Origin of the sequence: Bacillus sp. (in: firmicutes) (assembly GCA_017656295.1) — a bacterium.
Lineage (GTDB): Bacteria > Bacillota > Bacilli > Bacillales > JACDOC01 > JACDOC01.
In genome coordinates this window covers 1-57,671 of sequence record JACDOC010000003.1, presented here as the reverse complement: position 1 = coordinate 57,671, position 57,671 = coordinate 1, and the positions used below count along the sequence as shown (strand labels likewise).

Annotated in this window: 62 protein-coding genes, 2 pseudogenes and 2 riboswitches; of the genes and pseudogenes, 57 read left to right on the top strand and 7 right to left on the bottom strand. The window is 38.2% G+C overall.

Translation table 11 applies throughout. The features are described from left to right. Window positions 1-2: 2 nt before the first annotated feature. From H0Z31_04330 to H0Z31_04305, 6 genes are all read left to right on the top strand, one after another. Complete coding sequence (locus H0Z31_04330; GenBank protein MBO8176668.1) at window positions 3-623, top strand: stage V sporulation protein AA; 621 nt, start codon at window positions 3-5, stop codon at window positions 621-623. Further along, window positions 613-1,038 (top strand): stage V sporulation protein AB, encoded by a 426-nt coding sequence (locus H0Z31_04325; protein ID MBO8176667.1) that lies wholly within the window; start codon window positions 613-615, stop codon window positions 1,036-1,038. The genes H0Z31_04330 and H0Z31_04325 overlap by 11 nt, the downstream gene beginning before the upstream one ends. 19 nt (window positions 1,039-1,057) lie before the next feature. Next, the gene (locus tag H0Z31_04320) at window positions 1,058-1,633 is read left to right on the top strand and encodes a stage V sporulation protein AE (protein ID MBO8176666.1); all 576 of its coding nucleotides are present in this window, start codon (window positions 1,058-1,060) and stop codon (window positions 1,631-1,633) included. Then, entirely contained in the window at window positions 1,618-3,096 is a 1,479-nt protein-coding gene (locus H0Z31_04315; protein ID MBO8176665.1) for a spore germination protein, read from the top strand. Before H0Z31_04320 ends, H0Z31_04315 begins: the two co-directional genes overlap by 16 nt. Window positions 3,097-3,184: 88 nt before the next feature. Then, entirely contained in the window at window positions 3,185-4,507 is a 1,323-nt protein-coding gene (lysA, locus tag H0Z31_04310; GenBank protein MBO8176664.1) for a diaminopimelate decarboxylase, read from the top strand. 295 nt (window positions 4,508-4,802) lie between these two features. Further along, the gene (locus H0Z31_04305) at window positions 4,803-5,156 is read left to right on the top strand and encodes a GNAT family N-acetyltransferase (GenBank protein ID MBO8176663.1); all 354 of its coding nucleotides are present in this window, start codon (window positions 4,803-4,805) and stop codon (window positions 5,154-5,156) included. 55 nt (window positions 5,157-5,211) lie between these two features. Here H0Z31_04305 and H0Z31_04300 read toward each other — a convergent pair whose 3' ends face one another. After that, window positions 5,212-5,733 carry a DUF309 domain-containing protein gene (locus H0Z31_04300; protein ID MBO8176662.1) on the bottom strand — a complete coding sequence of 174 codons (522 nt, stop codon included), beginning with the start codon at window positions 5,731-5,733 and terminating at the stop codon, window positions 5,212-5,214. A gap of 176 nt (window positions 5,734-5,909) precedes the next feature. On the opposite strand from H0Z31_04300, the gene H0Z31_04295 reads away from it, so the two are divergent. From H0Z31_04295 to H0Z31_04200, 20 genes and pseudogenes are all read left to right on the top strand, one after another. Further along, window positions 5,910-6,671 (top strand): segregation/condensation protein A, encoded by a 762-nt coding sequence (locus H0Z31_04295; GenBank protein MBO8176661.1) that lies wholly within the window; start codon window positions 5,910-5,912, stop codon window positions 6,669-6,671. Further along, the gene (gene scpB, locus H0Z31_04290) at window positions 6,658-7,248 is read left to right on the top strand and encodes an SMC-Scp complex subunit ScpB (GenBank protein ID MBO8176660.1); all 591 of its coding nucleotides are present in this window, start codon (window positions 6,658-6,660) and stop codon (window positions 7,246-7,248) included. Before H0Z31_04295 ends, scpB begins: the two co-directional genes overlap by 14 nt. Before the next feature lie 115 nt (window positions 7,249-7,363). Further along, window positions 7,364-8,242: a superoxide dismutase gene (locus tag H0Z31_04285; protein ID MBO8176659.1), complete on the top strand. Its 879-nt coding sequence runs from the start codon at window positions 7,364-7,366 to the stop codon at window positions 8,240-8,242. A gap of 132 nt (window positions 8,243-8,374) precedes the next feature. Then, on the top strand, window positions 8,375-9,508 hold the full coding sequence (locus H0Z31_04280; GenBank protein ID MBO8176658.1) for a D-alanyl-D-alanine carboxypeptidase: 1,134 nt from the start codon (window positions 8,375-8,377) through the stop codon (window positions 9,506-9,508). Beyond that, entirely contained in the window at window positions 9,501-10,094 is a 594-nt protein-coding gene (locus H0Z31_04275) for a spore maturation protein (GenBank protein ID MBO8176657.1), read from the top strand. Before H0Z31_04280 ends, H0Z31_04275 begins: the two co-directional genes overlap by 8 nt. 1 nt (window position 10,095) lies before the next feature. After that, the gene (locus tag H0Z31_04270; GenBank protein MBO8176656.1) at window positions 10,096-10,626 is read left to right on the top strand and encodes a spore maturation protein; all 531 of its coding nucleotides are present in this window, start codon (window positions 10,096-10,098) and stop codon (window positions 10,624-10,626) included. A gap of 194 nt (window positions 10,627-10,820) precedes the next feature. Continuing rightward, entirely contained in the window at window positions 10,821-11,552 is a 732-nt protein-coding gene (locus H0Z31_04265; GenBank protein MBO8176655.1) for an rRNA pseudouridine synthase, read from the top strand. Between the two features lie 120 nt (window positions 11,553-11,672). Next, window positions 11,673-12,197 carry a thiol-disulfide oxidoreductase ResA gene (gene resA / locus H0Z31_04260; protein MBO8176654.1) on the top strand — a complete coding sequence of 175 codons (525 nt, stop codon included), beginning with the start codon at window positions 11,673-11,675 and terminating at the stop codon, window positions 12,195-12,197. 14 nt (window positions 12,198-12,211) lie between these two features. Continuing rightward, entirely contained in the window at window positions 12,212-13,834 is a 1,623-nt protein-coding gene (locus H0Z31_04255) for a cytochrome c biogenesis protein (GenBank protein ID MBO8176653.1), read from the top strand. Between the two features lie 12 nt (window positions 13,835-13,846). Beyond that, a complete protein-coding gene (gene ccsB, locus H0Z31_04250; protein ID MBO8176652.1) occupies window positions 13,847-15,043 on the top strand; it encodes a c-type cytochrome biogenesis protein CcsB in 1,197 nt (398 codons plus the stop codon). 68 nt (window positions 15,044-15,111) lie between these two features. Then, the gene (locus tag H0Z31_04245) at window positions 15,112-15,828 is read left to right on the top strand and encodes a response regulator transcription factor (GenBank protein ID MBO8176651.1); all 717 of its coding nucleotides are present in this window, start codon (window positions 15,112-15,114) and stop codon (window positions 15,826-15,828) included. Beyond that, window positions 15,825-17,585: a HAMP domain-containing protein gene (locus H0Z31_04240; GenBank protein ID MBO8176650.1), complete on the top strand. Its 1,761-nt coding sequence runs from the start codon at window positions 15,825-15,827 to the stop codon at window positions 17,583-17,585. The genes H0Z31_04245 and H0Z31_04240 overlap by 4 nt, the downstream gene beginning before the upstream one ends. Before the next feature lie 181 nt (window positions 17,586-17,766). Beyond that, window positions 17,767-17,952, top strand: a riboswitch (cobalamin riboswitch). A 125-nt stretch (window positions 17,953-18,077) separates the two neighbouring features. Further along, on the top strand, window positions 18,078-19,028 hold the full coding sequence (locus H0Z31_04235; protein MBO8176649.1) for an ABC transporter substrate-binding protein: 951 nt from the start codon (window positions 18,078-18,080) through the stop codon (window positions 19,026-19,028). Continuing rightward, complete coding sequence (locus tag H0Z31_04230) at window positions 18,934-20,046, top strand: iron ABC transporter permease (protein MBO8176648.1); 1,113 nt, start codon at window positions 18,934-18,936, stop codon at window positions 20,044-20,046. The genes H0Z31_04235 and H0Z31_04230 overlap by 95 nt, the downstream gene beginning before the upstream one ends. A gap of 5 nt (window positions 20,047-20,051) precedes the next feature. Further along, window positions 20,052-21,308: an ABC transporter ATP-binding protein gene (locus tag H0Z31_04225; GenBank protein ID MBO8176647.1), complete on the top strand. Its 1,257-nt coding sequence runs from the start codon at window positions 20,052-20,054 to the stop codon at window positions 21,306-21,308. 98 nt (window positions 21,309-21,406) lie between these two features. Continuing rightward, window positions 21,407-21,943, top strand: a complete 537-nt coding sequence (gene sigX / locus H0Z31_04220) for an RNA polymerase sigma factor SigX (protein ID MBO8176646.1) — start codon at window positions 21,407-21,409, stop codon at window positions 21,941-21,943. After that, the gene (locus tag H0Z31_04215; protein MBO8176645.1) at window positions 21,930-23,075 is read left to right on the top strand and encodes a hypothetical protein; all 1,146 of its coding nucleotides are present in this window, start codon (window positions 21,930-21,932) and stop codon (window positions 23,073-23,075) included. Before sigX ends, H0Z31_04215 begins: the two co-directional genes overlap by 14 nt. 111 nt (window positions 23,076-23,186) lie before the next feature. Continuing rightward, a complete protein-coding gene (locus H0Z31_04210) occupies window positions 23,187-23,882 on the top strand; it encodes a peptidoglycan DD-metalloendopeptidase family protein (GenBank protein MBO8176644.1) in 696 nt (231 codons plus the stop codon). 100 nt (window positions 23,883-23,982) lie between these two features. Next, window positions 23,983-24,142: pseudogene (locus H0Z31_04205) on the top strand (transposase). Continuing rightward, window positions 24,143-24,472, top strand: a pseudogene (locus H0Z31_04200) (IS3 family transposase). It abuts the pseudogene before it with no gap. 65 nt (window positions 24,473-24,537) lie between these two features. On the opposite strand, the gene H0Z31_04195 reads toward H0Z31_04200, so the two are convergent. Further along, on the bottom strand, window positions 24,538-25,038 hold the full coding sequence (locus H0Z31_04195; protein ID MBO8176643.1) for an inorganic diphosphatase: 501 nt from the start codon (window positions 25,036-25,038) through the stop codon (window positions 24,538-24,540). 164 nt (window positions 25,039-25,202) lie between these two features. Continuing rightward, a riboswitch (FMN riboswitch) is annotated at window positions 25,203-25,338 on the top strand. A 145-nt stretch (window positions 25,339-25,483) separates the two neighbouring features. Here H0Z31_04195 and H0Z31_04190 point away from each other — a divergent pair. Then, a complete protein-coding gene (locus H0Z31_04190; GenBank protein ID MBO8176642.1) occupies window positions 25,484-26,065 on the top strand; it encodes an ECF transporter S component in 582 nt (193 codons plus the stop codon). 219 nt (window positions 26,066-26,284) lie between these two features. Here the strand turns inward: H0Z31_04190 and H0Z31_04185 are convergent, their stop codons facing one another. Next, the gene (locus tag H0Z31_04185; protein MBO8176641.1) at window positions 26,285-26,533 is read right to left on the bottom strand and encodes a ferredoxin; all 249 of its coding nucleotides are present in this window, start codon (window positions 26,531-26,533) and stop codon (window positions 26,285-26,287) included. 226 nt (window positions 26,534-26,759) lie between these two features. On the opposite strand from H0Z31_04185, the gene H0Z31_04180 reads away from it, so the two are divergent. The 5 genes from H0Z31_04180 (at window position 26,760) to H0Z31_04160 (ending at window position 31,041) form a co-directional block, all read left to right on the top strand. Then, entirely contained in the window at window positions 26,760-27,845 is a 1,086-nt protein-coding gene (locus tag H0Z31_04180) for a helix-turn-helix domain-containing protein (GenBank protein ID MBO8176640.1), read from the top strand. Further along, window positions 27,805-29,298: an ATP-dependent DNA helicase RecQ gene (locus H0Z31_04175; GenBank protein MBO8176639.1), complete on the top strand. Its 1,494-nt coding sequence runs from the start codon at window positions 27,805-27,807 to the stop codon at window positions 29,296-29,298. Before H0Z31_04180 ends, H0Z31_04175 begins: the two co-directional genes overlap by 41 nt. Window positions 29,299-29,310: 12 nt before the next feature. Next, window positions 29,311-29,898, top strand: a complete 588-nt coding sequence (locus tag H0Z31_04170) for a CPBP family intramembrane metalloprotease (protein ID MBO8176638.1) — start codon at window positions 29,311-29,313, stop codon at window positions 29,896-29,898. Next, the gene (locus tag H0Z31_04165) at window positions 29,895-30,491 is read left to right on the top strand and encodes a LysM peptidoglycan-binding domain-containing protein (GenBank protein ID MBO8176637.1); all 597 of its coding nucleotides are present in this window, start codon (window positions 29,895-29,897) and stop codon (window positions 30,489-30,491) included. Before H0Z31_04170 ends, H0Z31_04165 begins: the two co-directional genes overlap by 4 nt. Window positions 30,492-30,585: 94 nt before the next feature. Beyond that, window positions 30,586-31,041, top strand: a complete 456-nt coding sequence (locus H0Z31_04160) for a DUF2663 family protein (GenBank protein MBO8176636.1) — start codon at window positions 30,586-30,588, stop codon at window positions 31,039-31,041. Window positions 31,042-31,050: 9 nt separating this feature from the next. On the opposite strand, the gene H0Z31_04155 is transcribed toward H0Z31_04160, so the two are convergent. The 3 genes from H0Z31_04155 to H0Z31_04145 form a co-directional block, all read right to left on the bottom strand. After that, on the bottom strand, window positions 31,051-31,620 hold the full coding sequence (locus tag H0Z31_04155) for a manganese catalase family protein (protein ID MBO8176635.1): 570 nt from the start codon (window positions 31,618-31,620) through the stop codon (window positions 31,051-31,053). 94 nt (window positions 31,621-31,714) lie between these two features. Continuing rightward, window positions 31,715-31,975, bottom strand: a complete 261-nt coding sequence (locus tag H0Z31_04150) for a spore coat protein CotJB (protein MBO8176634.1) — start codon at window positions 31,973-31,975, stop codon at window positions 31,715-31,717. 5 nt (window positions 31,976-31,980) lie between these two features. Beyond that, window positions 31,981-32,199: a spore coat associated protein CotJA gene (locus H0Z31_04145; GenBank protein ID MBO8176633.1), complete on the bottom strand. Its 219-nt coding sequence runs from the start codon at window positions 32,197-32,199 to the stop codon at window positions 31,981-31,983. A gap of 217 nt (window positions 32,200-32,416) precedes the next feature. Between H0Z31_04145 and H0Z31_04140 the strand changes: the two genes are divergently transcribed. From H0Z31_04140 to H0Z31_04065, 16 genes are all read left to right on the top strand, one after another. Beyond that, window positions 32,417-32,770: a hypothetical protein gene (locus H0Z31_04140; GenBank protein ID MBO8176632.1), complete on the top strand. Its 354-nt coding sequence runs from the start codon at window positions 32,417-32,419 to the stop codon at window positions 32,768-32,770. Between the two features lie 18 nt (window positions 32,771-32,788). Next, entirely contained in the window at window positions 32,789-33,556 is a 768-nt protein-coding gene (locus H0Z31_04135) for a metallophosphoesterase (protein MBO8176631.1), read from the top strand. A 295-nt stretch (window positions 33,557-33,851) separates the two neighbouring features. Beyond that, the gene (locus tag H0Z31_04130) at window positions 33,852-34,427 is read left to right on the top strand and encodes an adaptor protein MecA (GenBank protein MBO8176630.1); all 576 of its coding nucleotides are present in this window, start codon (window positions 33,852-33,854) and stop codon (window positions 34,425-34,427) included. Between the two features lie 173 nt (window positions 34,428-34,600). Then, window positions 34,601-35,869 carry a Glu/Leu/Phe/Val dehydrogenase gene (locus H0Z31_04125; protein ID MBO8176629.1) on the top strand — a complete coding sequence of 423 codons (1,269 nt, stop codon included), beginning with the start codon at window positions 34,601-34,603 and terminating at the stop codon, window positions 35,867-35,869. 94 nt (window positions 35,870-35,963) lie between these two features. Further along, window positions 35,964-36,932, top strand: coding sequence for a YpdA family putative bacillithiol disulfide reductase (ypdA, locus tag H0Z31_04120; GenBank protein ID MBO8176628.1), 969 nt, complete (start codon window positions 35,964-35,966; stop codon window positions 36,930-36,932). Between the two features lie 254 nt (window positions 36,933-37,186). Next, window positions 37,187-38,152, top strand: a complete 966-nt coding sequence (locus H0Z31_04115; GenBank protein MBO8176627.1) for an asparaginase — start codon at window positions 37,187-37,189, stop codon at window positions 38,150-38,152. Between the two features lie 586 nt (window positions 38,153-38,738). Next, entirely contained in the window at window positions 38,739-41,486 is a 2,748-nt protein-coding gene (locus tag H0Z31_04110) for a dynamin family protein (GenBank protein ID MBO8176626.1), read from the top strand. A 340-nt stretch (window positions 41,487-41,826) separates the two neighbouring features. Further along, window positions 41,827-42,513, top strand: coding sequence for an intramembrane metalloprotease PrsW (gene prsW / locus H0Z31_04105; GenBank protein MBO8176625.1), 687 nt, complete (start codon window positions 41,827-41,829; stop codon window positions 42,511-42,513). A 100-nt stretch (window positions 42,514-42,613) separates the two neighbouring features. Continuing rightward, window positions 42,614-43,432: a spore cortex-lytic enzyme gene (gene sleB, locus H0Z31_04100; protein MBO8176624.1), complete on the top strand. Its 819-nt coding sequence runs from the start codon at window positions 42,614-42,616 to the stop codon at window positions 43,430-43,432. Between the two features lie 12 nt (window positions 43,433-43,444). Next, window positions 43,445-44,791, top strand: a complete 1,347-nt coding sequence (ypeB, locus tag H0Z31_04095) for a germination protein YpeB (GenBank protein ID MBO8176623.1) — start codon at window positions 43,445-43,447, stop codon at window positions 44,789-44,791. Between the two features lie 159 nt (window positions 44,792-44,950). Further along, window positions 44,951-45,598 carry a flagellar brake domain-containing protein gene (locus tag H0Z31_04090; GenBank protein ID MBO8176622.1) on the top strand — a complete coding sequence of 216 codons (648 nt, stop codon included), beginning with the start codon at window positions 44,951-44,953 and terminating at the stop codon, window positions 45,596-45,598. A 57-nt stretch (window positions 45,599-45,655) separates the two neighbouring features. Then, a complete protein-coding gene (locus tag H0Z31_04085) occupies window positions 45,656-45,835 on the top strand; it encodes a YpfB family protein (GenBank protein MBO8176621.1) in 180 nt (59 codons plus the stop codon). A 135-nt stretch (window positions 45,836-45,970) separates the two neighbouring features. Beyond that, window positions 45,971-46,645 carry a (d)CMP kinase gene (locus H0Z31_04080; protein ID MBO8176620.1) on the top strand — a complete coding sequence of 225 codons (675 nt, stop codon included), beginning with the start codon at window positions 45,971-45,973 and terminating at the stop codon, window positions 46,643-46,645. Between the two features lie 2 nt (window positions 46,646-46,647). Beyond that, on the top strand, window positions 46,648-47,229 hold the full coding sequence (locus tag H0Z31_04075) for a 1-acyl-sn-glycerol-3-phosphate acyltransferase (GenBank protein MBO8176619.1): 582 nt from the start codon (window positions 46,648-46,650) through the stop codon (window positions 47,227-47,229). Window positions 47,230-47,365: 136 nt separating this feature from the next. After that, window positions 47,366-48,502, top strand: coding sequence for a 30S ribosomal protein S1 (rpsA, locus tag H0Z31_04070; GenBank protein ID MBO8176618.1), 1,137 nt, complete (start codon window positions 47,366-47,368; stop codon window positions 48,500-48,502). Window positions 48,503-48,520: 18 nt separating this feature from the next. Continuing rightward, entirely contained in the window at window positions 48,521-49,582 is a 1,062-nt protein-coding gene (locus tag H0Z31_04065; GenBank protein MBO8176617.1) for a type 2 isopentenyl-diphosphate Delta-isomerase, read from the top strand. A 92-nt stretch (window positions 49,583-49,674) separates the two neighbouring features. Here the strand turns inward: H0Z31_04065 and H0Z31_04060 are convergent, their stop codons facing one another. Further along, window positions 49,675-49,788, bottom strand: a complete 114-nt coding sequence (locus H0Z31_04060) for a YpzI family protein (GenBank protein ID MBO8176616.1) — start codon at window positions 49,786-49,788, stop codon at window positions 49,675-49,677. Between the two features lie 101 nt (window positions 49,789-49,889). Between H0Z31_04060 and H0Z31_04055 the strand changes: the two genes are divergently transcribed. The 9 genes from H0Z31_04055 to H0Z31_04015 all read left to right on the top strand — a co-directional run bounded on the left by H0Z31_04055 (window position 49,890) and on the right by H0Z31_04015 (window position 57,515). Continuing rightward, window positions 49,890-50,495: a hypothetical protein gene (locus H0Z31_04055; GenBank protein MBO8176615.1), complete on the top strand. Its 606-nt coding sequence runs from the start codon at window positions 49,890-49,892 to the stop codon at window positions 50,493-50,495. After that, window positions 50,495-51,391, top strand: coding sequence for a YIEGIA domain-containing protein (locus H0Z31_04050; GenBank protein MBO8176614.1), 897 nt, complete (start codon window positions 50,495-50,497; stop codon window positions 51,389-51,391). The genes H0Z31_04055 and H0Z31_04050 overlap by 1 nt, the downstream gene beginning before the upstream one ends. Then, entirely contained in the window at window positions 51,388-51,573 is a 186-nt protein-coding gene (locus H0Z31_04045) for a hypothetical protein (GenBank protein MBO8176613.1), read from the top strand. The genes H0Z31_04050 and H0Z31_04045 overlap by 4 nt, the downstream gene beginning before the upstream one ends. Window positions 51,574-51,758: 185 nt before the next feature. Continuing rightward, entirely contained in the window at window positions 51,759-53,069 is a 1,311-nt protein-coding gene (der, locus tag H0Z31_04040; protein MBO8176612.1) for a ribosome biogenesis GTPase Der, read from the top strand. 16 nt (window positions 53,070-53,085) lie between these two features. Beyond that, window positions 53,086-54,144, top strand: a complete 1,059-nt coding sequence (locus H0Z31_04035) for an NAD(P)H-dependent glycerol-3-phosphate dehydrogenase (protein MBO8176611.1) — start codon at window positions 53,086-53,088, stop codon at window positions 54,142-54,144. Between the two features lie 203 nt (window positions 54,145-54,347). Further along, window positions 54,348-54,545, top strand: coding sequence for a DUF2768 domain-containing protein (locus tag H0Z31_04030; protein ID MBO8176610.1), 198 nt, complete (start codon window positions 54,348-54,350; stop codon window positions 54,543-54,545). Window positions 54,546-54,581: 36 nt separating this feature from the next. After that, a complete protein-coding gene (locus H0Z31_04025) occupies window positions 54,582-55,289 on the top strand; it encodes a hypothetical protein (GenBank protein MBO8176609.1) in 708 nt (235 codons plus the stop codon). Between the two features lie 165 nt (window positions 55,290-55,454). Next, window positions 55,455-56,933 carry a stage IV sporulation protein A gene (gene spoIVA / locus H0Z31_04020; protein MBO8176608.1) on the top strand — a complete coding sequence of 493 codons (1,479 nt, stop codon included), beginning with the start codon at window positions 55,455-55,457 and terminating at the stop codon, window positions 56,931-56,933. A gap of 309 nt (window positions 56,934-57,242) precedes the next feature. Further along, entirely contained in the window at window positions 57,243-57,515 is a 273-nt protein-coding gene (locus tag H0Z31_04015) for an HU family DNA-binding protein (protein MBO8176607.1), read from the top strand. Window positions 57,516-57,671 lie beyond the last annotated feature (156 nt).

Sequence of the window (57,671 nt, the reverse complement as noted above, 5' to 3'; positions counted from 1 at the left end):
TAGTGGTGACATCCGTGGATTTACGACTTCGTCATAAAATTTTTGTGCCTCCTGATGCGAAAGTATACCTAAAAGATATCTCGTATATTGTGGCACCAAAAGAGATGATAAAGCCCCTTCAACACATGTGTGTATACGAAATTACAAAAAAAGATAAAAACTTTGTCATAATTGATGGCATTCAAGTCGTCCGCCAGATAAAGGAGTGGAATCCGAATTTAGAGGTTCAATTAATTGGGCCATCTCAAACAATCGTAGAAGTCAAGCAGCACCGTCGAAAAATGTCCATTCCTTTATTCGTTCTTGTCTGGTGTCTTTTGTTCATTGGTTCTAGTTTAGCGGTGATGAATTTTCATGAAGACGTCAGCATGAGGAACGTTCATATCCGCTTATATGAACTTATGACGGGAGAGAAAAACGAATATCCACTTATTTTGCAAATTCCGTATTCGTTCGGACTTGGGTTAGGGATGATATTATTTTTTAATCATATCTTTCGTAAACGTTTGAATGAAGAACCTAGTCCGTTGGAAGTAGAAATGTTTAATTATCAACAAGATTTAGATCAATATTTAATTATCCATGAAAACAAAGAAAGTGTGCGAACAAAAGATGACCATTAAGATTCTTATCATTGCCTTCATCGGTTTTGCAGGTGGTTTAGCCGTTGGTGCTGGATTTGTCGCATTTTTAACGGTTCTGAGTATCATCCCTCGGTTAACACAGCTGACGAAAACAAGCAAGTTTATCCACGTGTATGAAGGGGCCGTAATTTTAGGAGCGATTTCGGGAAGTATCTCTAGCTTGTGGATGTTCCATTTTCATCTTCCTTCCTGGACGTTAATTCCGCTTGGCTTAGGAAATGGTGTCTTTATTGGTATGTTAGCGGCGGGGTTAACAGAAGCGTTAAACGTGTTACCGATTTTGGCGAAGCGAATCGGTGTGGAGGAGCGATTGTTAATCTTATTAATGGCTATCGTGCTCGGTAAAATGTTCGGTTCCCTCTTTCAGTGGATGTTTTTTGTCAAAACTTTATGAGTAGAAAGGACATGCCCCAATGAAAAAAAAGCGCGTCATTATAGTAACTGATGGAGATGAGTACGCACACCGTGCCATCGAACAAGTGGCGCATCAAATTGGTGGTCGCTGTATCTCCCAATCGCAAGGGAATCCTACATTATTAACCGGTGAAGAAATCGTTCACCTAATCCTTCAGACCCCCTATGACCCTGTTTTTGTCATGTTTGACGATTGTGGTTATATAGGAGAAGGAAGAGGCGAACAAGCGCTAATTCACGTAGCGAAAGATCAACGGATTGACGTGTTAGGGGTGATTGCGGTGGCATCGAAATCTTCACAAATGGAGTGGACGAAAGTAGATGTGTGTGTTAACCGGGACGGAGACATTACACCATATGGGGTTGATAAAGATGGATTTGAAGAAGTGGAATTGGGGAGATTAAATGGGGATACTGTTTACTGTTTAGACCGCTTAAATATTCCCATTGTTGTTGGAATTGGAGATATTGGCAAAATGGGACATATAGATGATTATAAAAAAGGTGCTCCAATCACAAAAAAAGCCGTCAACCTCATTTTAGAAAGGAGTGGCAACCAATGGAGCAACAGCTAAAAAAATTACCAATACCAGAAAACGTTGAACTCGTGAAAAAATTTATGGAAGACCGCATCGGATTAGGAGTGAGTTTCGATTTAGGGGTTCGAAAAATTAAGGTACTCCGGAAAGATGTTCATTTTTATTATGTGAACGGATTATGTGACACCAAAATTATGACTGAGGTAATTCATGAACTAATTAAAGTAAACGATTCAGAAAAATTATCTTCCCAACTATATAAAATTATTGAAAACCGAATTGTTCATCAATCGATACAAACGGTGAAAACGTTAGATGAATTGGTCGATCAAGTTCTTTCCGGATTGTTGGGGATTGTCATCGAAGGGTCCGATGAAGCAATTATCGTTGATGTTCGGAGCTATCCTGGTCGCCAACCGGAAGAGCCAGATACTGAAAAAGTCGTTCGGGGTTCCCGTGATGGATACGTAGAAAGTATTATTGTGAATACTGCCTTAACTAGACGACGAATACGGGATGAACGCTTACGGTTTGAAATTTTTAAAATTGGGGAACGTTCGAAAACCGATGTCGCCATCGCCTATATAGAAGATGTGGCCAATCCTGACTTAATTCAAACGATTAAAAAGGAAATTCAATCGATTCAAATCGACGGAATTACGATGGCAGACAAGACGATTGAAGAGTTTTTAGTTAAACAAGGGTATAACCCTTATCCGCTTGTTCGCTATACCGAACGGGCAGACGTAGGTGCGACTCATTTACTTGAAGGGCATGTGCTCATCTTTGTTGATACATCTCCGAGTGTTATTATTACGCCCACGACATTTTTTCATCATGTCCAACATGTGGAAGAATATCGTCAATCACCAGCTGTAGGGACGTTTGTTCGATGGGCACGATTCATTGGCATATCGCTATCCATCCTCCTTCTCCCATTATGGTATTTGTTTGTGTTAGATCCTTCCCTGCTTCCGAAACAACTAGCGTTTATCGGTCCCAATGAAGAGTCTAACATTCCGGTGTTCGCTCAGTTATTAATCGCCGACTTAGGGGTTGATTTTTTACGAATTGCAGCGATTCATACGCCGACACCATTATCCACTGCAATGGGCTTAATTGCCGCCGTTTTAATCGGTGAAATCGCAATTGATGTCGGATTATTTGTCCCAGAAGTCATTTTATACATTTCTATTGCGGCTATTGGAACATTTGCCACACCAAGCTATGAATTAAGTATCGCCAATAAATTAGTCCGATTAGGGCTATTATTTTCGGTTGCTTTTTTTAAAGTCCCAGGTTTTGTCATAGGAGTCACTTTAGCCATTATTTTACTTGCTTCCATACGATCACTAAATACCCCTTATTTGTGGCCGTTTATTCCTTTTCATCCTATGGCATTTTTTCAAATACTCGTTCGACAATCCGTTCCTGGCTCCAAAGTGCGCCCAAGCATTGTGCAGCCGAGAAATCGGTTTAAACAACCAAAACATTCATAATATTGCATGATGATACGGTTTGTGTTAAATTTGTTTCAATTATTAGTTTTTTAACAAAAAGAGATTGAACGGAAGAAGGGAAGAGGACATGCATTTGTATGGAACGGCAAAAGTAAACGAGAAAGGTCATCTAGAAATTGGAGGAGTTGACACCGTCGACTTAGCAAAAGCGTATGGGACACCTTTATATGTTTATGATGTTGCTTTGATTCGTGAACGGGCGAAAAGTTTTAAAGAAACATTTGAAAAGCTAGGTGTCAAAGCACAAGTGGCTTATGCGAGTAAGGCGTTTTCTTCTATTGCCATGTTACAGCTCGTTGAGGAAGAAGGATTGTCCTTAGATGTCGTATCTGGAGGAGAATTGTATACGGCCATTGCGGCCCAATTCCCGACAGAAAAAATACATTTTCATGGAAACAATAAAAGTGAAGCGGAATTACGAATGGCTCTATCTCACAAAATTGGTTGTATTGTCGTAGATAATTTTTATGAGCTACGTTTATTGAAATCTTTGTGTGATGAATTAAATGTTGAAACAAAAATTTTACTACGGGTAACCCCAGGCATTGAAGCGCATACCCATGATTACATTTTAACAGGTCAAGAGGATTCCAAATTTGGCTTCGACTTGCAAAACGGACAAGCCGAACAAGCATTACAAATTGCGCTTGAAGAGGAGAAGTTCCATCTTCTTGGAGTTCATTGTCATATTGGGTCACAAATTTTTGAAACGACAGGATTTATTTTAGCTGCTCGAAAAATCATTGATCAATTAGCCGAATGGAAAAATCAATTCGGGTTTGTACCGGAAGTGCTTAATTTAGGGGGAGGCTTTGGTATTCGGTATACAGCTGAAGACGACCCGATTCCAGCCCATCAATATGTCGAAGAAATTATCGAAGAAGTGAAACAACAAACGAAGAAGCACGGGCTTCCAATGCCAGAAATTTGGATTGAACCTGGACGTTCTCTCGTGGGAGACGCAGGGTCGACGTTATATACAATTGGAGCTTCAAAAGAAGTTCCCCAAATTCGGAAATACATTGCCGTTGACGGAGGAATGAGTGATAATATTCGTCCGGCGTTGTATGATGCAAAGTACGAAGCTGTACTCGCCAATCGAGTGCTCGACCCTATTGAAGAAACGGTATCTATTGCTGGGAAATGCTGTGAATCTGGTGACATGTTAATATGGGACCTCCCTTTACCAAAAGTAAACGAGCAAGATCTATTAGCTGTTTTTTGCACAGGGGCGTACGGGTATGCGATGGCGAATAATTACAACCGTATTCCTCGTCCAGCGGTCGTGTTTGTAGAAAATGGTGAACATATGCTCGTCGTCAAACGAGAATCATACGAAGATTTAATTCAATTAGATGTTCCCCTCCCTTCCAAATTAAAAACTCGGTAAAAAGGCTAGAGGTCATCTAGCCTTTTTTGATAACGATTGACTTGAAGGATGGAATAAATTTTTTCATAATACTGATTGAGAATGTTTTAAGAAGGTGAAAAAATGGAAAAAAGCAATCGTGTTCTCTTTTTCTTTCTTTTAGCGATGACGCTTGTTTGGGGTGGTATTTATTGGATATTTTTTGCCGGTAAATGAGGAAAGTTGATAAAGAGAAGCGAATTTAGTAATATATTTGGGGAAAGCATCAAAGTTTTTGGTTGAATCTGGGAAAAATAAAATGATGAGGGATACATGTATGTTAGTTCGTTACAAAAAAGCATTTGAAAAAATTGCTATGGGTCTACTTTCATTCATGCCGAATGAAAAAGACTTAAAGAGGCTTCAACAAACGATTAAACAATACGAAACAGACGATAAATGGCAATTATTTTTATGGAAAAACGATGATGATATTATTGGTCTTATTGGTGTGATCGTCCGTGATCAAGTAGTTGAAATTCAGCATATTTCTGTGAACCCTTCATATCGGGATGAAGGAATAGGAACTAGTATGGTAAAAGCCATCAAACAAATGTATCAAAATTATTCTGTACAACCGAATGCATATACGGCATCTTTTTTTGAGAAGTGTGACGGAGAAAACGAATAACGAATGGCTGTTTACATATGCAAACAATAAGCACATCCAGTACGTCTGGTTGTGCTTATTGTTTTTTTCGTCTTTTCTTTTGTAAAGATTCTAGACGAGCTTCAACGACATCTTGACGATCGCGCAAGGAATGCCGATGGATAAGGTACGTATTTGATAAATCGCTAGGCGTTTGCCATATAAGTTTTCGTTTTTTACATTCTTCGATACATACCCCTTCTATGCTTGGTTCTACAATCGGTAGGTTAATGCTTTCATAAGGAAGCCCTTTTTGTAACCGTAATAACAATTTATTGACAAGTTGCTCGAGTTGATCAGGGGAGATTCCAAGTGACCTAATGATGGCGCGGTGTTGACGAAAAATGTGTAAGGAGTTTAGAAACATTCGTTTAGCCCCTTTAACATTGTTACGTCGATAGTGATATTGGCCAACCGCTAGTTGAATAAAACCAACCCAGATAGAAGTTTTTGACCCTTTTTGTTCTTTCCAATATTCTTCTAGCACTTCGTGGCATTCAAAATAATCACGGTCGCCATGAAAATGTATTAGATATTCAATAAACGGCTCAGGAACCATAAAATATTCTCCTTTTTTACATTTCTTACTGGTTGAGTGTATTATATCGAAAAGTTTTATTACCATGATGAAAAAACTTTCGTTAGTTTTGAAAATTAGTTGTTGGACATCTTATATCAATCCTCTATACTTATAATGAGTTTTAGTATTATAGGGACAATAGATTGGTGATGAACATGGAGTATAACGTGAAACTGGATGCCTTTGAAGGGCCGTTAGATTTATTATTACATTTAATTAATCGCTTTGAAATAGATATATATGATATCCCGATGGCAGAGATTACTGAACAATACTTGCTGTACATTCGAACCATGCAAGAATTAGAGTTGGATGTTGCCAGTGAATATTTAGTGATGGCAGCGACTTTATTGGCCATTAAAAGTAAAATGCTGTTACCCCAGCATGAAGAGATGAATGAAGAACTGGAAGACGTAGTCGAAGAAGACCCACGTGAAGAGCTCGTAGAACGGCTCATCGAATATAAAAAGTATAAAGAAGCTGCGAAAGAATTAAAGGAGCGGGAACGTGAACGGGGACAAATCTTTACGAAACCGCCATCCGATTTATCGGATTATAGTCAAGAGATTGAAGCTTGCGGGGCGGACTTGCAGGTGACCGTGTATGATATGTTAGGAGCTTTTCATAAATTGTTACGTCGTAAAAAATTGCAAAAACCACTCTCAACAAAAATTGCCCGCGAAGAAATTTCGATTGAACAGCGCATGGACGAAATTCGTGAAAAAATTATTTCGTCTAATCGAGCGTTTTATTTTGAAGAACTGTTCCCGTCTCATGAACGAGAACATATCGTAGTGACGTTTTTAGCAATCCTCGAATTAATGAAACGGAACGAAATTTTGGTCGAGCAACAAACGAATTTTGCAGAAATAGTAATTATGGCAAAAGGAGGAGCGACAACCGTTGGACATCATTAATTGGAAAGGCATCTTAGAAAGTTTATTATTTGCTGCAGGTGATGAAGGACTAACATTAAAACAAGTATGTGATGTACTGGAAATTGAATCATACCAAGCGCTTGATATTATTCAACAACTACAAATGGATTATGAAAACGACCGTAACCGAGGAATTCAACTCGTTGAAATGGCCGGGGTTTATCAGCTCGTAACAAAAAAAGAAAACGCGGTATATTTAAAAAAATTAGTGGCAGAAGCGAGCCATTCGTCTTTATCTCAGGCAGCTTTAGAAACATTGGCGATTATTGCATATAAGCAACCGATCACCCGTATGGAGATTGAAGACATACGCGGAGTGCGCACAGAACGCCCGATACAAACTCTGTTGTCAAAAGGGCTTATAAAAGAAGTTGGACGGTCGGAAGGAACCGGTCGTGCTATTCTTTATGGTACTACAAAGGAATTTCTAGATTGTTTTGGTTTAAAAGACTTAGATGAACTTCCGCCATTACCGGAAGAATTGGAAGAAGAATTTGTTCAAGAGGAAGCCGACTTGTTTTTTGAAAAGTTTCAAGAAACGCTTCAAGACGAATAACGCTTTTTGCAATGAACCTCATCGAAACGAATTTTCCGCTCTTCAATAGGTCGTCTTAACGAATATTTCCTTCCCCCTGACCATAAGATAAAGGGAATAAAAAGGGGGGAGGAAAATGAGGGAAGCATCTGAGTATGTAGAAAAACTTAAACAGTGGGTGCAAGAAATAAAACAATGGACTCACGACGAAAACATTAACCATGGATGGTTGCAAACGAACATAAAAGAGTTAGAACATTTGTTGGTACAGGTACGTTTACCAGAAACACTACCAAAAAATCAGCTATTTCAACTTCAACAAAAAGCCGGGCAGATCGACGAATGGATTCGTCAACAATCAAATGGGGCCGTTTGGGTAACCACCTACGTCGTTCCACCGGGCCAACACCAATTGCCCCAATTACCATATCCTTATAACAGTTTAGAACCTTATATTTCAGAAGAAATTATGCGCTTGCATCATGATAAGCATCATCAATCCTACGTTGATGGATTGAATAAAGCGGAACAGAAATTACAAGAAGCTCGAAAAACAGGAGATTTTTCACTCGTTAAGCATTGGGAACGTGAATTAGCGTTCCACGGTTCGGGGCACTATTTACACACGATCTTTTGGGAAAATATGTCCCCAGAAGGTGGAGGCAAGCCTAAGGGGGATCTTGCAAGGACGATAGAGTCCTATTTTGGAAGTTTCGCATCTTTTAAGAAGCAATTTACCGAAGCGGCCAATCAAGTGGAAGGAGTCGGTTGGGCACTTCTTGTATGGTCCCCAAGATCAAGGCATTTAGAAATATTACAGTCAGAAAGACATATGAACCTTACGCAGTGGGATACCATTCCACTACTAGTGTTAGATGTGTGGGAGCATGCGTATTACTTACAATATAAGAATGACCGACAAACATACGTTAATAATTGGTGGAACGTCGTCAATTGGAACGATGTTGAACAACGATTTCAAAAAGCCAAGACTTTAAAATGGAAACCGTATTAACAGCCTCCTTGATCTTAAAGGAGGCTGTTTTGTGTCAACGACGGGTAAATAAATTCATTCATAACGAAACGGTACAAGCATACAATTGTACAAAGACGGACGAAGAAGAGGAGAGGAATCATGAGGAAAACAATGCGTATGCTTGTATATATGATTGGAAGTTTCGTTTTCCTTTTTTGTTCCAGCGTCTACGCCGACGATAATCTTTCATTAAGTGCAGATAGTGCGATTTTAATGGAACAAGATAGCGGGAGAATTTTATTCGAAAAAGAGGCTCATGAGCGGAAACGAATTGCGAGTATCACGAAAATTATGACGGCCATTTTAGCAATTGAATCGAATAAACTCGATGAGATGGTCACGGTCAGTGAACGCGCCGAACATACGGATGGATCCTCAATTTATTTAAAAAAAGGTGAAAAAATCAAACTGCTCGATTTAGTATATGGATTAATGTTACGTTCTGGAAACGATGCTGCCGTGGCGATAGCGGAACACGTCGGCGGGAGTGTCGAAGGGTTTGTCTTTTTAATGAACGAAAAAGCTGCCAGAATCGGGATGACTAATACCCATTTTGCGAATCCCCATGGGCTGGATGACCATGAAGACCATTATTCAACCGCTTATGATATGGCCTTACTGATGCGATATGCCATGCATAACGAAACGTTCCGGGAAATTTCTGGGACGAAAGTGTATTACGCACCGGACCCTGAACATGACTGGGAGAGAAAATGGAGGAACAAAAACCGTTTGTTAACGGAGCTGTATGAATACTGTACGGGCGGAAAAACTGGTTATACGAAACGGGCTCACCGAACGCTCGTTACAACAGCATCAAAAGATGGGGAGAATTTAATTGCGGTGACGTTAAATGCTTCAGACGACTGGAACGACCATATTACCATGTTTGAATATGGATTTAAACAATATAACATGGTGGGAATTTTGGAAGAAGGCACTATTAAAGCGATTGATCAAAAATTTTACAAAAATAAAGTGTATCTCGACCATCGAATCGAATACCCGCTAACGGAAGAGGAAAAAGAAGCTGTTCGTGTAGAATACAAAGTCTTAAAACCTAAGGAGAATTGGGGAAATCATCCACCGGACATTGTGGGAAAAGCGATTGTTTACTTAGGAGAGGAAATGATTTATAAAACCCCTATTTATTTTGACGATTCTTTAATATATGATTCGTCGTCTTGGATTTCCTTATTTAAGCGGTTATTTACTGCCTATTTAGGTGTGAACAACGATGATTAATATCATCTGGGTCGCCATGTTTTTTATTGGCATGGTCTTTGCGGTGATCAACGAAAAATTAGAGGAAGTCAATCAAGCGATTTTTCAATCAGCAAATGAAGCGGTCACTTTGTGTATCGGCTTGTTAAGCATCCTTGTATTTTGGCTTGGGGTAATGAAGATCGCTCAAGAGGCAGGCTTATTAGAACGGCTTACGCGTTTGTTTTTTCCCATCGTCAAACGACTTTTTCCAGATGTACCAGAAAATCATCCGGCCATGGGGTATATTTTGTCCAATATGGTAGCGAATATGTTTGGATTAGGTAACGCGGCGACACCGTTTGGAATTAAAGCAATGGAACAACTAAAACGATTAAATGGAAATCGCGATTCAGCCAGTCGATCCATGATTACGTTTTTAGCCATTAACACATCTAGTTTGACGCTCATACCAACAACCGTTATTGCGATTCGATTAAATTATCAATCAGCATCCCCTACGGAAATTGTTGGTACAACAATTGTGGCCACCTTATGTTCGACGATCGCAGCTATTTTGATTGACCGATATTTTTACTATCGCAGAAAACAAAAAGGGGGAGAATAAGATGGTGTTGTTTTCAACCTTTTCCCTCATGCTTATCCCTTTTCTAGTCGGCTTTATTTTGTTATACGGGACTTTCAAAAAAGTACCGACGTATGAAGCGTTCGTCGAAGGTGGAAAAGAGGGAATTAAAATTGCTGTTTCCATCATTCCTTATTTAGTAGGCATGTTAGTAGCGATTTCTGTTTTTCGGGTTTCGGGAGCCCTCGATTTTTTTGTTCAACTCCTCCAACCGGTTTTATCGGCTATTGGTGTTCCTGCGGAAATAGTTCCGTTAGCTATTATCCGACCAATTTCTGGAACAGCCGCTTTAGGAATGATGAGTGACCTTATTGCTACGTATGGACCTGATTCGTTCATCGGTCGAATTGCTTCGACACTACAAGGGAGTACGGATACGACCCTCTACGTATTAACGGTTTATTTCGGAGCAGTCGGAATTAAAAAAATGGGCGATGCGTTAAAAGTTGGGTTGCTGGCTGATTTGGTTGGAATTATTGCCGCGATTGTCGTCGTAACACTTGTTTTTGGATAAATAGAGCTGACACTTGTTCAGCTCTATTTTTATGGGCAAAATAAAGAAGGGCATCATTGTATGTGGATAAATGATTGCAATTCCAATTTTGTAGTGTTACAATCACTTTCGTTTTATTCGAACTTGTGTAATAATGCATTAAGGTAGAGAGTGGTTCGGGTACATAAACAACAACGAGAAAAAGGAGTGGTATGATGGAACGTTTACAAAAAGTTATTGCCCATGCCGGGATTGCGTCACGTCGAAAAGCGGAACAACTCATAAAAGAGGGGAAAGTAAAAGTTAACGGAGAAGTAGTTCGGGAGCTCGGTACGAAGGTAAGTTCCGACGACAAAATCGAAGTTAATGGAATTCCAGTAGAGCGTGAAGAAAAAGTGTATTATCTTTTATACAAGCCGCGAGGAGTCATTTCTGCTGTGAAAGATGAAAAAGGACGAAAGGTCGTTACGGATTTCTTTACTGAAGTTCCACAGCGCATTTATCCAGTCGGTCGACTAGATTATGATACATCTGGTCTCATTTTATTGACGAACGATGGCGAATTTGCGAATTTAATGATGCATCCGCGCTATGAAATTGAAAAAACATACATTGCCAGGGTCAAAGGAATTCCACCAAAACATGTGTTAAAACAATTGGAGAAGGGAATTCGTTTAGAAGACGGGATGACTGCTCCGGCAAAAGTAAAAATGAAATCTTTTGATAAACGGAAACAAAAAGCAATCATTGAAATTACGGTTCATGAAGGTCGTAACCGACTCGTTCGTCGGATGTTTGACGCCATCGGGTATCCAGTGCAAAAGTTAAAACGTGAACGATTTGCATTTCTAACGTTAAAAGGGTTAAACGCTGGGGAGTTTCGTGAACTTACCCCACATGAAGTCAAACAATTACGAACGCTTGCAGAAACAGGTTCCATCTTATGAGGAACCTGTTTGAATTGTCACATAACATTCAAAAGTGTGGAGCCAGTCTCATTTTGATACAATGATATAATAGAGTGGGGAAAAAGTACGATTGGCTTTGAAGAGTAGGAGGATTTTTTTATGAAAAAACAGCGCCTGATGATTCGGACCATCATACTAGCTCTTCTTGCAGCAGTTGTGATATACACGTTATATGCGAACATGTCTAAAGAAGATCAAGCGATTGTTGAAAAAGGTGATCAAGCCCCTGACTTTGTTTTACAAGACTTAGAAGGTAATAGCTATCAACTATCAGATTTTAAAGGACAAGGGGTCTTTTTAAACTTTTGGGGGACTTGGTGTAAACCGTGTGAAAAAGAAATGCCTTATATGAACAATCAATACAAAAAGTATAAAGATTTAGGTGTAGAAATTTTAGCTATCAATGTCGGTGAATCGGCTTTTACAATTAATAAATTTGTAGAAAAACATCAACTGGAATTTCCAATTCTTGTTGATAAAGATAAAAAAGTATTGGACCGATACGGTGTCATCCCTTTACCGACAACGTTTTTGATCGATAAAAACGGTAAAGTCGTCGAAGTAATTACAGGTACAATGTCAGAACAAGATGTTATACGATACATGGAAACGATTAAACCATAAGAAGGTGTACAACCATGAATGAAATCAAATGTGAATGCGGTCATGTCAATCCAATTGGTACGGTATTATGTGAAGCGTGCGGGAAAGCATTGGCCGAAGAAGCGGAAAAAAATGAGCTTCATGATATGCGATATGAAGGAAGTGCCCGCCGTTCACAAACTTACAATAAAACAATTATTGATAAAATATGGAATTTTTTCTCCTCTGTTAAAGTAGGGGTTTGGCTTATTGTCATTACCTTATTGGCCTCCATTATTGGAACGATTTTACCACAGGAGATGTACATTCCAAAAACGATGACGCCAGCCCAATTTTATGCTCAAGAATACGGTTGGTTTGGAACCCTGTATTACAAACTAGGGTTTCACAACTTGTACGGTTCTTGGTGGTATTTACTTTTAATTGCATTAATTGGGGTTTCGCTCGTTATTTGTAGTTTGGACCGTGTGATTCCACTACATCGAGCGCTCAAAAATCAGCGAGTGACTCGACATGAAAGTTTTATGCGACGTCAACGATTATTTAGTCAAGGGAAAGTCGAAAATGTAGATGTAGCAATGGAACAATTAGAAAAGCTCCTAAAAGAAAAACGGTATCACGTAAGAAAAGAAAACGGCAATATATTTGCCGAAAAAGGTCGCTTTTCTCGTTGGGGTCCTTATGTGAACCATATCGGATTGATTGTCTTTTTAATCGGGGCGATGTTGCGTTTCGTTCCAGGTATGTATGTAGACGAGGTACTGTGGATTAAAGAGGGCGAAACGAAACAAATTCCTGGAACCCAAGGAGAATACTATTTAAAAAACAATCAGTTTATTTTAGAAGTGTATGATAAAGAAAAAGATCCGGATGTGTTTCAACAAGCGATTGATCGGGTCGGAGTTATTGCGAAAACATATCAAACGAATGTCGAGCTTTACAAAGTCAAGGATTCTTCCAACCCAGATCAACCTTCATTAGAGAAAGTAAAGGAACAAGCGATTCGCGTGAACGAACCGTTAAAGTTTAACGGATATGCTCTTTACCAAGTGGACTATCGTTTGAACGAATTACAAAGCATGACGTTTAATTTAACGAACAAACAAACGGGAGAATCGTTCGGAACGATTACGATTGATTTATTTAACCCACAAGAAGTATACGATTTAGGAAATGGTTACGAAGTGGAATTAATCGGTTATTACCCTGACTTTTCCGGTTTTGCAGAAAATGGTGAACCGCAAACGAAATCACCAAATCCAAATAACCCAGCCTTTTTGTTTAAAATGCACTCACCGGAAAAACCAGACGGTGAAATTAGTTTTGTAGCTATTCAAGAAACGTTAGAGCCACTTGGAGAAAATTTGTATAAAATGAGTTTTGCAGGGATTGAAATGAAGAACTTATCGGCACTTATCGTCCGTAAAGACTTAACTTTATGGATATTAGGACTTGGTGGGACGATATTTATGATTGGACTCATTCAAGGGTCCTACTGGAATCATCGCCGCTTATGGGTTCAACGGAAAAACGGGGAAATTTTACTTGCCGCTCATACGAATAAAAACTGGCATGGCTTAAAAAGAGAGATGGAAAGTATGTTTAAACAAGTATCTTTCCCTCCATTGATCGATCAAAAAATACAAAACAACTCGTAAGGAGGCATTGAAGTGGCTGATCTTGTAACTTTAAGTTCCAACTTGTTATATACGGCCTTTATTATTTATTTAGTGGCCACGTTATTTTTTGGTGGCTCTATTCGTTCCAAAAGCCGAATGGAAGAGAAACCAGCCAAAAATCGCTGGGCAACAATAGGTATTACGTTAACGATCATTGGTTTTATTGCACAAACTGGCTATTTTATTACTCGCTGGATAGCATCAGGTCATGCGCCAGTCAGTAATTTATTCGAATTCACGACATTTTTCGGAATGATGTTAGTATTAGCGTTCATTGTCATTTACTTTATGTATCGGACGACGGTTCTCGGACTATTCGCCTTACCGATTGCTATTTTAGTAATTGCCTATGCCAGCATGTTTCCGCGCGAAATTAGTCCATTAATTCCAGCGCTTCAAAGTGATTGGTTACATATTCACGTAACCACAGCTGCATTAGGGGAAGCGATTTTAGCGATTAGTTTTGCGGCAGGTCTAATTTATTTAATTAAAGCAGTGGACCAATCGAAGAGTAGTAAACAAACAACATGGCTCGAAGTCGTACTTTTTAGTTTAATCGCAGTGTTAGGATTCGTCCTTGTTTCTACGTATTTCTCCGCCACTAAATATGAAGCGACGTTTAATTGGATCGATAAAAACGGCGAAGCAAAGGTATTTGAATATCATTTACCAGCGCTTGTTGGTCCGAATGAATGGGAATTAACAATCCCTGATCGAATGGAGCCATTAGTCGAAGTTCCAGCTATCATTAATGCGAAAAAGCTAAATACCGTTATTTGGTCCCTGTTAGGTGGAGCAATCATTTATCTACTTATTCGACTGCTTTCTCGGAAGCGAGTCGCCCATTTATTGCAGCCGTTAACAAAAAATGTTAACTTAGATTTAGTAGATGAAATAAGCTATCGTTCCGTTTTAATCGGATTTCCTGTGTTTACACTAGGGGCCCTCATTTTCGCAATGATTTGGGCTCAAATTGCATGGACACGCTTTTGGGGGTGGGACCCGAAAGAAGTTTGGGCGCTTATTACATGGTTATTTTATGCAGCATTTTTACACTTACGCTTATCAAAAGGATGGCATGGGGAAAAATCGGCTTGGCTTGCAGTGATTGGGTTTGCAATCATTATGTTTAACCTTGTAGCCGTAAACTTAGTAATAGCTGGTCTTCACTCGTATGCTGGTGCATAAACCTTCACGTATTTTGTGAAGGTTTTTTTCAAATCATATTTAGATACAATAGAGTAGGGGGATGTTCTATGGAAAAACAAACAAAAATTTTAGTGGTAGATGATGAGGAAAGAATTCGTCGTTTGTTGAAAATGTATTTAGAACGAGAAAACTATGTGATCGAAGAGGCAGAAGATGGCGATATAGCGCTCGAATTAGCGTTAAATAATGACTATGATTGTATTTTACTTGACTTAATGATGCCTGGGAAGGACGGGATTGAAGTTTGTAAACTCCTACGTGAGAAAAAAGCGACACCTGTTATCATGTTAACGGCGAAAGGGGAAGAAGCGAACCGTGTGCAAGGGTTTGAAGTCGGAACTGATGATTATATTGTCAAACCGTTCAGTCCGCGGGAGGTTGTGTTACGCGTAAAGGCGTTGTTAAGACGTTCTTCTACTACTCAATATTTAAAAACAGATACGAAAACAAAAGACATCATCGTTTATCCACATTTAACGATTGATAACGATGCCCATCGGGTAACAGCGGATGGAAATGAAGTGAATTTAACACCGAAAGAATACGAATTACTTTATTTCTTAGCCAAATCTCCAGATAAAGTATTTGATCGTGAACAATTGCTGAAAGAAGTGTGGCACTATGAATTTTTCGGTGACTTACGGACCGTAGATACGCATGTAAAACGTCTTCGCGAAAAACTGAATCGCGTGTCGGAACATGCTGCGAAAATGATCGTGACCGTTTGGGGCGTCGGTTATAAATTCGAGGTTGTGAATGAATGAGACTATGGCGTAGTGTCGTCGGCAAGCTGTGGGGGACGATTTTATTGCTCGTCTCTTTCGTTTTATTCATTTTAACGATTTTACTACTAGAGTTTTTTGAAAATTATCATGTTACTGTCATTGAAAAGAATTTAACCGGCACAGCAAAAAAAATAGCGAAAATATTAGAAGAGCATGACGAATTAGAGACAGGATTGAATATTTCGTGGGAACTCATAGACGAAAATACGAAAGTTATCGTTTTGTATGACGATGAAACAATTTATTCTCCGAACATGTCGCTAGAAGAAAAAAGGGCTGTCACTGAATTTATTCGGTCGTCGTGGAACGATGGCGCTGAAGCTTCCAAACAAGAACTTTCTTTATCTAGTTCGCAAAATCGCTATGAAAATCTTTTAGTGATTTCTGTGCCGTTTCAGTTGCCAACAAATCGTGGGATGATTTATGTCTTTCAATCGCTGCAAGTGTTGAAAGAGACGTCCAAACAAACAACCAATTTAATTTTGCTTGCCGCTGGTATCGCAATTTTTTTAACAACGATTTTTGCCTTTTTCTTATCGACACGAATTACCGCCCCTTTACGAAAAATGAAAGAGGCAGCGTTTGCTGTCTCTAGAGGGAAATTCGATACGAAAGTTCCGATTTTAACCCATGATGAAATTGGGGAGCTAGCTACGGCCTTTAATCAAATGGGCCGACAATTGAAGTTTCATATTAATGCCTTAAATCAAGAAAAAGAACAACTAGCTAGTATTTTAAGCAGCATGGCTGATGGAGTTATTACGTTAAATCGGGATGGGGATATTCAAGTTTCCAATCCACCAGCAGAACGGTTTTTACAAAATTGGTATTTTGAAAAAGGAGACGAGAATCAAAAAGAAATTCCTTCAAAATTGAAAGAACTATTTAAAAAAATGGTCAAAACCGAACAAGAGCAAACTGGAGAAATTACTGTTCAAGGGCGTTCGTATGTGATTATAGTGAGTCCATTGTATAATAAAGACTCAATTCGGGGGGCCGTGACCGTCGTACGAGATATGACGGAAGAACGTCGTCTCGATAAATTGAGAAAAGACTTTATCGCTAACGTCTCCCATGAGCTTCGTACGCCGATTTCGATGCTGCAAGGGTATAGTGAAGCTATCGTTGACGATATCGCAGAAACAGAAGAAGAGAAAAAAGAAATTGCTAAAATTATTTATGATGAATCATTACGGATGGGACGATTAGTCAATGATTTACTGGACCTTGCCCGTATGGAGGCCGGTCACCAGTCACTAAACATCGAACAAGTAGAGGTCACTTCTTTTATCGAGAGAGTAACGAATAAGTTTCAAGGGATTGCAAAGGAGAAAGAGGTTGAACTATCGTTTCAATCAAATAGTGACACTCATCCATTTTTTATGGATCCTGATCGCATTGAACAAGTATTAACAAATTTAATTGATAACGCCCTGCGCCATACTCCGAATGGTGGCTTTGTCAAAGTGATTCAAAATTTGGATGAAAAAGGATTAACCGTTCATATTCAAGACTCAGGTTCTGGGATTCCAGAAGAAGACTTACCGTTTGTTTTTGAGCGTTTTTATAAAGCAGATAAAGCGCGTACTAGAGGCCGTTCTGGAACGGGATTAGGGTTAGCAATTGCCAAAAATATTGTCGAATCGCATAAAGGATATATTTCGGTTCAAAGTAAAGTTGGCCATGGTACAACCTTTACCTTTTTCTTACCATGGATTAATCCATCAGACACGTAAATTTGGGCGTCTTGTGTACAACCCTACGGTGTCATTGATTGTCAAACAGAGGTACATTTTGATGAATAATTTTGTTTCATGAGAAACCAAGATAGATAACTTGATTGAAAAAAACTTCTTGTCTAAATATTAATATTTTTGTAACATATTAAGAGGATTGTATTAAAAATACGACCTAATATGAACTGAAAGAACAGATGGTGTCCCATTTGGACTTAATAGGGAATTCGGTGAAAATCCGAAACTGTCCCCGCAACTGTAAAGGTGGACGAAGCGAGCATACCACTGTGCTAGATTTATAGCATGGGAAGGGCTTGCTTAGGAAGAAACCTAAGTCAGTAGACCTGCCATCTCGTTCTAAGTTTCAAAGCTTCGGGGGTTGAGCTTTTGAAACGGACCGTGAAGTGATTTTTTTCATGATGTCCGTTTTAGCTCATCCGATTTTGGATGGGCTTTTTTCAACCCTACAAAAATGAGGAAGGGGTAAGGACTATGAAATGGTGGAAACAGTTAGCAGCTCTCATGCTCATGCTGTTGTTGTTGTTGTCTGGTTGTAATCAAGAAGGATCAACACCAACAAATGAAGTAACATCAGAGGAGACACAATCATTACCTGTAGTGACGGATGCGTTAGGGAATGAAGTGCAATTAGATAAACAACCGGAACGAATCGTATCGCTTATTCCGAGCAATACAGAAATTTTATATGCCATTGGTTTAGGGGATGCAGTTGTTGGTGTATCTGATTGGGATAATTATCCAGAAGATGTGTTGAATAAAGAAAAAGTTGGTGGAATGGAATTTGATGTTGAAAAAATCTTGTCTCTTGAACCGGATTTAGTGTTAGACCATGGTTCACGCAATCACCAAGAAGATACACTTGTAAAACAATTACAAGATGCAGGTGTTCCGGTATTTGTTGTTCCTGAAGCAAAAAGTATTCAAGGTATTTTTGATACAATCGTTCAAGTCGGAAATTTAACGGGACAACAGGAACAAGCAGAGACAGTTGTTAGTGACCTCACAAATCGCTTAAACGAACTAAAAGATCAAGTGGCTCAAATGGATAACGGAGAACCGAAAGTGGTTTGGATAGAAATTTCGCCACAGCCGGAGCTTTATTCAGCCGGAAAAGGTACATACATTGATGAAGCGATTGAAATGTTAGGGGCGAAAAACGCCGTTGAACAAGAAGGCTGGCCACTCATTACTGAAGAAGCAGCCATTTCGTATAATCCGGATGTAATTATTACGACATATGGTTATTATGTGGACAATGCGATTGAACAAGTGCTATCCCGCGAAGGTTGGCAAGACGTAAAAGCGGTTAAAAATAAAGCCGTCTATGATGTACAGGCTGATTTATTATCCCGTCCGGGGCCACGAATTATTGAAGGGGTCGAGGAGCTTGCAAAAGCCATTTATCCAGATCAATTTAAATAAAAAAATACAAACTGTCTTAGCTATTGTTATTGCGATTGGATGTATAGCATTGGGGGTATCGGCAGGGGCGCTGTCGATTCCCTTTTCTATTATTGGTCAAATCTTCTTACATAAATGGTTGGCTGTCCCTTTACCAGATGGCGTAACCGATGTGATGAAAAATGTTATTTGGAACGTACGTTTGCCACGAGTGGTATTAGCCTTTTTAGTGGGTGCATCACTATCATTAGCTGGGGCAGCCTTTCAAGGACTGTTAAAAAACCCACTGGCAGATCCTTATACGTTAGGTGTCTCTTCTGGTGCGTCCGTCGGTGCCGTCTTCGTGATTTTTTTTCAATGGCAATTTCCAATCATTAATGGGTTAACCTTACCGTTTGTTAGTATTGCGTTTGCTTTACTTACATTATGGCTCGTATTACGGTTTGCAAAAGCGATCGATCACCATTTACGAGTAGAAACACTCATTTTAACAGGTATTATTTTTTCATCCTTTTTAGGGGCTGTGATTACCCTCTTCGTTGCCCTATCTGGGGAAGAGCTTCGCCAAATAATTACATGGTTGATGGGGAGTGTGGCGATGAGAGGGTGGGAATTTGTCTATCTTCTCCTACCGTTTTTTTTAATCGGAGCACTTCTAATTTTTTTCAACATTCGCGAGTTGAATGCGTTTACATTCGGTGAAGAAGTAGCAAAGCATCTTGGGGTGGATACGGAGCAAAGGAAGAAAATGCTCCTATTAGGGGCGTCAATTTTAACTGGAGCAAGTGTAGCGGTTAGTGGGACAATCGGTTTTGTCGGACTCGTCATTCCGCATATGGTTCGTCTATTCATTGGAAGTAATCACCGCTGGTTGCTACCGCATTCTCTTTTTTATGGCGGTGCTTTTCTGGTGATCGCTGATTTGTTTTCGCGTACGATAATCGAACCACGTGAATTACCAATCGGAGTCGTAACGTCCTTTATCGGAGCCCCTATATTTACATTTATTTTTTTCCGACGTAGAAGAAAAGGGATGTGAGACAGATGGCCAAACAACCTTTTATTTCCCTAGAAAATGTTTCTTTTCGGTATGACGAAAACACGCCGTTAATAAACGCCATTAATTTATCGATAGAACGATTCGAAATGGTCGGTATTATTGGGCCGAACGGTAGTGGAAAATCGACGTTGTTAAAATTGATGAATCGATCTTTGTCGTTACAACAAGGGGATATTTGGATTAACGGAAAACATATTCATGATTTTTCACCAAAGGAATTTGCAAGAAAAGTAGCCGTTTTACCTCAACATATGGAATTATCGTTTTCCTATACCGTTAAGGAGACTGTTTCCTTTGGAAGGTATGCTCATCAAAAAGGAATGTTTCCGAAATGGACGTCAAAGGATGAACAAGTAGTCCAACAGGCGATGCAACAAACGCAAGTGGATCACTTCGCGCAAGTTCCTGTCGTGCAATTAAGTGGCGGCGAAAGACAACGGGTGTTTCTTGCTCGGGCTCTTGCTCAAGAAGCGGAACTTCTACTGTTAGATGAGCCGACGAATCATTTAGATATTTCGCATCAAATTCAACTGTTAGCCTACTTACGCTCGCTTGTTGATCAACAAAAACTCACAGTCGTTTCTGTGTTCCATGATGTAAACTTAGCACTTATGTTTTGCGATCAGCTCATTATGATGAAAGAAGGAACGTGTGAACGACAGATCGTTCGGATGGATCGAATACATGAACAGCAATTGTCGTCCCTTTATGGTCTTACGTTTCATCTCCTTCCACATGAATCGAAAAGTACCATGCAGCTACAGCCTTTCGTTCCGAGTAGCTCGTTTTTTGGCAAAATAAAAGTTCATTTCAATGAAAAAGGAATTGATTTTTCCCGCCCAGTACGGTTATTTGGTAAATGCAATCAGGTTACGTTTGATGGTTGGTATGATGGGGTAACTAAAGAAGAGGTGGAAGAAAAGAATTACGCGGTTGCCCCATCTCTTACACGAATTGAAGAGGTATATACTTCACAAGATGTAAACGTATATGGGTTATTCCATCAAAAATATGAGAGCCATGTCACTTTATATTTCCATATTAACCAAAGATTTTCATCTCTCCAACTTATTGATGTTTATACTCGTTGTTATGAAGAACTTGCACCAATTTTCCCTAAATTAAATAGTAAAATAACGATATTAATAGGTACTTGTGAATCTTCTTCGCAAATGAATGAAATACAATTTGACCGTATTAGACAATCGATATTTACGTTTTTAAATAAAGGAAAGAGATAAAAAAATCTCCTTCCTTTTTTCTTTAAAACGGGATATAGTGAGTTTGTAACTTTTTTTATTGAAGGTACGACTAATTTATTGACAGGAGGATATTTTATATGGACTCCTTTTTTGAAAAATTGTATGACAAGTACCACCAAGATGTATTTCAATTTTTATTTTATATGGTTAAAAATAGAGAACTTGCCGAAGACTTAGTTCAAGAGGTTTATATACGAGTATTAAAAGCCCAATATCATTTCCAAGGGAGGAGTTCTGAGAAAACTTGGTTATATTCGATTGCGAAAAATGTGGCGATTGATTACTTTCGAAAACAAAAAGGATGGAAAGAACGTATTGTTGATTTTTTTGATTGGAAGAAACAGTTAGTGATAAGCGACGCACCCATGCCTGAAGAAATTGCTATACAAAAAGAAGAAATTCAACTGATGTTTGAATGTTTACAAAGGTGTACGACAGACCAACAAATGGTGATTATTATGCGTTTCATTCAAGAATTATCGATTCAAGAAACCGCTGAAGCACTTGGCTGGACGGAAAGTAAAGTAAAAACGACGCAACACCGTGCATTAAAAGCATTAAAAAAACACATGATGGCTATGAAGGGAGGGTCGGAAACAAATGAAACGACATGAAGAGTACGAACAACAAATGAAAGAAATACTCCAATCGTTCCCTTCTATTTCCGACCATCGAACAAAAGAAGAGGTATATGACGAAATTCAAAAAAGAAGGCAGGAACCTCAAATAAGTCCAACGAAACGTTTTTATCTCATTCCTTCCTTTGCGGTTGTTGCTGTACTTGTTCTTTGTTTTGTGACGTGGAATATCCTAGTACAAAATGACCCTCACTATAATATTAGTGAAGACGGTGCTGAGAGTATATCTTTTGAACAAACTGTTTCTGAAGAGATGGAAGGCAAAAAATTTTCGATTATGGCGATGGAAGAGCCAGTCAAGTCCATTTATGATGATAGCCAAACCATTTTCACCTTTGGTCTACTTACTCCGGACCAACTCGTCGTTCCAATCAGTATCATTGGATCGAACGAGAGCTCCTGGTTTCAACAATTTCAAATATTAGCAAAGAAAATTCCTGAAGAGGAATTAGGATTTCAACCGTTATATTCAAGTGAATTGATATCTTTTAAGCAACCAGAAAGTGAAAAGGTCCAATTACACATGAAATTAGGCTCATTAACGGATCGACAAGTAATCGATGTTCAACCAATATATGAATCATTGAACTATACTTTTGCTGATTCGAACATTCGTTACGCAGAGGTCGTTACCGACGAAGCACAAGGGGAGTCGATTGAACAGCAATTTTCTATTAATAATAACCAAAAAAGTTCTTACTATATTTATCAATTAGGTCGAAAAAGTTATCTGGTGCCAATGAAAGGGGATTATTCTTCCTTGCAATCGGTCATTCAAGCAATGAAGCATGCCCCACGCGCCAATTTACAGCCGACGTTACCAGAACATGTTCAAATAAAGATTCAACCAATCGACAAAAATACAATATCATTGATTTTTCAACCGAAAGTTGATTTAGCGATTTTACCTTACGCCAACGCCATTCATATGATTGAATCCCTTTTACTCGCAGCGAAACAATTTGGCTATCAATTTGTTTCATTCGAAAATATTACTCCAAAGAGTTGGGATAAATTTCAATTTCGAGAGCCAGTAGCCGTTCCTAAGGCACCGAATGGGATTGCTTTACATCTGGAAGCCTCACAAAATAATAACGGTAATCGTTAAAAAAGTGTTTAATCATTCTTGGTTAAGCACTTTTTTGTTGTATGAATAAATTTTTTTCGCCTGCAAACGATAACAGATGTAAAAAGTTTCATTCCAATAAGTTAGGAGAGAATGACATTGGATTATTATTTTAGGCGGTTCTATATTATATTTTTTGGTTGGATGATTATGTTGTCTCCAAGTCCGGCCAAAGGAGCGGAACTATCTCATTGGGTGTTTCCAACAGATGGTATTATTACCGATACGTTTGGTACTCGAGACGGAACTCATAAAGGAATCGACATAGGTGGTAGGCTCGGAACGAATGTATTTGCCGTTGATAAAGGGAAAGTCATACGTTCTTATTATTCTTCATCGTATGGGAATGTTATTTTTTTACAACACCCAAACGGCTTTGAAACCGTCTATGCTCATTTACAAAAAAGACTTGTGAATGAGGGAGACCAAGTACAGCAAGGACAACTGATTGGAAAAATGGGCTCCACTGGTCATTCGTCAGGTGTCCATTTACATTTTGAAATTCATCAAGGGGCATGGACGATAGAGAAAGTAAACGCCATCGATCCGTTTGTTATTTACGGAAAAGGCGGTATTGGGGAATACGTTTTTGCGTTAGTACACGACCCATATCAAACCATGGAAGTCTCTCAGGTACATAAAGTGATTACTTATACGATCCAGCCTGGCGATACGTTGTATCAAATTGCAAAAATCAATGGGGTCTCCATTGAACATTTACAACAGTGGAACGAACTTTCGAATCCTCACTTGATCGTGGCTGGTCAAACGTTGGAAATAAGAAAATAAAAAAGAAGAGGGAAAGTGGTCTTAACCCCTACAGGTAGACATTAAAAAAAGAGAGCATGGTATGATGTTCTTAATAGTCTTTTTGGGAGGGGGTTTTTCTATGGCAAAAAAGGGACAAACTTATACATCATATAAAACGTGAAGTAGTTCGTTTGAAGTTGGAGGAGGGCTGGTCTTATCGTCAGCTTCGTGAACAATTTGGGATCAAGAGCGATGCTCAAATTGCTGAGTGGGTAAAGAAAGTAAAAAACAATGAGTCGTTGGACACCTTGAAGCAATTAAAGGGAAAACCATTTACTAAAAAAGCACTCATTCATTTAGATCAAGGATTCCAATATACAAAACTAAGGCGTATGAGAAACAAGTAAAGGAGGAAGCCATTCCCGAAGAGGAAACTGCCTTGATAATGCCTGTATTGAAAGTTTCTTCTCACATTTAAAGACCTAGAAATTGAATTTAGTGCGTTTTAAAACAATCGATCAAGCATATAGGGGATTATGGAGTATATAGATTTTTACAATAAAGATCGATTCCAAGAAAAATTCAACGGCCTTTCCCCGATTGAATACCGAGAAAAGACCGCAGCTTAATATACTCTTTTTTTCATTGTCTACTTGACAGGGTTATGTGCAAAGTTGTCCCTCTTTTTTATATATTATTTCTTGCTTTCTTCGTAGCGAGCAAGGCACTCGTCGATTAATTTTGCTGCAGCTTCTGGGCCTTCCCACGTACCAATTTCTGTTTTCTTACCTTGTAAGTCTTTATATCGTTCAAAGAAGTGAGCAATTTCTCTTAATTTATGTTGTGGTAAATCTTCGATAGATCGAATTTCATCAAAGCGTGGATCCTCAACAGGAACACCAATTAATTTTGCGTCTTCTTCTCCGCTATCTACCATGTTTAAATAACCGATGACGCGCGTATCAATGACGCATCCTGGAAATGTTGGGTTTGTTGTGATGACTAAAATGTCTAGTGGATCGCCATCAAGGGCAAGCGTATTTTCTAAGTAGCCGTATTCAGCTGGATAAAACATAGGTGAGAATAAAACGCGGTCTAACTTAAACACACCACGCTCTTTGTCAAATTCGTATTTATTTTGGCTACCAGTAGGAATTTCGATAAATGCTTCAACGACTTTGTTTTCGAAAGCCATATTCGTTCCTCCTTTAATTGTATGTATGCCTTTTTATTATATTCGAACTACATATAAGTATCAAACGATTATTCTATATGGTTCGTTTTTTATAATATCTTGAAATCAAAATATTTGACTTTCTTTCAAAAGATTATTACAGTATAATAAACGAAAAAAATATGATTCATCTTCGGGGCAGGGTGAAATTCCCGACCGGCGGTGATGAAGGAGTTCCTTCTAAGCCCGCGAGCCCTTCATTGGGCAGGATTTGGTGCGATTCCAAAGCCGACAGTATAGTCTGGATGGGAGAAGATGAAGGTATTGCCAACATGCGTTTTTAAAAACGTTTATTTCAGTATGCCTACAATTCTCCCTCAAGCGTGTCTTGAGGGTTTTTTCATGCATGAAGGCAAAACCTTTCTTCTTGTCGTACGATGAATCACAAAAAGGAGAGAGGAAACAAATGAATAATGGAAGACTCAAAAGATTTGTATCTATTGGAATGTTGAGTAGCATCGCTTATGTTTTGATGATGCTCAATTTTCCATTCCCAGGTTTTCCGACGTTTTTATTAGTCGATTTTAGTGACATCCCTGCGCTTGTCGGAGCCATTTTGTTCGGTCCTTTGGCAGGAATCATCATCGAGCTCATCAAAAATATTTTGGACTATTTTATCACAGGAAGTGAAACAGGAATTCCAATTGGGCATGCGGCGAATTTTACGGCAGGAATCTTTTTCATTTTACCTACCTATTATATTTATCAACGCATGAAGTCTACACGTGGAATGACGGTAGCCCTTGTAGTAGGAACACTTTCAATGGCTGTAAGTATGAGTATATTAAACTATTTCGTCTTTTTACCTGCGTATACATTCTTTTTAAATATGCCGGCCATGAGTGGACCTGAAGCACGTCAATTTATTGTATCAGCTATTTTTCCATTTAATGTCGTGAAAGGATTGTTAATTACGTTCGTTTTTACATTAATATTTATTAGACTCCAGTATTGGTTGAATAAACAATCTGTCATTCATGGAGCTTAAATAAAAAAGAGGATTACATCATTCTTTCATTTGGTGTAATCCTCTTTTTATTGTAGTTAAATTGTACAATTACAGGAATATTTTGTCATAATAATATTTTGTGTCTGGAAAGAATAATTCATTGTCCAAAGTGCTACTGTAAAACGTGTAAGTATATACATTTTAGCCCATATTATTTTCCAAAAAAAAGGCTAACAAAAAGAATGTTAGCCTAAACGATTATTCGAATTTCAATGGGTCTCCGTCGAACGGTTCATCCGCTACTTTAATAGAATCCGTTGGGCAACCTTCGAACGCATCCATCATATCGTCATGTAAAATTTCAGGTACTTCAGCAATACCTTGGTTGTCATCTAGCGTAACAAAGGCAATACCTTCATCGTCGTAGTCGTAGATGTCAGGTGCAGCTGCGCCGCATGCTCCACATGCAATGCAAGTCTCTTTGTCAACAATCGTATATTTTGGCATGAAACTACCTCCCAATAAAGTTGTCTATATAATCGATATTTATTCACGTATCAACAGAAGATGATACAAAAAATGGTGTCATTTACTATTCTAAAGGTGAACTTTGAACATTTCAATAAAAATGTTATAACGTTCACATAAGGAAAAGGGGAAACAATTATACCATATCTTATTTAGCTCATGATAAAATAAGTACATAAAAAATAGGAAAAGGGGATGGACCTTTATGACATATTTTCAAGCCATCCTTCTTTATTGTTTTCAACAAATTCAAACGGAACGGACGATGGCTTCAGTTTTTCATTTACTAAAAGGGAAGAAATCTTCGCAAACGATTCAAGACTCGTTTTTATATAACTTATATATATTTTTTCATTTATTCCCGTTTTTAAAACGGAAAGATTTTGAAAACGAATTGGAACAGCTATCGACATATGGTTGGATTTACTTACAAGATGGTCGCGTGCAAGTTACGGAACAAGGAAAACAACAAGTGTCTGCTTTTTTTCAACAGGAATCTTGGCCTTCTTACTTAAACGGATGGAAATATCAAGATGCAGCCATTGTGTTTTGGAAAAGGTTGACTTTAAGCGTACAAGTTGTGTCTAACTTGATTTATTATCAAAAGGAATATTATCCAATTCAGCGAGAGACGAACGTATTACGTTGGATGAAATGGTGGCTAAAGCAACATTGGACGAATCGTCGGGATTTAGCTAACAAATTATATGATGAATTGTTTACTCTTTTTCAACATGATGCTCCTGAAGACCCGTCATTAGTTGTGTACCGTTTAACAGGGGCTAAACGAATTGGAATGACAGGCTTGCAAGTAGCGGAGTCGTTAAATATACCGTATGATACGTATTGGGTAAAGTTTATTCATATCCTTCATTATGCTCTTCAAACCATACAAAAACATAAAAAAGATTATCCATTACTTTATTCAATGGTAGAAGACCTTTTAACCCCTTTATCGTTAACAAATTCAACAAAAGAAACGTATCAACTCATACAAAAAGGGTGGACGATTTCTAGAATTGCTCAATACCGCTCTTTAAAAAAAAGTACGATTGAGGATCATATCATTGAAATTACGTTAAACGATCCAACCTTTTCAATTGAACCGTTTGTCGACAACGAAACGATCCGCCAAGTTCGTGAAGTTGCAGCTTCGATGAAAAATCGTCGGTTGAAGCCGATTAAAGAACGACTACCGCATGTTGAATATTTTCAAATACGACTCGTGTTAGCAAAGTACGGTGAGGTTTATGAACATACACTCTCTTCTCAAGAAAAAGTTCGGTTATAATTCATTTCGTCCTGGCCAAGAAGAGGTCATTCAATCCGTCATCTCAGGCCATGATACAGTAGCGATGCTTCCAACAGGTACAGGAAAATCATTATGTTATCAATTACCAGGCTATTATTTAAAAGGAACGGTTTTAATTGTTTCTCCGCTCCTTTCGTTAATGCAAGACCAAGTAGAACAATTAAAAGTCAAAGGGGAAAAACAAGTCGTTGCTTATAATTCGTTTTTATCTGTATCTGAGCGAAAAGCAGTTTTAGATAAACTGCACCGTTATCGCTTCGTTTTTATTTCACCGGAAATGCTCAAAAATGAGCGGGTGTTAGAACGACTGAAAAGGATTTCTATTTCATTGTTTGTCGTAGATGAAGCTCACTGTATTTCACAATGGGGATACGATTTTCGTCCTGATTATTTAAATTTAGGTAACGTTCGTCAGCTATTAGGAAAGCCAACGACATTAGCCTTAACTGCCACGGCAACAAAAAAGGTGAGGGAAGATATTATTCAACTGTTGCACCTTGACCAACCGAAAGAATGGATTTTTTCCGTAGACAGACCAAATATATACATTCATGTGGAACATGTTTCGGACATGCAAGAAAAAGAGGTACGACTATTACATCTCGTTCAACAGTTACAAAAGCCAGGTATTATTTATTTTTCAAGTAAACGGTTAGCAGATGAGATGGCGAAAAAAATGAGACAAGCTGGACTTAACAAAGTTGCTAGTTATCATGCTGGATTGGATCAAGATGAGCGAATTCTGATTCAGCAACAATTTCTTTATCAACAATTAGAAATCATTTGTGCGACGAGTGCATTTGGCATGGGAATTAACAAAGAAAACGTACGCTTTGTTATTCATTACCATGTTCCTGCGCAAATGGAGTCGTACGTACAAGAAATTGGTCGTGCGGGAAGAGACGGAAACAAAAGCATCGCTATTTTGTTATACATGGAAGGGGACGAACACCTTCATTACGGTTTAATGGAACAAGAACTTCCGACCGACGCTCAAATCGATACGTTTTTTTATGAACTTTATCGGTTAAAAAAATGGCCGGAAGAAACGATGCTAACAGAAATACAACAATCATTACAATTGTCGGATGTGCAGCTTCGTTTTTTACTTCACTATGCTGAACCGCTCAAACAACGACCGGCTCAAAAAGTCCAAGTTGAAGAAATTACCCAACAGATAAAAAACGACCGTGATGTACGCAGGCAAGAAAGGGTTAGAAAAATACAAGAGATGAAACAATGGGTGGCCTCTTTCACATGTCGACGTGAAGGTATTTTATCTTATTTTGATGAAAGGTTGGACCATTGTCCACTAAATTGTTGTGATCAATGTGGGACAAATGTAGACTTCTATTATCAAACGAAGAGTGAAATCAAAGATGAGTCTAAGGAGCAATGGGAAGATATTTTATCCCAATTATTTTATAGATAAGGGGTACAGTAGATGGGAAAACGGCAGATGGATATATTAAAAAACATAAGCGATAAAGAACTCCTCTTTAGCCTTTATTTTACGCAACTAACCCTATTTGTCTTATCTGTAATTTTCGGTATAGTTGAATATGAAGATACCCAGCAATGGCTTTTCCTATTTCAAGGCGAGGGAATCGACATACTAGTAGGTGTTATGGTTGGGCTAATCATCGTACTTATCGATATCATCGGGATGAAAGTGTTACCTCCCTCTTATTATGATGATGGTGGGATCAATGTTCGTCTGTTCCAGCATCGGTCCGTGTTACATATCTTTTTCATTGCAGCTGTCGTTGCCTTTTGTGAAGAACTGTTTTTTAGAGGCGTACTCCAAACGACATTTGGCTGGTTTCTCGCCAGTTCTGTCTTTGCCCTTGTTCACTTTCGTTACTTTAGTCATTGGTTTTTAATCTTTAATATTGTGCTGCTAAGTTTCTTTTTCGGGTGGATGTATGAAACGTACACAAGCTTACCAATGATGATCGCTTTACATTTTACGATTAACTTTTTTCTTGGTCTATATATTCGAATGCAAAGTGGGAAGGAGGAAACGCATTGAACCATCACCCTTTTGAAGAGCAAAACGGATGGAAGACGGAGGAGTCGATTTCTTCTTTGCCCCCACGCAGTACCGTTCATTCGAAAAAAAAGACAAAAACGAAATGGAAAGTCCAATATCCGCTTTTGCGCTTTTTGTTATTCTTTTTTATTTTGTTACCAATTACAATCTTTTCTATCTATACATACTGGCAACACGATGAAGAAACAATTCCAGCTTCTATTGAAAAAGGTGGGAAAAAAGTAATTGTTGATGCTCTACCGATTGAGACGGACAAGGAGATGAACTTGGAGGAAGAACCTGCCTTTCCGTCCGTATCTTTAGAAGAACTTTCGGAAAAAATGGAGTTGAGATCAGCAGAAGAACAGTCAACATTATCAATTAGTAGTCCAAAAGAAAGTGAAAAAGAACATGCCGAACCAAAATATCATATCGTTTATCATACGGTTCAGCCTGAAGAGACATTATACCGTATTTCCATGAATTACTTTCATTCCAAAGAGGGAATCGACATTATTAAAAGTTGGAATGGATTAAATGATAACGAAATTAAAGTAGGACAAGTGTTACAAATTCCATTACCTCGTGAATAGGAAGTGGTCGATTAGAAGACCACTTTTTTTCATGATTTGATGGACGAGCTCATATACATAATATTAGCCAATCGGTTACAGGAGGGAAGAGACGGTGGAATCTTCAATTATCATGCTCGATGATTGGACTGACCAAGCGACGAAGCAGCTATTGCAAAATGTGGTCGAACGCAAAAAAAAATACGAAAAGATGAAAAAGATGCATTTGTTGTTTTTATGGTTCGCTGTTTTTTATTCGTTCGGTTACCTTTATGTATTGTATCATACAATCATTGAACCTTATTCTTATTCATTATGGATCATGTTGAGTAAATTTTTCCAACATTCGTATCAGCTTTACACCTTCTTAATAGCGGTAGGGTTGTTTGGTGGTGTGAAAATTTATCACGACAAAAAAGAAAAGGCTGAAACGGAGTTTCATGCCTTACGTTGTGAAATTATTGATCGTAGCAAAGACCTATGGAGAAATGAAGGATGGATGAATCGCCATAAAGTTTTTCAAATGATGAAAGATAAATATGATATTAATTTATATCATGAGAGTAAGTAATTAGATCCATTAGAAGAATTTCTTACGATCTCGTTCTTCTTTTAAAATTTCTACCGCTTCACGAAAGCGTTGAGAATGAATAATTTCCCGTTCCCTTAAAAAACGTAATCCATCGTTTAAATCAGGGTCATCACTTAAGTTAATAATCCATTGGTAAGTGGCACGGGCTTTTTCTTCAGCAGCAATATCTTCATATAAATCAGCAATAGGGTCCCCTTTGGCTGCGATGTAAGAAGCAGTCCACGGGACTCCGGCTGCGTTTTCGTAAAATAACGCCTTATCGTGATTGGCATAATGGGCACCAAGTCCTGCTTCTTTTAGTTGCTCAGGTGTTGCATCTTTTGTTAGTTTATACACCATCGTTGCAATCATTTCTAAATGAGCAAATTCTTCAGTTCCGATATCCGTTAACAGACCAACAACTTTATCAGGTATCGAATAACGTTGGTTTAAGTAGCGAAGGGCGGCAGCAAGTTCCCCATCGGCACCTCCGTATTGTTCAATGAGATATTTTGCTAAACGTGGATTACATGTACTGACCCGAACAGGATATTGCAACTTCTTCTCATAAACCCACATGATTGACACTTCCTTTCTTGTACCATGTTTCCATCTTAACGGGCAGTTAGCCTTCAAGATGGGCGAATGAAACAAAGAAGATAGGTAGGGCACTTTATACTTGCCATGGCCATGGTGCATCTTTCCAATTCCAAGGAGAACCGGAATAACTGTATCCAAAATTGGTTAACGGACCAAATTGTTGTTCAAAAGCTTTTTTTACTTTTTTTCGCATCTGGATGTAATAATTGTATTGCTGGATCGCTTGAAGATCATTTGGATGAGTGTCTAAATAAAGCGTTAAATCTGTAATTACAAAATCAATGGCTTGCATTTCTTCCAGCATTTCATAGTAGCTTGCTGGCAGTTGCTTCATTGAACTCACCCTTTCCATTTTTCATAAGGACTATAATATGGATCGTAAAACACTTTCCAAAGCGTTCCTTTTCTTAATGCTTCTCTCGGACTGTATTGCGGCAAATTAGGAGGTTGAAATCCTATATATAAATTAGGTGGTGTCGAATACGTTCTTGGACCTAACGATGGACACGGGTCATATGGACTGACAAATGGATGATAAGTTTTATACAAAGTTGGCATGCATCAAACTCCCTTCAAAAGGTTTATCATCACATATATATGGGAAGAGTGCTTCAATCATGAAGAGAAAAAATGAATAAAAAATGTAAAGGATATTGTATGTCACGAACCTTGTGTTCGTCTCTAAACATAAAGTCATTTCTGTATTATATATTCATGAAGATGAATAACATGTCAAAAAGCCCTCTCTCATAGTATGATATGGGAGGGATTTTTTTTGTTTTTACACGTGTTATATGCCTTCATTGGAAGTTTTTGTACGTATTTGTTTACCCAGTGGGTCCCTATTAACACACCTTTTTATTTTGAAGAATGGCTGTTAGAATTTATTCTTGATCCGCTTTTATTTTTAGCAGCAGCGACGGTGTTCTTTATCGGCTTTTTAATGCAAGCCAAAATAGTCCATATTCTCATTCATCTCGTAACGAAACGTCTACCTTTTAATGGATGGGATATTGTTGCATGTTTGATTTTTTTAATCTCCTTATTTGTGCATATACAACTTGGGGTCATTCAAACAATGGCTATTTACTTATTTTCTTTGATCTATGGTTTTGTTTCAGTTAGATAGAAGATATAGGAGGAAATGATGTCTGCAATTCATTGGTTTATGTTTTTAAGCATAGGCGGTGGATGTCTTCTCATGATTATGTGGAAAAACGCCTTTCGCAATCACGTGAACAAACATACGTTTGGTTTGTCGCATTTCCCAAAGGAACGTGAAAGTTTATCTATTTTTTTTATTAGTGACATCCATCGGCGAGTTATTCATTCTTCAATGATTAAACAGGCAAAAGAAGCCGAAGTAGTTATCATTGGTGGTGACTTAACGGAAAGAGGAGTTCCCCTTACTCGAACGAGACACAATCTTCGTCTGTTGAAAAAAATCGGACCCGTCTTTTTTGTTTGGGGAAACAACGATTATGAAGTGGGGGAGCAACATTTAAAACAATTGTTGGAAGAAGAAGGTGTGATGATTTTAGATCAAGATATCTATACATATCAATCATTTACGTCTACAAACATTCGTTTGATAGGCGTGAATTATTTTCGAACGAGCCGAAATCAGTTAGAGCCATTATTTCAACAATTAAATCCACAAGATGTTAACATTTTGATTTCTCATCATCCACGTGTGATTCGGCAATTAAAGAAGGCCGATCATATCGATTTAGTGTTAAGTGGTCATACACATGGGGGACAAATTCGTGTTTTCGGTCTTGGTTATTTCGAAAAAGGGGGCGTTCAAACTGGACCAATAACCACCATACTCACAAGCAATGGGTACGGAACAACCGGTGTTCCTCTTCGGCTAGGGGCACCCGCTGAAGCCCATCTCATTCGCCTCGGGAATTGAGAATAATGCGTGATACTTATCGGACCTTTCCTTCCTTTACACATGACCAATCATAATTTGGGAATGATAACATTAAAGCCATTATAGATGATTTTAGGGACTCGAAAGAGACATTCTTAAAAAAGGACCTGCTGTAAGCGTACGAAACAAAGACGGAAGTTTCATAAATATAACGGAATGTCACGTTGCCGAAAGTGAAAGGTAGAGATGGTGATTGTACCATGAATGCAGCGAACCATTTGTACCTTCTACACATACTATGATGGTAAAGCAAGATGTGTGGGAGGCATACATGATGAAGTTGGAGCGATTATCACCTAATCAACTTAAGTTTTCTTTTTCCTTTGATGAACTTGAACATGTAGGAATTTCTGATGGAAATTTTTGGGATGATGTCACCTTATGGCAAGATGTGTTTGATGATATGATGGAAAAAGCGTATCAAATGCTGGACGTTCCTTCAATGGGGACGGTGTCCATTGAATTAGCATCTTTCACACAGAAAGAAGTTGTCCTTATTTTAACGATTGAAGATCTCGATTCCTTTTTAGATGAATGGACTTCCTTTCATCAAGACAATGATTTAATTAATCCATTTCAAAAAGCATGTTATCAATTTCGTACGTTGGAAGACGTGCTATCATTAGCCCAACGCATCAACCAATCAAAAGTAATGGTGGATGGTTCATTATATTATTATGAAAAACAGTATTATATTATGATTTCAAAGCATGTACCCCAGGCAGCCAAAAGTTTGTTTGAAGAGTATGGTGATCAATCGTCTCTAGCCTCAGCTATCATTGAAGAGTATGGTACACTTGTTCTTCCAAAACAATGTTTCCAACAGCTTGTTTTGCATTTTTTTGGATAAGAGTCAAGTGCTTTCCATAATCAAAGATGTAATGTCAAGACGGAATGGTAGCGTTTGCAAAAAATATTCAAAAAATAATTTTTCTTCTTGCATAAATGTGGGAAAGGTGTATACTATGTCATGAAAGGCGAGACAAAATTCGCAAAAGTGATTTTTATTAGGAGGTTCACAAGATGGTAGCCGAAAAAAACACTAATAACGAAGACAAACATGACGTATTAAAAGCAACACAAACTGTCATACATAACGCTCTTGAAAAGCTTGGGTATCCTGAAGAAGTTTATGAGTTGTTAAAAGAGCCGATTCGTATGTTGACAGTTAAAATTCCAGTCCGAATGGATGATGGATCTGTAAAAATTTTCACTGGCTACCGGGCTCAACACAATGATGCGGTTGGTCCAACAAAAGGAGGAATTCGTTTTCATCCAAATGTAACAGAAAAAGAAGTTAAAGCGCTTTCCATTTGGATGAGTTTAAAATGTGGTATTGTTGACTTGCCTTACGGTGGAGGTAAAGGTGGAATCGTTTGTGATCCACGTGAAATGTCCTTTAGTGAACTTGAACGTCTAAGTCGTGGATACGTTCGAGCAATTAGTCAAATTGTCGGACCTACAAAAGATATTCCAGCTCCTGACGTATTTACGAACTCCCAAATTATGGCTTGGATGATGGACGAGTATAGCCGAATTGACGAATTCAACTCCCCTGGATTTATTACAGGTAAGCCACTTGTATTAGGTGGATCCCATGGTCGGGAAACAGCAACGGCAAAAGGGGTAACGATTTGTATTCGTGAAGCGGCAAAAAAACGAGGCATTGATATAAAAGGTGCACGCGTCATCGTCCAAGGATTCGGAAATGCTGGAAGTTACTTAGCGAAATTCATGCATGATGCTGGTGCGAAAGTTGTAGCAATTTCTGACGCTTATGGTGCATTATATGATCCAAAGGGGTTAGATATCGATTATTTATTAGATCGTCGCGACAGTTTTGGTACCGTTACGAAATTGTTTAAAAATACCATTTCCAATAAGGAAATGTTAGAACTAGAGTGTGATATTTTAGTACCTGCTGCGATTGAAAACCAAATTACGGAAGAAAACGCACATAATATTCGTGCAAAAATTGTGGTTGAAGCAGCCAATGGTCCAACAACGTTAGAAGCTACAAAAATTTTAACTGAGAGAGGAATCTTACTAGTACCTGATGTTCTTGCTTCTGCTGGTGGGGTAACGGTTAGCTACTTTGAATGGGTACAAAACAACCAAGGCTACTATTGGACAGAAGAAGAAGTAGAGGAAAAATTAGAGAAAGTAATGGTGAAAGCATTTAACAATGTATATGAAACGGCACAATCCCGTCGCGTTGATATGCGTCTAGCTGCTTATATGGTTGGTGTTCGTAAAATGGCTGAAGCATGTCGCTTCCGAGGTTGGATTTAAGCAAGACACATCGATTGCATCTATATTTAAAATCTCCTATCATAAAATGATGGGAGATTTTTTCTATGTGAACGTCTATAAGGAGTGAAACACCATGCAGAAAGAAGAAGTCATTATCGTTGGTGGCGGTCCATGTGGATTAGCCGCGGCGATTGCATTAAAGAAAATCGGCAAAAACGCTCTTATTATTGAAAAAGGAAATATCGTGAATGCCATTTATCATTATCCAACACACCAAACGTTCTTCAGTACGAGCGAACGGTTAGAAATTGGTGGAATTCCTTTCGTAACGGAAAATCGGAAACCGAAGCGGAACCAAGCATTAACCTATTACCGAGAAGTGGCCAAACGTGAAGCGCTCCGCATTCACCGCTTTGAAAAAGTGTTGTCCGTTGAGAAACAAGAAGACCGTTCATTTGTTGTTCAAACAACGAAAGGGACTTATACGAGTACGTATGTAATCATCGCAACCGGATATTACGACAATCCGAACTACATGAACGTACCTGGCGAAGATTTACCAAAAGTGTCTCATTATTTTAAAGAGGCACACCCATATTTTGATACAGATGTGGTAGTGATCGGTGGGAAAAACTCCGCTGTTGATGCCGCATTAGAATTGCATAAAGCTGGTGCCCGGGTCACGGTATTGTATCGAGGAACGGAGTATTCTTCTAGTATTAAGCCGTGGATTTTACCAGAGTTTGATTCCCTCATTCGTAACGGTCATATTGAGATGGAATTCAATGCACATGTGAGAGAGATTACGGAAGATAAAGTTTATTACGAAAAAGACGGGAAGATACATGAAATAAAAAATGATTTTGTTTTTGCCATGACTGGATACCACCCCGATCACTCTTTCTTAACGAAAATGGGAGTTACCATTGATCAAGCGACAGGAAGACCTTATTACGACCCTGAAACAATGGAAACGAATATTCCAGGCATTTTTATTGCTGGGGTCATTGCTGCGGGGAACAACGCGAATGAAATTTTTATTGAAAATGGTCGTTTCCACGGTGATTTAATTGCAAAAGCTATACATGAACGAGAACAATAAATGAAAAATGAGCGGATTCTATCGGAAACAAAAGAATCCGCTTGTTTTTGTTCAGACTAAAACAATTATTCAATTGTTGTTAAATCGTTCATTTGTGATTATGCAAACAATAAGTTTGAGTCATGCTTTTTGTCCGTTTAATCCTTTTGAAAAAATACAACATATTATTAGTATAAATTGTTCTTAAAAGTTATCCACAAATACAATTTTTGAGAACGAAATACATGTGTTATTATATTCTTGAGGTGGATTATATGAAAAAAGTGGTCTTAATTACAACAGGTGGAACTATTGCTAGTAAACCAACAGAAAAAGGAACTTTGGTTGCAGGAAAATTAACAGGTAATGAATTAGCTGAACTATGCCAACTCCCTAAAGGGATAGACATAAAGATTGTTGATTTGCTCCAATTGCCAAGTATGCATATTAATTTTAAGGCTATGTTAAAAATTAAACAAGCAATCGAAAGAGAGTTAGAAGATCCAACTATATCAGGAGTAATTGTTACTCATGGTACAGATACATTAGAAGAAACAGCATATTTTCTTGATTTGACTATACAAGACGAAAGACCAGTAGTTGTAACAGGTTCTCAACGTTCACCATTTGATGTAGGGACGGATGTTTATTCTAATTTAAAAAATTCGATTTATGTTGCCATATCTGAACAAATGAGAAATGCTGGTACAGTAGTTGTCTTTAACGAGAGAATTTACTCGGCTAAATACGTTAAAAAAGTTCATGCCTCTAACTTACAAGGCTTTGAATCATTTGGATACGGTTATTTAGGAATTATTGATAATAATGTTGTGAGCATTTACCAAAAACCTTTAAAGAGAGATAATTATGTAATTGTATCAGAAATACCTAGAGTTGATATTGTTAAATGCTATACTGAATCAGATGGAATTTTTGTTGATGCTTCTGTCAATGCAAATGCTAAAGGAATCATTCTTGAGGGAGTTGGCAGAGGACAAGTATCGCCATTAATGTTAGATTCGATTCAAAAAGCATTAGATAAAGGAATTTCAATTGTTGTGACAACCAGCTCTGAAGAAGGTAAGGTTTATCCTGCTTATGAATATAAAGGTAGTGCTTATGATTTGATGAGTAGAGGAGTTATTTTGGGGAATGATTATGACAGCAAGAAGGCGAGAATTAAATTAGCAGTTATATTAGCAGCAAATCAAAAAGTGACTCAGGAACATTTCAAATATTAAAGCTTTTAATATTAAAGTAGACCTAATAATTTTAATATAATATTGAATATACAAATAGTTGAAACAAAGACGCTTGGGTAATTTTTAAAAAACCAAGCGTTTTTTTTGTTTGTTCTTCAACTATCTGCTTCTGTAGTTGAAAAACGTCCCTACTCAAAATAAATATAACAGATTACCCATTATGTTTAAGCTTCTTGTTCAAGCGTCTTGAAAGAAGGTTGGCAGCAGAGTAATTAGGAAAAATGAAGTATATGAAGAGTCACGGTAAGTTGAAAAAACGGATGATAAAACCAAAAAATAACATTAATCAGAAACCAAATAAGGTAAATCGTAAGAATATTTTTTGTAAACCCTCCAGCACAAATTGAAGCTGCACTATTCAGGAGGACTAAGCAACTTGTTTACAATTAATTTCAAATAATAACATAAGTTGGTTAGAATTTTCCGCTGTGTTAAAAATCTGTATTATAAATGAAAACAAATTGAAACTTTATGCAAAAATAAGTCTGTTAGAATACAAAGGATAGAAACAAGTATTTAATACGGTATAAAAATATACTTTTTAAATATAGGTTGGGGGATAAACATGACGTTAGAGAATCAACTGATCAAAAAAACATTTTATGAAACATTTTTAAAAGCAGATGAAAAAAATCCTGTCCGTGTGCTTGGAGAAGCTTTTCTTGCCGGGTATAAAGATGAGACAGCTGACATTTCCACCATCCGTTTTGCCCAAGGAGAAGTATATTTTCATAACAAAGATTATGAAGCTGCTATTTTCAAATGGGAAAACACTCATAATGATTTAGAACCGTGGGCAAAGAAAAATATAGCGGATTGTTATTATGAACTTGGCCAATTATCAACAGCTGAAGAGATTTATAAATCCATTGATACAGAAAGCAGTGTCTTACAATCAGAAGTTGCACTGCAGTTATTTTCGATTTACATAGATCAAGGCAGGCTGGAAAAAGCTGACCAAGTGATTAAAAAAGCGCTATCCTTTAATCCGGACTATCCGAATGTTACTGACATTGCTCGTGCCTTTTTCGAAAAACACAAGGATTGGAAGAGCGCAATTGAATTGGCAGTAAATGAAGCGATCCGAACAGAGTCTCATCACTGGTTTGATATTTTAAAAACATATGCAGAACAAGGATTAACAACAACCTTTGAACCGCATTATTATTCAAAATGCTTAGTCGTGTTATACGAAGTGGATCAGACAAGATTTGAACAGTTAGTACAGGCATTATGGAATAGTTACAAAAACGAGCGTTCATATTTTTCATGGCTGAGGGAATTTAACCATATTTTCTTAAATATCGATGTAAACAGGCAACGCCATTGGGAATACCTTCCAAAACTTTATCAGGAAACTTATTTCGAATTGATCGATGGAAAGTATTTATTGAAAGAACTCGCAGAGATTATTCCGAATATCTTAACGAACTGGATCAAAATAATCGATCATTCTCATGCTTTATTTGCTTCTGCAGCGGTATTGGCATGGAGCGAGAGATTTCCATCAAGTATTAGTCCAGAGGTTGTCAATGATGCTGAAAATCTTATTTTCAATTCCCTTAATGAGACAGACGGTTTGGAATGTAGCCTAACATTATTCGATTCCATCGTAAAATGGGCGGAAGCGCAGCATGTTGATCCAGGTTACCGCTTTAGATGGATCATCCGAGAACTGGTAGATTTTCAAGCACATCATTTATTAGTAGCTGGAACTTCCGGAAATGGAAAGTCTACCTTTATCAATTCGGTCCTTGGAGAAAATATCCTAACTGCTCCGACATCTTCAGTTATTGTATTTAAGGGGGATGATGAGACGGATATTAGAAAAATATCCGATGAAGAAATATCGACCTTTTCAAGTTTCCACGAATTCCAGGAGGCAGTAGATAGACGACTGAATAAGGCTTTTGTGAATACGATTATTGAGTTCTCATTTCCATCGCCAATTTTGCAGGAAAACGGGCTAGTTCTTATTGATACGCCGGGAATTAGTGACCGTAATCGTATGGAAGGTACGTTGAAATATCTGCATTTTGCCGATAGTTTATTATTTGTCCTAGATGCGAACGATCCATTTACCGAAAAAGAACAAGAGATCCTCATGCAGATTCGGGAATGTGCGCCTAATCTTCCAATTCATTTTCTGCTCAATAAAATCGATGAAATTTATAATGAACAGGAAGCTGCAAGTATTGTTGAAGACACTCGAGCGAGAGTTCGCGCATATTTTCCGGAGGCTCAGGTGTTTGCCTATTCGTCACATGTAAGAAGCAGAAAACAACAAAATGATCTAGCAGCGTTCTTGAAAAAATTAAACAAACCAATTGCTGAAGACGATCGAATTGAAAAAATATTAATTTTTATTCGTAAATTAATTAGGCATTTATTAGATAAACGGGTTAAAATGGAAAACACCCTAGTTGATTTGATTAAATGGAATGAAGAAATGGCCACAAAGCTAAGTGGTACAATCAATCAATTAACTGATTTGAAAGATGAAAAAGCCCTAGTGATTACAAAAACGTTCCATAAAGTCTTGGAAGAAATCAGATCGGATCTATCCGAAAATATTCCGAAAATTTTACAAGGCTGTTCTGATATAATTCAAGAAGACAGTGATTTCCGTAAAATTCACCTTGAACTAAATGATGAGATGAACAGGCGAGTACATGCTTATGTCAATGATAAGGTTTTACCTGAGCTTTATCGTTCGCTTCAGGAATGGATTTTAACGGCAAATGATGAACTTAAACACTGTCAATCTTTCCTTGATGAAATAAGTGATGGGTTTAATGCGTTGTATGGAGAAGAACGGCTTAAGCTAAATTGCGACTTTGAAGTGCTTGATGACTGGCGCCGGGATGCAGACCGGATGACAAGCAGTGTGCAAATTGATAAGATAAATATTGTTCTCCGCCGCACACCGTATCAAATTTTATTGAAAAGTGCCGGCAGGCTGTTTGGAACCTTTCAGCAAAACAATGCGATGTTATATAACAAATACAAGCAGTTTGTTGAAAATCAGGATTATTTAGACGTTACCGAATCAATCATGAACAAGTTGCTGCTGCCATTCGAATTGTTTGAGAAATCACTGGAACGAGATATTTCGATCTTCTTCCGAAACCCATTTACTGTATTGAATTATACTGTAGAAGAAACAAAAAAAGAAATTAATGATAAAGAAAAAGAGCTGGAGAAAATGAGATCGAATCCGCAAAAATTCCGTGATCCGCTAACATTGTTTGAAATAAAACTCCGCCAATACGAGTGGATTACAACTTCCACAAAAGGAGTTCCTCAAGTATAACAAGATTTAAAGAAAAAATCGGTCCATGAGGCCGATTTTTTCGTTATAAAAATCTTTAAAGGTATAAACTGTTCGCTTACAACGGGTTTTCATCTCTCGGCTTTTAATTCCATTTTCCGTTTCTTCTACCATAGAAATCGTTCCACCCAAAAGAAATAATATTTATATTTAACATGTTCACCGAGAAGTCTCCCTCCACTAAACGAAGTGTAGGTGGGAGAGGTTTAATAGTCGAATCCCTCTAACATCTATTTCCATTCATTGGCCAAACTGATTGTCTATTTTCATCGATTGATTTCCATGATACGATTAAGAAAACAGAAAGAAAAGAGGTCATTTCATGCTGGTCCTCATTTCCGCTGGTATTGCTCCTGGTTTAGCTTTATTAAGCTATTTTTATTTAAAAGATGAATTTGAAATGGAACCAATCAGCACGGTAATTAAAGCGTTTTTATATGGCGCGGTTTTAGTATTTCCGATTATGTTCGTTCAATACGTGTTTGAAGCTGAACAGGCCATCCCGTACGTTTGGATGAAAGCTATCGTCTTTGCAGGGCTATTAGAAGAATTTATGAAATGGTTTATGTTATATTTTGCTATTTATCAGCATGTTGATTTCACAGAACCTTATGATGGAATCGTGTACGGCATTAGTGTGTCGTTAGGGTTTGCCACTGCGGAAAACATTTTATTTTTGCTAGCAAATGGAATTGAGTTCGCGTTTGGGAGAGCATTATTGCCAGTATCGAGTCATGCGATGTTTGGAATCATTATGGGGTATTATTTAGGAAAAGGGAAATTTTCTAATGGACGAAAGGCATGGTGGCTGTTATTATCGATTGTTATTCCGTTTATTCTTCATAGTTTCTATGATTTAATATTATTAACTCAAACGAAGTGGCTTTTTTATATCGTTCCTTTTATGTTATTTTTATGGTGGCTCGGATTGAGGAAAGCAAAACTAGCCCATCATTTATCTGCTAAGCATTATTTGGAACAAACAAACGACCCTTCTCTTCGATTTTGAAGAGAAGGGTTTTTTATTAGAGATTTTGAGACGATTGTATAAAAATTGCTCGATAACAAAATATAAGTATAATGCTACTACTTTTGGAGGGAAAGGTAAGATGAAGAAACGGACATTGTACAAATTGGTGGTTATCGTCACCATTAGTTGTTTATGGCTTTCCGTTCAAGCCACACCATCCCCTACGCATGCATTTACGAATCAAGTGATTCAAAAAGGAGCGGTTGGAGACGATGTGATTGAACTACAAGCCCGTTTGCAGTATATCGGCTATTATAACGGGAAAATTGACGGTGTCTTCGGCTGGGGAACGTATTGGGCGGTAAGAAACTTTCAATACGATTTCGGGTTGCCTGTAGATGGACTAGTAGGGCAAGATACAAAAGATAAACTAATCAGAGTATCAAAGTATCATGAATCGTTTGTAAAAGAACAAATCCGCAAAGGAAACGAATTTACTCATTATGGTGGAGTCGCATTAGACAAGCAAGTGAAGAAAAGGGCAACGAGGCAGTATACATCACCAGAAACGAGAGCTACTGCTGTTAACACACCGAATGGCTTTTCGCAAAACGACATTCAATTAATGGCTAACGCTGTTTATGGAGAAGCTCGTGGAGAGCCATATGAAGGTCAAGTTGCGGTCGCTGCGGTCATTTTAAATCGGATAGAAAGTCCTTCGTTTCCGAATACTGTGTCGGGAGTCATTTTTGAGCCAGGTGCATTTACGGCTGTTGCCGATGGTCAAATTTGGCTAGAACCAGATGAAACAGCAAAGAAAGCCGTAATAGATGCAATAAACGGATGGGATCCAACAGGAAATGCGCTGTATTATTTTAATCCAGCGACAGCTACTAACAGTTGGATTTGGTCAAGACCACAAATTAAACAAATTGGGAAACATATTTTCTGTAAGTAAGGAGGGTGGATGATGTTACGTATTTTGGTTATTACCGTTTTATCACTAGCGGTGATTGGGACATCCTATTGGGGATACCAAGAGCACCGAGAGAAAAATGCCATCTTAATTCATGCCGAAAACAATTATCAACGGGCGTTTCACGATTTAACGTATCAAATTGACTTGTTGCATGACAAAATTGGTACAACGTTAGCGATGAACTCTCGAAAGTCACTTTCCCCTGGATTAGTTGATGTGTGGCGAATTACTTCTGAAGCCCATACTGATGTAGGGCAACTTCCCCTTTCTTTGTTACCGTTTAATAAAACGGAAGAGTTTTTGTCGAAAATTGGGGATTTTAGCTTTCGTACAGCTGTCCGTGATCTTGACAAAGAGCCATTAACCGAAAAAGAATATGAAACATTAAAGCAACTTTATAAACAATGCGCTGATATTCAAAAGGAGTTAAGACAAGTACAATATTTAGTTTTAAAAAATAATTTACGGTGGATGGACGTTGAGCTTGCGTTAGCGAGCGGAAAAGAAAATACAGATAACACGATAATAGACGGCTTTAAAACAGTAGAAAAAACCGTTGATGGTTACGGTGAAACGAATGTAGGTGGAACCACGTTTGTTAGCATGAAAGAAAAAGATGAAAATTTCAAAAATTTAAAAGGACCGGATATTTCAAAGAAAGAGGCTATCAAAATTGCTAAAGATTATTCAGGTCTGAAAGGGGACAAGGAAGTCAAGGTTAGTGAGAACGGTAAAGGGTCGGACTTTGGGTTTTATTCTGTCGCATTAGAGGATCGAAATGGGATGCAAGCCAATCTCGATATTACCAAAAAAGGTGGCTATCCGATTTGGTTTATCGTGTATCGGGATGTGAAAGAGCAAAAAATTAGCTTAAATGAAGCTTCAATGAAAGCGGAAAAGTTTTTAAAAGCCCATGGATACAAACAGTTAGAACTGTTCGAAAGTACGCAATATGATCATATTGGTGTCTTTACGTATGTAACGAACCAAGATGGAGTTCGAATATATCCTCAGTCAATCAAGGTGAAAATAGCGCTTGATAATGGGCAAATGATTGGATTTATGGCGGAAGATTATTTAAAAAGTAATACGGAACGAAAGCTTCCGAAACCGCAAATAACAATGGAAGAAGCACGTAAAGAAATCAATCCTAATGTGAAGGTGATGGAACACCATTTAGCCGTGATAACGAACGATTTAGCGGAAGAAGTTCTATGCCATGAATTTTTAGGAGTTCTTGGAGAGGATACGTATCGAATTTTTATCAATGCAGAAACTGGGATGGAAGAAAAAGTAGAAAGGTTACCACAAGCCGAACCGATTTATGAGTCCATTTAAACGCTCCTCTTGTAGGAGTGTTTTTTTTGTTTCGTTTCATTCAGAAAGAGATAGTCTCTAACTTTTTTATCAGAAATAGTAGCTTTTCTTTTAATCAATCTTCCAGTAAAATTGAACATAGGAAATTTATGGGGACTATAAAACAGGAAGTGAACGTACATGTTGAGCATTGGTATGACATTAACACTTGAACCACTTGATAAGGAAATACGTGAAAAATATCGTACAAAAGTCATTGACATAAACGGTTCTCACCTTTACATCGATTATCCTGTGAACATGGAAACTGATAAGACGGTCTTTTTATTAAACAAGACCCGGTTAAAAGTAAGTTTTGTTGATAAATATCAACAAGTTTTCGAATTTCAAACCGAGGTTATCGGTCGAAAAAAAGGAACGGTCCCGATGGTGGCTCTTCATTATCCAGGGGACGTTTCGTTAAAAAAAATACAACGAAGACAATACGTCCGTATTCAAACCGCCATTGATATTTCTCTCACCTTTGAAGATGAAACGTTTGTAACAATTACAGAAGACATTAGCGCCGGAGGGTTAGCGGTCATCTTACCCAAAGAAAAGTCTACATTAAAAAAAGGTCTTATTGGAAAATGTTGGCTTGTCCTTCCTATGGCGGTTAACCAATATGAATACATAATAGTAGATTGTAAAATTATAAGAATATTTGAAAGAGATCACATGCTAATTGCCTCACTACAGTTTGTAGATTTAGATGAGGCGAGCCGCCAAAAAATCATTCGTTTTTGTTTTGATCGTCAAATCGATTTGAAGAAAAAAGGACTTATATAGTATAAAAATATAACAAACGCTTCACACTAAGGACAAACGAAAAAGGAGTGGAGCGTTTTGAAACGAGTGGAACGAATTGTATTAAAGTTAGTTGTGTTTCATTTCGTTTTATTAATAGTTTCCCAAATTGCGTTTCATCATCTTGAGTTATTCCCACCACTAAATAAACTAACGATGTATGAAGGTGTGAATAAAAGAAGTTTCACCGAAATGATTGAGGTAATGAACCGACAATGAGGCGTGTATAGGCGCCTCATTTTTTTGAAGTGCGATAAATTTTCCTTTTTGTAATTAAAGAAAGCACTTAACAGCCAATGCTTTTATGATACAATAACTGACGGACAAATGAGATTAAAAGAGCAGGTGAAAAAAATGAACAAACCAATTCAAATTGCGATCGATGGTCCTGCTGCTGCGGGAAAAAGTACAGTAGCAAAAATCATCGCAGAAAAATTATCTTTTATTTATATTGATACTGGCGCCATGTATCGTGCCTTAACGTATAAAGCCTTAAAGAATCACGTAGATGTAAATGATGAAAAGGCGCTATTGGAATTATTAAAAGAAACGACGATTGAATTGAAACAGGGGGAAGAAGGACAATTAGTGTATCTTGACGGTGAAGACGTGACGATTGATATTCGAACTTCTGAAGTTACGAATCATGTGTCCATCGTTGCCAAACACGGTCTCGTTCGGGAAGAAATGGTCAAACGACAGCAACAATTTGCTGAACAAGGAGGAGTCGTCATGGATGGGCGCGATATCGGAACGCATGTGTTACCGAATGCAGAAGTAAAAATTTTCCTGTTAGCAAGCGTCGAGGAACGTGCCAAAAGACGTCATGAAGAAAATTTAAAAAGAGGATTTCCTTCTTCGTTAGAGAATTTAATAGAGGAGATTGCTCGTCGCGACCAATTAGATTCTGAAAGAGAAGTTGCGCCATTAAAAAAAGCAAAAGATGCGATTGAAATCGATACAACCTCATTATCAATAAATCAAGTGGTTGATCGTATCATGAGAGTGATTGAGGAAAGGACGCGATGAACGTGACATTTTATTCGTTTGCCAAATTTGTCGCAGGATCCATCCTTAAGCCGTTATATCGAATAGAAGTAAAAGGAGTAGAACACTTTCCAAAAGACGGTGGGGTACTTGTTTGTGCCAACCATATTGACAACTTAGATCCTCCTACGGTAGGTGTCACTTCTCCTCGTCCGATTCATTTTATGGCAAAAGAAGAATTATTTCGTGTTCCCGTGTTAAACTATATAATCACCAAATTAGGTGCCTTCCCAGTTAAACGTGGAATGAGTGATCGAGAAGCGTTAAAGAAAGGGCTTGCTGTTTTACGTGAAGGAAATGTTCTCGGTTTGTTTCCGGAAGGGACAAGAAGTAAAACAGGAGAATTAGGTAAGGGATTAGCCGGAGCTGGATTTTTCGCTCTTCGTACAGAAGCTCATGTTGTCCCTTGTGCCATTATTGGTCCCTATAAGCCGTTTCGTCGAGTAAAAGTAGTTTACGGTAAACCATTAAGTATGAGAGAATTAAAAGAAAGGAAAGCTTCGGCTGAAGAAGCGACTGAATATATTATGTCCCATATTAAAAAACTAATAGATGAAAATAAATAAGGCTTCTCACTTGACAAAAGGGAACATTTGTTAGAAGTTAATAAGAAAGGAAACTTAATCTGGTAATTGGAATCAAGTGATGATTTAGTCACTTTGAGATATTCTTTAAGCAGTCATGGATTAAGGAGGAGTACATATGACAGAGGAAATGAAACAAGTAGAGGTTCAATCATTTAAAACAGGTGATAAAGTTCAAGGAACCGTTACAAAAATTGAAGAAAAACAAGTGTTTGTAGATATTGCTGGGAGTAAAGTAGATGGGATTATCCCGATTAGTGAGTTATCTAGCTTGCATATTGACAAAGCATCTGATGTGGTAAGTGTAGGAGACGAGTTAAGTCTCGTTGTAACTAAAGTGGAAGATGAATTATTGGTTCTGTCGAAACGTAAGTTAGATGCAGAAAAAGCTTGGGTGGAATTAAGAGAAAGAATGGCAGCGAACGAAACGATTGAAGCAGAAGTGAAGGATGTTGTCAAAGGTGGTTTAGTGGTGGACCTTGGTGTTCGCGGATTTGTTCCTGCTTCGTTAGTGGAAGATTATTATGTCGAAGACTTTTCCGATTACAAAGGGAAAACACTGTCATTTAAAATCGTGGAATTAGATGAAGAAAAAAATCGCTTAATCTTATCACATCGAGCCGTTATTGAAGAAGAGAAAGAAGAAAAGAAAAAGCAACTTCTTGAACGTATTGAACCTGGTCAAGTGATAGAAGGTAAGGTCCAACGAATTACATCTTTCGGTGCGTTTGTTGATATCGGTGGGGTAGACGGTCTTGTGCATATTTCACAACTATCCCATGAACATGTAGAGAAGCCAGAAGATGTTATATCTGAGGGCCAAACGGTACAAGTAAAAGTCCTTTCCGTTGACCGGGATAATGGCCGTATTTCTTTATCCGTTAAAGAAACTCTTCCTGGTCCATGGACTAATATTGCCGAAAAAGCACCAGTTGGTTCTGTTTTAGAAGGTGTCGTAAAGCGTTTAGTATCTTACGGTGCTTTTGTAGAAGTATTCCCTGGTGTAGAAGGTCTTGTTCATATCTCCCAAATTTCAAACAAACATATTGGTACTCCACATGAAGTGCTTAAAGAAGGTCAAGAAGTAAAAGTAAAAGTATTAGACGTCAACGAAGAAGAACATCGCCTTTCCTTAAGCATGAAAGAACTTGAAGAAAAAGAGGAAATGTCAAAAATTGATTTCCAATTACCAGAAGAATCTAAAGGTTTTCAGCTTGGAGAAGTGATTGGAGATAAGTTGAAGGACTTGAAATAGAATAGGTGAGGATTCAACGTGTCGAGAGCTCAGCGTAAACAAGAACATATTCGGTATGCTCTTGAAATCGGTCAATCAAGAAAAAACGGTTTTGATGACGTGATATTTGTTCATCAAAGCTTACCCGAATGTGCAATCGATCAAATCGAATTGCATACACAAATAGGCGAACTTTCGATAAGTTCGCCTATTTTTATCAATGCAATGACGGGTGGTGGTGGCAAACAAACGGAACAAATCAATGAACAACTTGCCATTGCCGCTAGAGAAACAAACATTCCGATGGCAGTCGGTTCACAAATGTCCGCTCTTAAAGACCCTACGGAACGAACGTCGTATGAGATTGTGCGGAAAGTCAACCCTACAGGAATCATTTTTGCGAACCTCGGTTCTGAAGCTAGTGTTGACCAAGCACGGATGGCTGTTGAAATGATTGAAGCAAACGCTTTGCAAATTCATTTAAACGTCGTTCAAGAATTAACGATGCCGGAAGGAGATAAAGACTTCCGGGGAATGGTCGATCGAATTCAAAATATTATTGAAAAGGTAGATGTCCCCGTTATCGTGAAAGAAACCGGTTTTGGTATGAGTAGAGAAGCAGCACAAACACTTACGGAAATTGGTGTAGCGGCTATTGATGTCGGTGGATATGGAGGAACAAATTTTGCCGCCATTGAAAATGCTCGTCGTAAAAGAATGTTAAATTATTTTAATGATTGGGGGATTCCAACTGTTGCTTCCATTGTCGAAACAAAAGAGGGTGCGAAAGATCTCGATATCATTGCCTCTGGTGGTATTCAAACAAGCTTGGACGTCGTAAAGTCTATTTCCCTTGGGGCTTCCCTTTGCGGACTAGCCGGTTTTGTACTAAAAAAATTGCAAGAACATTCGATAGAAGGTGTTATTGAAGAAATACAGCATATACATGAAGATATCCGGTTTATCATGTGTGCATTAGGGGCGCCACATCTATCCGCTTTACGTCATATACCTCTTTTAATTACAGGGAAAATGAGAGAATGGCTTGAACTAAGAGGACTGCATCCAGAGCGATTTAGCATGCGCTCGTTAAAAAAATAATTAAGACAAGGCTGACATGTTACATCGTTTTTCATCGATGTGGTGTCAGCCTTTTTCGTTTGCTTATGTTTGAGGAACGTTTTCTATAAAATTTATTGCTCTCTTTTTTCCACTTTTGTTGCCCCAGGATAATGCAATGCTTGATCTCGATCCGATTCCACTCGGCGCGAATCTCTTAGCTTTTTTTCTTGACGATCTTTGCCCAAGCTTATCACCTCCATTATGTAATGTAAACTTATTTTTTTTTGTTATTCATGACTAGTTCACATAACAATGACCCATAATGGGGATAATAGGAGGTGTCAAGATGGAGGGGGCTTTTTTTTATTGGTTTCTCTGGATGGGATGGATCATTACTACGTTTTTAGTTCGAAAAAACGATCCAAACCGCTTTCGTTTAAGCGCCTTTTTTTTACTAGCGATTGTTTTCTCCGAGATTAATGTACCCTTTTTGGGATTCACGTTGAATGGAACGTTTATTTTTTTATATGTAATGGGTTTTGTTTATCTTGCTAATACGTTTAACGAAAAGTGGATGTATCTTTGGATTACATCGCTTATCGTCACATTAAGTTATAACGGGTACTTGTTTTTACAATTAGTAGACCCAGTATGGATGATTTTTCATCCACAATGGATGCTTGCCGCATTTATATTTGCTCTTACGATGATAGTTTATTCCGATTGTACGAAAAGTCGGATGTTATCAGGGCTGTTGGGGATGATGCAAGGAGAAGTCATGTTTCAGCTTCTTTTAGCCAAATGGGGATTTTCATCACAAATTGGAACCCATTATGTATTGGACATGATTTGTATGTTTTCTTTTCTTCATCTTGTTTGGAAAGGGTTAGAAAATTTGTCATATATCATTGATACAGCCTGGTTACGAAAAGAAAGGGGCAAAGAAGGATAATGAACGAGTACGTATACCCGATTGTATTTGGGGTGATTATCGGTACGGCCGCCAGAATTTATATGCTAAAAACGGATTATCGTCAATATCCAACGTATTTACATGGGAAAATTATTCATATCGCACTTGGTTTTATAGCCGCTGGATTAGGAACGGTAGCGGTACCAGCCATCATGGAAGAAGAATTTACCGCCATTACGTTTCTTACGTTAGCTGCTTCACAATTTCGAGAAGTACGAAATATGGAACGAAATACACTCACCGAGCTAGACCAATTTGAACTTGTCCCCCGCGGACCAACGTACATTGAAGGAATCGCCATTGCCTTTGAAAGTCGCAATTATTTAGTTATATTTACTTCATTTTTAACGACATTAGCCTATCTAGTTATTAATGTATATGCAGCGATTGTAATCGGTATCCTGGCCCTATTACTTTCAAATCGACTTAAGTCTGGTGGAAAGTTAAAAGATATCGTAGAAATCGAATATGTAAAACCGCATTTTGAAGGGGCCGGTTTATATGTTGATACGATATATATCATGAATATTGGTTTAAAAGAACGACAAGAAGAAATTTTAAAATACGGAATGGGCTTTATTTTAAAACCAAAAAACTTTAATGCCCGATCGACCATCGCCAATTTAGGACAACGTCAGGCGATATTACATGATATTTCAACTGCTCTTGGAGTCTATCGTGATGCTGGCACCCCAGCGCTAGTCCCATTAGCGAAACGAGATTTAGATGATGGTCGTGTCGGTGTTTTTGTCCTTCCACAGGAAAAAGATGTGGAAAAAGCTTTGGCGATCATCGGACAAGTTCCAACCCTTGAAAATGCTATTCGAATGCCGACGAAGTCCAAAGCGAATAAGAAAGGAAGAAAATTAAAATGAATTTAGATAAATGTGTGTTAGCAGCTATTACTATTAATCCAAAAAAAGTTCCATCGGGGTTGTCCGTTTTTCATTGTGATTCGAAAGAGGAAATGAACACGATGGCGAAAAATTTGGAAGCTATTTTGGATGGAATTGCGCATGAATTAACGGAAGAAATCTATATCATTGTCCGACATTAAAATAGCATTGCTTGTTTCTATAAATATTGATAAACTTATGAAGTTAGGAAGACATGCATTCTAGGGATCATTAGAAATGGAAAGAAGACAACATCTCAAACATGTAAACTGGCCATCTTGGTCTTTTTTTTTGCTTAATACGTTTATAGGAAAAGAATAGCAAACAGAAAGAAAGGGTGACATCCATGGCGAAACCAGTTGTTGCAATCGTGGGTCGACCAAACGTAGGGAAGTCGACGATTTTTAACCGTATTGTTGGGGAACGTATTTCTATTGTGGAAGACGTCCCAGGAGTAACGAGGGACCGCATTTACAGTTCGGCTGAATGGCTGAATACAGAATTTAATATTATCGATACTGGTGGAATTGAAATTGGTGACGAGCCATTTTTAGAGCAAATTCGTCAGCAAGCGGAAATTGCTATTGATGAAGCAGACGTCATTTTGTTTATAACGAACGGTCGGGAAGGAATCACCGCGGCAGATGAAGAAGTTGCAAAAATATTGTATAAATCCAATAAACCTGTTGTTTTAGCTGTTAATAAAATTGATAACCCCGAAATGCGGGAACAAATATTTGATTTTTATTCCCTAGGCTTCGGTGAACCGTATCCAATCTCAGGTTCCCATGGCATTGGACTTGGGGATGTGTTAGACGCTGTAGTAAGCCATTTTCCTAAAAAAGACGTGAAAGAATATGAAGACGATGTGATTAAGTTTTGTTTAATTGGACGACCGAATGTAGGCAAATCTTCATTAGTCAATGCTATTTTAGGAGAAGAGCGTGTCATTGTAAGTGACATCGCTGGTACAACGCGTGATGCCGTTGATACACCATATACGTATAATGGTCAAAAATACGTTATTATCGATACCGCAGGGATGCGTAAAAAAGGAAAAATATACGAAAGTACCGAAAAGTACAGTGTATTACGTGCTTTACGCGCCATTGAACGTTCCGATGTCGTTTTAGTCGTTTTAAACGCGGAAGAAGGAATCAGGGAGCAAGACAAACGGATTGCCGGCTATGCACACGAAGCGGGCCGAGCGATCGTGATTGTCGTGAATAAGTGGGATGCAATTGAAAAAGATGAAAAAACGATGCGTCAATTTGAACAAAAAATTCGAGATCACTTCTTATTCCTTGATTATGCTCCAATTGTCTTTTTATCTGCCAAAACGAAAAAACGGTTACACACACTTCTTCCAATGATTAATATGGCAAGTGAAAATCACGCTCTTCGCATCCAATCAAGTGTGTTAAATGACGTCATCATGGATGCGGTGGCTATGAATCCAACACCGACTGACAATGGACGACGGTTGAAAATTTTCTATGCCACACAAGTAGCTGTGAAGCCACCTACATTTGTCATTTTTGTAAATGATCCAGAATTGCTTCACTTCTCGTACGAACGATTTTTAGAAAACCGTATTCGTGATGCATTCGGATTTGAAGGAACGCCAATCAAAATTATTGCACGAGCACGAAAATAGAGTAGAGAAGTAGGTGATGGGATTGGATAAACAATCGGTAGCTGTTCTTGGAGCAGGTAGCTGGGGGACGGCGCTGGCGCTAGTACTTGCGGACAATGGCCACGATGTCCGTCTTTGGGGACATAAAGAAGCACAAATTCAAGAAATTAATCATTACCACACAAATGAAAAATATTTACCGAACATCAAACTGCCGGCCTCGATTAAAGGATATACGTCTTTATTGGAGGCTTTAATAGGATTAGAAACGGTGATTGTCGCCGTACCGACAAAAGCGATTCGCGAAGTTGTTCGAAAAATGGCCTCTTGTCTCAATCACCCGGTTACGATCGTTCATGTAAGTAAAGGAATTGAACCTGATACATTGATGCGAATTTCCGAAATGATTGAAGAGGAGATGCCACCATCTTTGTTAAAAGACGTCGTGGTATTATCAGGGCCATCGCATGCTGAAGAAGTGAGTTTACGTCATCCGACAACGGTTACAGTCACTTCGAAAAATATGAAAGCAGCGGAATTTGTACAAGATTTATTTATGAACCAAAATTTTCGTGTATATACGAATCCGGATATAGTAGGAGTTGAAATTGGTGGAGCCTTAAAAAATATTATCGCTCTAGCTGCTGGTATTACCGATGGCTTAGGATATGGTGATAATGCAAAAGCAGCATTGATGACACGAGGGCTTGCAGAAATTTCTCGCCTTGGAACGAAAATGGGGGCAAATCCCCTTACGTTTGCTGGACTTGCCGGTATTGGCGATTTAATCGTTACGTGTACGAGCGTGCATTCTCGAAACTGGCGAGCAGGAAATATGCTCGGCAAAGGGGAAACAGTAGAAGAAGTTCTAAATAGTATGGGAATGGTCGTTGAAGGGATTCGAACGACAAAAGCCGCTTACCAATTAGCGAAAAAGTACAATGTATCCATGCCTATAACGGAAGCGCTATATGCGGTTTTATTTAAAGGAGAAAATCCGAAAAAAGCGGTAGATGCATTGATGAATCGGATGAAAACACATGAAATGGAAGATTTAGTGAATATTCTTGATGAACGATTAGAAGATGAGAAATAATAGTTTTATTAGGCAAATGAGGATGCTGAATTGATTCCATTCACATATAATGGTGATGATTGAATCTAAGCTTTGAACTAGGTTGTGGGTATTTATTGTAGATGCTAAAGTAAAGTCCATCTTTACTTTAGCTTTTTTTCAATGTTTTCTATTAATCGAAATGATATGATATAATACAGGACGAAACTAAAGGAGGGGTACACATGTCTCCAGCAATGATGAAAATGTGGATTTCATTTGCGGCGATGGGGGCGATGTTTGTATCGATCTTAGCCATCTATATGAGCCGTTATAAATTAAAAGGATTTTTTAAATGGATTGTAGCTTTACTCGCTTATATATTTATGATATCAGGTGGATTAATGATGCTATATGTAGTATTAAGTGGACCGACGGTATAGGGACCGTTTCGTTTAATGAAAGGATGAGGCGTCAAAGTGAAAAAATTATTACATGGAGCGATCCTTTTATTTGCTTCTATCATTTTAACCGCTTGTATGTATCCAGAAGAACGACTAGCTAAAAATCAAATTCCTTACGAACAACAATTACAGATGGTTCAAACGGCTGTTAATCAGTATAAAGAAGACACAGGTGGCCTTTTACCAATTAAAACGAAAAATAATGATACACCTTTATATCAAAAATATTTAATTGATTTTCAAAAATTGATACCGCAATACTTATCGGAAGCGCCAGGAAACGCATTTGAAAGTGGGGGGATCTTTCAATACGTCCTCGTAAATGTTGAAGAAGATCCGACGGTTAAATTAATTGATTTACGAATAGCGGAAACGATTCGCGAAATAAAGATTCGCATTCAATCTCAAGGATACCCACCATTTAAAGAAGAAATTGCTAATAATGTGTATACACTGAATTATGAATTGTTAGGCTACAAAGAAGAGCCGTTTGTTGTTAGTCCGTTTACACAAAACAATTTACCGCTAGTGATAAACGGAAATGCTGAGATTTTCGTCGATTATCGAATCGATTTATATCAAGCGTTACAGCAAATGGAAGTATCGGTTCAACAAGGAGAAGATATTCGATACATACTGATGGAGAATTCCCCATTTGTTCCCGCATATTCATTACCATATACCGTTAACGAGAAAAATGAGCCTGTCTTTTTCACAAATTAGTCATAACCCTTTCCCTACAAAATATATTGTAGAGGAAAGGGCTTTTTGTTTAAACGAAAAAATGTTTCATCATTAGTCATATCGTAATAGGACAACGTCATACACATAATACTGTCCAGGAATATAACACTAAATGGAGGAACTTAAGCGACGGGAGGGAATCTCTTGGAAAGAGTAGATATTTTTAAAGATATTGCAGAACGTACAGGAGGCGACATCTATTTAGGAGTCGTTGGAGCAGTTCGAACAGGAAAATCGACATTTATTAAAAAGTTTATGGAGCTCGTCGTCCTTCCTAATATTAATAACGAAGCTGATCGGGCGCGGGCGCAAGATGAACTTCCCCAAAGTGCAGCCGGTCGAACGATAATGACAACAGAGCCGAAATTTGTTCCTAATCAAGCTGTTTCGGTACATGTTGGTGAAGGATTAGACGTAAATATTCGGTTAGTAGATTGTGTCGGTTACACCGTTCCCGGAGCGAAGGGGTACGAAGACGAAAATGGGCCGCGGATGATTCATACGCCATGGTATGAGGAACCAATTCCATTTCATGAAGCTGCTGAAATCGGCACAAGAAAAGTGATTCAAGAACATTCAACGATTGGTGTTGTTATTACAACAGATGGTACGATTGGGGAAATTCATCGACATGACTACATTGAAGCAGAAGAGCGGGTTGTTGAAGAGTTAAAAGAAGTAGGAAAGCCGTTTATCATCATCATAAATTCCGCACGTCCTTACCATCCGGAAACAGAGCAATTACGAGCACAACTCACCGAAAAATACGATATTCCTGTGTTAGCAATGTCTGTTGAAAGCATGCGTGAAGCAGATGTGTTAAATGTTCTTCGAGAAGCACTGTATGAATTCCCGGTACTTGAAGTGAATGTCAATTTGCCGAGCTGGGTGATGGTGTTAAAGGAAAATCATTGGCTTCGTGAAAATTATCAAGACGCGGTCAAAGAAACCGTAAAAGATATTAAGAGATTACGAGATGTGGATCGAGTTGTTCATTTGTTTGGGGAATATGACTATATTGAGCGTGCCGGGTTAGCTGGAATCGATATGGGGCAAGGAATTGCCGAAATTGATTTATACGCACCTGATGAATTGTACGACCAAGTATTAAAAGAAATTGTAGGGGTCGAAATTCGTGGAAAAGACCATCTGCTTGAGCTTATGCAAGATTTTGCTCATGCGAAAGCTGAGTATGATCAAATTGCAGATGCATTAAAAATGGTGAAGCAAACTGGGTATGGAATTGCCGCCCCTACACTAGCAGATATGAGTTTAGAAGAACCAGAAATTATTCGTCAAGGGTCACGTTTTGGAGTCCGTTTAAAAGCAGTTGCTCCATCGATTCATATGATTAAAGTAGATGTGGAATCGGAGTTTGCTCCAATTATTGGAACAGAAAAACAAAGTGAAGAATTGGTTCGTTACTTAATGCAAGACTTCGAAGATGATCCGTTATCCATTTGGAATTCTGATATTTTCGGACGAAGCTTAAGCTCCATCGTTCGTGACGGTATTCAAGCCAAATTAGCCCTTATGCCAGAGAACGCTCGTTATAAATTAAAAGAAACATTAGAACGGATTATCAATGAAGGCTCCGGTGGATTAATTGCAATAATTTTATAATGAAGCCAAAGTGTTCCTCAAACAGGGACACTTTTTATTTGTTCATTCATATCGTCCCTTTCATAGGTCTTAAGTATGAATTTGCTACATTTATCGATTGTGTGGATGAAAAGATTGCCATTATTTCATGAATTCTTCTTGCTAACCAGATTTGATTATGATAATCTTTTATCAGAATCAACGCTATTGATTGAAAAATCCTGTTTTCATGCGGTTTCTTGACTTATTTATGTATATATTTTGATAGAAATGTTTACAACTGATAATAATAATGATTCAAACGTACTTCTTTGGGAGGAGGTGAATGGCATGAATAAGACAGAATTAATCAATGCTGTTGCTGAAACAGCTGAACTTTCTAAAAAAGATGCAACTAAAGCTGTTGATGCTGTTTTTGAAGTAATTCAAAACGCATTAGCAAACGGAGATAAAGTACAATTAATCGGTTTCGGTAACTTCGAGGTTCGCGAACGTGCGGCTCGTAAAGGACGTAACCCTCAAACTGGTGAGGAAATCGAAATCGCAGCAAGCAAAGTTCCTGCATTTAAACCAGGTAAAGCGCTTAAAGAAGCAGTAAAGTAATTACATACCCTTTGAGCGTTTGAAAAGAGTTGCCTCGGTCTCGTGGCAACTCTTTTTTTTCCTTTCATTCTAAACAGTCGTATGAGTAAAATTATTGTGGGCAAAATTTAACCCCCTCATTTGTTGAGGGAACGTTAGAACGCTCAACAAATGAGG

What these genes read in the sequence shown, in the direction of transcription:
- H0Z31_04325 (MBO8176667.1), top strand. Translation starts at nt 613, where the DNA reads ATGACCATTAAGATTCTTATCATTGCCTTCATCGGTTTTGCAGGTGGT.
- H0Z31_04320 (MBO8176666.1), top strand. Translation starts at nt 1,058, where the DNA reads ATGAAAAAAAAGCGCGTCATTATAGTAACTGATGGAGATGAGTACGCA.
- H0Z31_04315 (MBO8176665.1), top strand. Translation starts at nt 1,618, where the DNA reads ATGGAGCAACAGCTAAAAAAATTACCAATACCAGAAAACGTTGAACTC.
- lysA (MBO8176664.1), top strand. Translation starts at nt 3,185, where the DNA reads ATGCATTTGTATGGAACGGCAAAAGTAAACGAGAAAGGTCATCTAGAA.
- H0Z31_04305 (MBO8176663.1), top strand. Translation starts at nt 4,803, where the DNA reads ATGTTAGTTCGTTACAAAAAAGCATTTGAAAAAATTGCTATGGGTCTA.
- H0Z31_04300 (MBO8176662.1), bottom strand. Translation starts at nt 5,733, where the DNA reads ATGGTTCCTGAGCCGTTTATTGAATATCTAATACATTTTCATGGCGAC.
- H0Z31_04295 (MBO8176661.1), top strand. Translation starts at nt 5,910, where the DNA reads ATGGAGTATAACGTGAAACTGGATGCCTTTGAAGGGCCGTTAGATTTA.
- H0Z31_04285 (MBO8176659.1), top strand. Translation starts at nt 7,364, where the DNA reads ATGAGGGAAGCATCTGAGTATGTAGAAAAACTTAAACAGTGGGTGCAA.
- H0Z31_04280 (MBO8176658.1), top strand. Translation starts at nt 8,375, where the DNA reads ATGCGTATGCTTGTATATATGATTGGAAGTTTCGTTTTCCTTTTTTGT.
- H0Z31_04275 (MBO8176657.1), top strand. Translation starts at nt 9,501, where the DNA reads ATGATTAATATCATCTGGGTCGCCATGTTTTTTATTGGCATGGTCTTT.
- H0Z31_04270 (MBO8176656.1), top strand. Translation starts at nt 10,096, where the DNA reads ATGGTGTTGTTTTCAACCTTTTCCCTCATGCTTATCCCTTTTCTAGTC.
- H0Z31_04265 (MBO8176655.1), top strand. Translation starts at nt 10,821, where the DNA reads ATGGAACGTTTACAAAAAGTTATTGCCCATGCCGGGATTGCGTCACGT.
- resA (MBO8176654.1), top strand. Translation starts at nt 11,673, where the DNA reads ATGAAAAAACAGCGCCTGATGATTCGGACCATCATACTAGCTCTTCTT.
- H0Z31_04255 (MBO8176653.1), top strand. Translation starts at nt 12,212, where the DNA reads ATGAATGAAATCAAATGTGAATGCGGTCATGTCAATCCAATTGGTACG.
- H0Z31_04245 (MBO8176651.1), top strand. Translation starts at nt 15,112, where the DNA reads ATGGAAAAACAAACAAAAATTTTAGTGGTAGATGATGAGGAAAGAATT.
- H0Z31_04240 (MBO8176650.1), top strand. Translation starts at nt 15,825, where the DNA reads ATGAGACTATGGCGTAGTGTCGTCGGCAAGCTGTGGGGGACGATTTTA.
- H0Z31_04235 (MBO8176649.1), top strand. Translation starts at nt 18,078, where the DNA reads ATGAAATGGTGGAAACAGTTAGCAGCTCTCATGCTCATGCTGTTGTTG.
- H0Z31_04230 (MBO8176648.1), top strand. Translation starts at nt 18,934, where the DNA reads ATGTACAGGCTGATTTATTATCCCGTCCGGGGCCACGAATTATTGAAG.
- H0Z31_04225 (MBO8176647.1), top strand. Translation starts at nt 20,052, where the DNA reads ATGGCCAAACAACCTTTTATTTCCCTAGAAAATGTTTCTTTTCGGTAT.
- sigX (MBO8176646.1), top strand. Translation starts at nt 21,407, where the DNA reads ATGGACTCCTTTTTTGAAAAATTGTATGACAAGTACCACCAAGATGTA.
- H0Z31_04215 (MBO8176645.1), top strand. Translation starts at nt 21,930, where the DNA reads ATGAAACGACATGAAGAGTACGAACAACAAATGAAAGAAATACTCCAA.
- H0Z31_04210 (MBO8176644.1), top strand. Translation starts at nt 23,187, where the DNA reads ATGACATTGGATTATTATTTTAGGCGGTTCTATATTATATTTTTTGGT.
- H0Z31_04195 (MBO8176643.1), bottom strand. Translation starts at nt 25,038, where the DNA reads ATGGCTTTCGAAAACAAAGTCGTTGAAGCATTTATCGAAATTCCTACT.
- H0Z31_04190 (MBO8176642.1), top strand. Translation starts at nt 25,484, where the DNA reads ATGAATAATGGAAGACTCAAAAGATTTGTATCTATTGGAATGTTGAGT.
- H0Z31_04185 (MBO8176641.1), bottom strand. Translation starts at nt 26,533, where the DNA reads ATGCCAAAATATACGATTGTTGACAAAGAGACTTGCATTGCATGTGGA.
- H0Z31_04180 (MBO8176640.1), top strand. Translation starts at nt 26,760, where the DNA reads ATGACATATTTTCAAGCCATCCTTCTTTATTGTTTTCAACAAATTCAA.
- H0Z31_04175 (MBO8176639.1), top strand. Translation starts at nt 27,805, where the DNA reads ATGAACATACACTCTCTTCTCAAGAAAAAGTTCGGTTATAATTCATTT.
- H0Z31_04170 (MBO8176638.1), top strand. Translation starts at nt 29,311, where the DNA reads ATGGGAAAACGGCAGATGGATATATTAAAAAACATAAGCGATAAAGAA.
- H0Z31_04155 (MBO8176635.1), bottom strand. Translation starts at nt 31,620, where the DNA reads ATGTGGGTTTATGAGAAGAAGTTGCAATATCCTGTTCGGGTCAGTACA.
- H0Z31_04150 (MBO8176634.1), bottom strand. Translation starts at nt 31,975, where the DNA reads ATGAAGCAACTGCCAGCAAGCTACTATGAAATGCTGGAAGAAATGCAA.
- H0Z31_04145 (MBO8176633.1), bottom strand. Translation starts at nt 32,199, where the DNA reads ATGCCAACTTTGTATAAAACTTATCATCCATTTGTCAGTCCATATGAC.
- H0Z31_04135 (MBO8176631.1), top strand. Translation starts at nt 32,789, where the DNA reads ATGTCTGCAATTCATTGGTTTATGTTTTTAAGCATAGGCGGTGGATGT.
- H0Z31_04130 (MBO8176630.1), top strand. Translation starts at nt 33,852, where the DNA reads ATGAAGTTGGAGCGATTATCACCTAATCAACTTAAGTTTTCTTTTTCC.
- H0Z31_04125 (MBO8176629.1), top strand. Translation starts at nt 34,601, where the DNA reads ATGGTAGCCGAAAAAAACACTAATAACGAAGACAAACATGACGTATTA.
- ypdA (MBO8176628.1), top strand. Translation starts at nt 35,964, where the DNA reads ATGCAGAAAGAAGAAGTCATTATCGTTGGTGGCGGTCCATGTGGATTA.
- H0Z31_04115 (MBO8176627.1), top strand. Translation starts at nt 37,187, where the DNA reads ATGAAAAAAGTGGTCTTAATTACAACAGGTGGAACTATTGCTAGTAAA.
- H0Z31_04110 (MBO8176626.1), top strand. Translation starts at nt 38,739, where the DNA reads ATGACGTTAGAGAATCAACTGATCAAAAAAACATTTTATGAAACATTT.
- prsW (MBO8176625.1), top strand. Translation starts at nt 41,827, where the DNA reads ATGCTGGTCCTCATTTCCGCTGGTATTGCTCCTGGTTTAGCTTTATTA.
- sleB (MBO8176624.1), top strand. Translation starts at nt 42,614, where the DNA reads ATGAAGAAACGGACATTGTACAAATTGGTGGTTATCGTCACCATTAGT.
- ypeB (MBO8176623.1), top strand. Translation starts at nt 43,445, where the DNA reads ATGTTACGTATTTTGGTTATTACCGTTTTATCACTAGCGGTGATTGGG.
- H0Z31_04090 (MBO8176622.1), top strand. Translation starts at nt 44,951, where the DNA reads ATGTTGAGCATTGGTATGACATTAACACTTGAACCACTTGATAAGGAA.
- H0Z31_04080 (MBO8176620.1), top strand. Translation starts at nt 45,971, where the DNA reads ATGAACAAACCAATTCAAATTGCGATCGATGGTCCTGCTGCTGCGGGA.
- rpsA (MBO8176618.1), top strand. Translation starts at nt 47,366, where the DNA reads ATGACAGAGGAAATGAAACAAGTAGAGGTTCAATCATTTAAAACAGGT.
- H0Z31_04055 (MBO8176615.1), top strand. Translation starts at nt 49,890, where the DNA reads ATGGAGGGGGCTTTTTTTTATTGGTTTCTCTGGATGGGATGGATCATT.
- H0Z31_04050 (MBO8176614.1), top strand. Translation starts at nt 50,495, where the DNA reads ATGAACGAGTACGTATACCCGATTGTATTTGGGGTGATTATCGGTACG.
- H0Z31_04045 (MBO8176613.1), top strand. Translation starts at nt 51,388, where the DNA reads ATGAATTTAGATAAATGTGTGTTAGCAGCTATTACTATTAATCCAAAA.
- der (MBO8176612.1), top strand. Translation starts at nt 51,759, where the DNA reads ATGGCGAAACCAGTTGTTGCAATCGTGGGTCGACCAAACGTAGGGAAG.
- H0Z31_04035 (MBO8176611.1), top strand. Translation starts at nt 53,086, where the DNA reads ATGGGATTGGATAAACAATCGGTAGCTGTTCTTGGAGCAGGTAGCTGG.
- H0Z31_04030 (MBO8176610.1), top strand. Translation starts at nt 54,348, where the DNA reads ATGTCTCCAGCAATGATGAAAATGTGGATTTCATTTGCGGCGATGGGG.
- H0Z31_04015 (MBO8176607.1), top strand. Translation starts at nt 57,243, where the DNA reads ATGAATAAGACAGAATTAATCAATGCTGTTGCTGAAACAGCTGAACTT.